Origin of the sequence: uncultured Succinivibrio sp., from assembly GCF_902756765.1 — a bacterium.
In the GTDB taxonomy this organism is placed as follows: Bacteria; Pseudomonadota; Gammaproteobacteria; order Enterobacterales; family Succinivibrionaceae; genus Succinivibrio.
This window is the reverse complement of sequence record NZ_CACVSS010000008.1, coordinates 1-54,997: the sequence shown is the minus strand read 5'-3', so window position 1 is coordinate 54,997 and position 54,997 is coordinate 1. Positions and strand designations below refer to the sequence as shown.

The following is a 54,997-nucleotide window of genomic DNA, read 5'->3' as shown; positions in this document are numbered from 1 at the left end:
TTGCTCCGATTTTCTATAGAAGCGTTCATACTCCCCTTTATTACCTTCGCTATCCACATACAAATCTTTCATGGAGTAATCCATGCCAAGAAAGCTTTTTGGCTCTTTATTTGTTATTTCCTCTTCATATTCAAACAGAATACTGGCGTAGAATTTACCACTTCCTTTCTGACTTACGGTTACAGCTTTAAGAATGTATCCTTCAGGAACCTCTCGATGCTGTTTTACTCTTACTAAGCCTGCTTTTGGAAGTTTAAGCTTTCCGTTCTTAAGCTCAATATTATTATTTACAATATTGGTCGTATAGGAACGTCTTGAATTTTTCTTTGATTTGAAATTTGGAAATCCAAACTTTGGATTCTGAAAAAAATTGCTGAACTCAAGATGGAATTGAGCATTTGCCAAAGCAAGACTGTCAACTTCTTTGAAGTATGGGAATTTCTTCTTATATTGCGCGGGTGTGTTCTTGAGCATTTTCTTGGTTTGCTTGTAATGCTCAATCTTGTCTGCAAGCATTTTATTGTATATGGAGCGTGCACAGCCGAAAGTCTTTACAAAAAGCTCTTTCTGCTTGTCAGTTGGATAGATTCTGAAAAAATAAGCTGTGTACTGCATTCGAATAATAACTTTATTTTTGACCCTGGGACTGAATGTATTCCTTCACTATTTCAAGTGGTGCTCCTCCGGTTGTCAGAAGACAGAAACTCTGACTCCAGAACTGCTCTTTCCATAATTTCTCTCTGATTGAAGGATACTCTTTTTTCAGTAGTCTGCTGCTGGCACTCTTATATGCGTTTATAAATTTACTGATTGCTGTTTTGGGGTGTGCTCTGAACAAAATATGAACATGATCCTCATATTGTGTCGTCAAATACTTTTCTTCTGTATTTTACAACCAGAATCAAATGATAATTCAGCAGAAAGACTGAATGAGCATTACTATCAAATTCCATTGAACAATACCTTATGCACAATATATCGACTGATCATATTTTACTATAATTCAATTTTAGTTACAGCCACTATTGTGAAGCAATTCATCCCGCAGCCTATAGAGGCAGGGGAATTCTTGCTTGATAAAGTTAAAAGAAGGTAAATCCAGGGAAAAAAAACATACCGCATTAAGACGGAATTGACATAAAAAATCCCAAGAGAATTTACTTCTATTGGGATTTTGTGCATTCAGAAATTAAAATGCTTTTATATTTGATTGTAATCCTACTCTTTATGCAGACCTTTTCTAATCAGAGCATCAATTTTCATTGATTCAGTGACCAGAGAGTCATATCTCAAATCAAGCTGAGGCATATATCTTAGATTCAATCTTGCTGCAAGCTGTGAGCGAAGGAATCCCTTGGCACTCTTAAGACCAGTCATTGCAGACTTGATTTCTTCCTCATCATCAGTGAGGAAAGAAATATATACACGAGCATTTCTAAGATCCGGTGAAACATCCACCTCTGTAATAGTGGCATTCTTCACACGCGGATCTTTGAGTTCATTCTGCAGTACATCAGCTAACTCGCGTCTTACTGCAGCAGCAACTCTTTCATTTCTTCCGTAACTTTTCTTTGCTGGCATATTATCCTTTAATCAAGGGTACGTGCAACTTCAACCTTCTCGAATACCTCGATACGATCGCCTACACGAACATCCTGATAGTTCTTAACACAGATACCGCACTCGGTGTTCTGCTTAACCTCTGATACGTCATCCTTAAAGCGACGTAATGAGTCAAGCTCACCTTCGAAGATAACAGTATTATCACGTAATACGCGGATTGGAGCTGAACGCTTAACCATACCTTCAACAACCATACATCCTGCAATTGCACCGTACTTAGGATGACGGAAGACATCACGAACTTCTGCGTAACCGATAAAGTTCTCACGAACTTCTTTCTTAAGCAGACCAGACATTGCCTTCTTAACATCATCAATCAAGTCGTAAATAACACTGTAGTAATGTAAATCAACAGATTCAGTATCAATTACCTGTCTTGCAGGACCGTCGGCACGAACATTGAAACCGATGATAACTGCACTATCTGCAGCTGCAAGAGTTGCATCGTTAGCGGTAATACCACCAACACCTGAACCGATAATCTTAACCTGAACTTCTTCATTGCCAAGTTTCAGCAGAGCATCAGAAATAGCTTCTACAGAACCCTGAGTATCAGCCTTCAGAACAACCTTAAGCTCTGATGCATTGCTCTCCTTGAACATAGAGGCAAGCTGTGCACTCTTCTGCTTAGCAATCTTAAGCTCACGGAACTTACCCTGACGGAACAGAGCAACTTCACGTGCCTTCTTTTCGTCAGAAACAGCGGTAACCTCATCACCAGCTGAAGGAACTCCGGACAGACCGAAAACCTCAACAGGAATTGAAGGACCAGCCTCAGTCAGCTCCTGTCCCTTTTCATTACGCATTGCACGTACTCTACCGTACTGAAGACCACACAGGATGGTATCACCCTTGTGCAGAGTACCGGAACGAACCAGAACGGTGGCAACAGGACCACGGCCCTTATCCAGACGAGACTCAATGGTAACACCTTCAGCCATGCCGTCATGAACAGCCTTAAGCTCTAAAACTTCAGCCTGAAGGGTAATAGCCTCTAACAGCTCATCCACACCCATACCAGTTTTTGCGGATACTTCTACGAACTGGTTTTCACCACCCATAGACTCTGGGATAACTGAATGCTGCATCAGCTCATTGATAACACGCTGAGGATCTGCACCTGGCTTATCCATCTTGTTGATAGCAACAATCATAGGCACCTTAGCGGCCTGAGCGTGCTGGATAGCTTCAAGAGTCTGAGGCATTACACCGTCATCTGCTGCAACAACCAGAACCACAATATCGGTACACTGAGCACCACGGGCACGCATTGCAGTAAATGCAGCGTGACCTGGGGTATCCAGGAAGGTAATACCGTTGTTTCTTGTTTCAACATGATAAGCACCGATACGCTGAGTAATACCGCCGGCCTCACCTACTGCAACCTTAGACTTACGAATGTAGTCAAGCAATGAGGTCTTACCGTGATCAACGTGACCCATAATGGTTACAACAGGAGCTCTCATGGTAGCCTCAGAAATAGAACCGCCTCTCTCTCTTAGGAGCTGCTCTTCAATCTCATTCTCCTTACGAAGAATTACCTTATGGCCCATTTCTTCAGCAACAACCTGAGCGGTTGACTGATCTAAAACCTGGTTGATGGTTACCATTTCGCCTAACTTCATCAGGCACTTGATAACTTCGGTAGCCTTAACTGCCATCTTTGCAGCTAAATCTGCAACAGTGATGGTCTCGCCGATTTCAACATCTCTTGAAACAGGTGCTGCAGGACGGTTAAAGCCGTGCTGCTGCTGGTTAAGCTTTGCAGCGCCCTTAACGCCCTTAGCTGCCTTACCGCCTTTCTGTCTGCGGTTATTCTGCTGTTCAGCTTCTTCAAAACGTTTATTGCTTCCGCGTCTGTCAGTACCGCTTCTGTCTCTGTGACGGCCACGGTTCTCAGCTTCACGTTCCTGTCTTGCCTCAGCCTCACGTACATACTGTGAAGTTAATGAATCATCATCGTCATCATCACTTGCACGTGCTGCTTCCTCTGCAGCCCAGCGAGCTTCATTTTCTTCAGCAAGCTTGCGAGCCTGTTCAGCCAGACGCTTAGCCTCTTCTTCAGACTTACGCTTCTGCTGCTCTTCCTGAGCCTTACGTAGCTCAGCAGTAGCCTTATCCTCTTCCTTCTCTTTGTGAGGAACTGGAGCTAACTTAGGTTTAACAGCAGCTTTAGGAGCTACCTTAACCTCAGTCTTTGGAGTAGCTTTTACTTCAGTCTTTGCTGCCTGCTGTTTCTCAGCAGCGGCCTTTTCTGCTGCAGCCTTGTCAGCAGCAGCCTTTTCAGCGGCCTCTTTAGCCTTACGCTCCTGCTCTTCTTTTGCAGCTTTCTCTTCGGCAGCTTTCTTTTCTAAAGCCTCAGCCTCTAGCTGAGCCTTTCTTGCCTTAGGATCAACAATAATCTTTTTCTTTCTTACTTCGACCTGAACTTTCTTAGTTCCCTGCATAGCAGCATTGGAACTAGAAGACTTCTTTAAAGACATGCGTTTTGGTGCTGCGCCTGTCTGTTCTTTTTCTTCACTCATCTAAAGCCTTCCCTTAAATCTTATTTTGCTGAATCTTTGAACCAGAACTCATTTCTAGCTGCCATAATAATCTCGCCAGCTTTCTTCTCGTCCAGTCCTTCTATGTCAGTTAAATCGTCTGTAGCCTGTTCAGCTAGATCCTCACCGGTCTTGATACCATGAGCTACCAGCTTACCGGCAAGCTCCTCATCAATTCCTTCTAGAGCAGACAACTGCTTGATGCCTTCGGCATTTTCAGCATTCTCTTTTGATTCCAAAGCTTCTCTTGCAACATTCTGTAACTCTGAAGCTGTTTCCTCGTCCATTCCATCAATCTCAAGAAGTTCTGATGGATCAACATAGGCAACTTCTTCCAGGTTAGTGAAGCCTGCGTCTGCAAGAGCTCTTGCAAACTCGTCATCAACATTCAGAGTCTCGGTGAAGTTCTTTACAATCTTGCCGACTTCTTCCTGAAGATTTGACTCAAGCTCGTTCTCGGTCATAACCTTTAAATCCCAGCCTAGAAGCTGAGAAGCCAATCTTACATTCTGACCATTTCTACCGATTGCCAGAGCCAGATTCTGCTCTTCAACAGCAATACAGATACTGTGGTCTTCCTCGTTGATGATGATTCTTGAAACCTCAGCTGGCTCCATGGTATTGGTTACATACTGTGCCAGATTCTCATCATATAAAACAACATCAATCTTTTCGCCAGAAAGCTCGTTTGATACAGCGGTAACACGAGCACCTCTCATGCCGATACATGCGCCTCTTGGATCGATACGCTTATCCTTTGAGCGAACAGAAATCTTTGCACGAGAACCAGGATCACGAGCAACGCCCATAATCTCAATTACATCCTCTCCAATCTCAGGAACTTCAATTCTGAACAGTTCCTTTAAGAACTCAGGAGAGGTTCTTGAACAGATAATCTGTGGACCGCGATTAGCCTCTGACTTGATTTCCTGAAGAAGGACCTTTACACGGTCTCCTCTACCATATGTCTCATGAGGAATAATCTGATCTCTTCTCAAAACAGCTTCAGCATTGTTGCCAAGATCCAGAACCATGATGTCATGAGTCTGTTTCTTAACAGTTGCGTTAACAATCTTGCCAACTCTTTCTCTCTGTTCAGCAACAACCTGCTCTCTTTCAGCATCTTTAACTTTCTGAGATAGAACCTGCTTTGCAGTCTGGATAGTAATACGGTCAAAAGCAACAGACTCAATCTGCTCCTCAACAATGTCACCTGCCTTGATACCAGGATGATCAATGGCAGCAGCCTGAAGAGAAATTTCCTGAGCAGGCTTCTCTAGAGGACCGTCGGTATCAACTACAACCCATCTGCGGAAGGTATCATAAGAACCTTCTTTTCTATCAATAGAAACTCTAACCAGAATTTCCACCTGATACTTTTTCTTTGTTGCAGTAGCTAAAGCAATCTCTAAAGCTTCAAAGATTTTATCTCTTGGAATAGCGCGTTCATTTGACAGCGCCTCTGCAATGGCAATAATCTCTTTACCCATTTTCTATCTAAGACCTCGTTATGATGCGCTTCTAGGAGCTTTCTTGTTGTTCTGTGGGAATTCAGGAACGACTCTGGCTGTAGAGATATTTGAGAATGCAACCTCAATCTCGCCTGAAACCTTATCGTTAATCTTGAGCATGCCATCATCTGAAACATTCTCTAAGATGCCCTGAAGTTTATGTCTACCTTGAGTTGGCATACGCAGCTCGGCTTTAACAGTCTTTCCAACATATGCCCTGGTTTGTTCAAGTGTGAACAGGATTCTGTCAAGACCAGGTGAAGAAACTTCAAGTGTATACTTAGGTGCAATCAAATCTGCAGCATCTAAGGCTGGAGATAAAACATCCATGATTTCTCCACACTTATCTGCGCTTACACCTTCTTCTGAATCAATGAACACCTGTAAAACCGCATGATCGTTTCCGCCTCGGTATCTGATTCCCCAGACTTTAACATCCATGGATTCAACCAGTGGTGTTACAAGTTCAGTAACTTTTTCTTCAATGGTTCCTGCCATTAGTACCTCTTAAATTCCATAAAAAAAGGACCGCTATCTAGGGTCCCTTTCTTTTGAGTTCCTCTATATCAAATATATACACTAAGGTATATATAGGTTCAAGCTCACACTTGAACAGACTTGAAACTGTAAATTTCAAGCACGTATATTTATAGCAGAACAATGTAAAAAAATCAAGTTTTAATCATTCTTGAGTTTTAATTTCAGTTTCCTCTGACTCACCATCTTTTGGCTTGTTGCGGGTAAGTTTTAAAACATTGATACTAGTTAGGTCTGCACTTGAAACCTCAATAGTCCATCCATCAACCTCAAGTTTTTCTCCCTGCTTAGGGACTCTCTGGAAGCGATCAAGAACATACCCTGCAATTGTCTGATAATGCTCATTGGCACTAATGGCAAGTCCGGTTTCTCTTTCAAGGTCAGATAAAATAGTATCACCATCAACTCGATAGGCACTTTCTGACTCATCATAAGGAAGAATTTCAGGAGTCTCAGTTCTGCTTGGCATTTCACCGGTAATCTCCTCAAGAATATCCTGTAGAGTAACCACACCTTCAAAGACACCAAACTCATCAAAAACAAAACCGAAATACTTCTTGTTTTTCTTAAACTGCTCTAATGCCTTGAGAATACTGATTGTTTCTGGCAGATGAATAGGCTGAACAACCTGTCGCTCAATATCTCCAACAGCGGTGTTTCCCTGTAGCATCTGCCCTAAAAGATTGGCTCTGACGATAAAGCCTAAAGGCTGATCTTTAAAGCCATTCTTATAGGCAATAAGGCGACTGCGAGTACACTGCATTGCCTTTTTTATGACCGAGGTGGTAGATCCGTCAATCTTAATCATCTGCAGATCAGGTCTTGCTGTCATAACAGCCTTCACCGGCAGAGTTGATAGCTGAAGCACTCTGGAAACCATCTCCTGTTCCTGAGAGTTGAATATATCTTCCTCTGGAGCAGAAATAATCGCATCCTTTAGGGTTGGCATATCATCAGGACGGGAACCTAACAGTCTTAACACTATTGTTGCTGCTGTCTGTCTTGCTGTATTGTTCTTTTTCAGCTGTAGCAGATTCTTTCTTGAGATCTGATTGAATGATTCAATAAGAATGGAAAAGCCCATCGCTGAATACAGATAGCCTTTGCTTACATAGATATGGAAAGCTTCAAGAATAAGACTGAAGGCAATCAGTAACAGAAAGCCTAAACACAGAATAACCAACGTAGGATGCTTGGTTACAAACTCGGAGATTGCACCAGAAGCCCAGATTAAAAGAACTGAAGCAATGGTTACCGAAATAATCATTATATATCCATGATTAGTCATACCGATAGCTGTAACAATAGCATCAGCAGAAAACAGCACATCCAGAATAATAATCTGAGATACCACCACTGCAAAGGACTGAACCACGGCCTTGTTTACTGTCATTGCCTCTTCAACATCCGTTGCTTCAAGTTTACCGTGCAACTCCTGTGTAGCCTTGTAAATAAGAAATAGTCCACCGGCGAGCATCATAAGATCACGGCTTGTACACTCAAAATCATAGATGGTGAATAACGGTTTTGATATGGCAACAATATATGCCGCCGACAGCATAAGAATAATTCTTATAACAAGGGCTCCGCCTAGACCAAGATATCTTGCCTGCTTAGCCTGTTTGGCAGGAAGTTTTGCAGACAGAATTGCAATAAACAGCAGATTATCAATACCCAGAACAGTCTGAATTACTGTCAGAGTCAGAAGACCAACCCAGGCGGTAGGATCTAAAAGCCAGGCTATATCGAATTGTAAGGTAGGTCCTGCTATAGAACTTGCTAGCTCTTCCATACTACAGGACTCCTTTACCTGAAAGAATTAAAACAAAAAATAATCTTGAATTATTAAAACAGGTCGGGTCAGGGTTCATTTTAAGTAAAATATCACTCCTAAAAAAATGGCTCTCACTTTAGATTTTAGGAAAAAAATTAAAAGCAGAGCCGTACATTAATCATACATTCGTAAAGCAGATTATTTTTTTCTGCCAAAACTACTCTTTACAGTTCCTCTGCTCTTTACTGCAGAGAACTTGCTAATTTTTCTTCCAGAACTGTTCTGTTCATCGCGACGAGCAGAGTAGCTAGAACGGGAAATAATCTTTGATTCATGGCGGCTTCTGCTTTCACCTGAGGAAGATGACTTTCTGCCTTTATCTGCTGAAGTTTTTCCATATGGACTCTTCCCGCTCTTTGAATAAGGTCTGCTGTTATCAGAGACCTTCTTTGAATAAGGAGTCTTGCGGCTTTCAGCGTTCTTCTCATATTTTCTAGAGGATGACTTCTGTTCAGAGGCTCTTCCTGCTCTTGGTGTCGCTGTTCTTGGCTTTCTGCCATCTGAAGACTTGGCTGAACCTGAAGAGGCAGCTTTCTTACCCTTGTTTGACTGAGCTACATTAAGATCCATTGAAGGAGCTAATTCCTCAATAGGCTCAAGATGAACAGTCTTTCTTAACTTGTTAATTTCAGATAAGGTCAGTTCTCTGAACTGTCCTGTCTTGATATTAGGATCAAGGCTTACACCTGCATATTTGATTCTGATTAGGCGGCTAACCTTAAGACCAACAGCTTCCCATAAACGTCTAACCTCACGCTTACGACCTTCCTTTAGAGTAACATGATACCAGGAATTACGGCCTTCACCCCCCTGATACATGATCTTGCTGAATCTTGCGACACCATCTTCTAAGGTAACCCCCTGAAGAAGATCAGATATCTGTTTTTCCGAGACTTCACCGTAAATACGAGCTGCATATACACGCTCCACCTCATACTTAGGATGCATAAGGGCATTTGCAAGCTCACCGTCGGTGGTAAACAGCAGAAGTCCGGAAGTATTGATATCCAGACGTCCGATATAAATCCATCTTCCCGATGGAGGCTGAGGTATATGGTCAAATACGGTAGGTCTATTTTCAGGATCAGATAATGTTGTCAGCTCACCTTCTGGTTTGTGATACATTAGCACACGGCATTCAACCTTATTTGATGAAGGTGACAGTACAACCTTATTATCGATTTTTACTGTAATTTCGTTTGCTTCAAAACGATCACCGATTGAGGCAATCTTACCATCAACGGAAACACGGCCCTCATCAATCATCTGTTCTAGGGCTCTACGTGAAGCGATTCCAGCACGGGATAATATTTTCTGTAACTTCTCAGTCATATAACTCTCAAGCCATATAAATGGCGATAAATAAAATTTACGTAAAGGCGTATTTTAACATTTTGAGAGAGATTCTATCGAAATAAAAAAAAAATTAATCTAAAATTACTCAAAAAAGGAGATATGATGCCAGATAACGATAAAGACAATTGTGTCTCATGTTCCATTCTTGGTGAGAATTTTAATCTACGCTGCTCACCTGATAAAAAGCCTATTCTTGAAGTATCGGTAAAAAAGCTTCAAAATAAAATTTCTAAAATGCTTAGAGATAATCCTGGTATTTCCCCTTTTCAGGCAGCAATTCTTACAGCTCTTGATTCCGAAAGCAATCTTTTGGAATTCTTAGAGTCTGACACTCCTTTTATAAATCAGGCAACCAGAAAAATATTAAAAATGAAAGCAGAATTAAAGAAGACTGAAAATGGCAGAATACAGAGGCAATAAAGAATTCAGAAAAAAAATCCGTCAGGATATTCTTAAGCAGAGACGAGTTATTCCTGTTGAAGATTCATTTCAGGCGGGACTCAATATCGTGAAAGTTCTTAGAGGACATGAGTTCTTCAGCAGCAAAAAGATTGTTGCCTCTTATATCAGCACTGGAGGAGAGATCTCTACCGCCCCACTGAATGACTATCTTCTAGACGCTCATGATCTGATCCTTCCATACATCAATATCAATGTAAAAGGCAGTATGGATTTTTATTCCTTTAAAAAGGGAGATCCTCTAATAGAGAATAGATTTCATATTCTCGAACCAGAAAATAAACAGGAAAATCTTATCCGACCAGATTTAATTGATGCAATCGTTGTACCGCTTGTCGCCTTTGATAAAAGAGGAAACAGAATGGGAATGGGTGGAGGCTTTTACGACAGAATGCTGAAAAAAGTATCAGCCGAGTGTCTTTTAATTGGTGTCGCCTATGACTTTCAGCTTATAGAAAATGTTCCAACAGAAAGCTGGGATATGCCTTTAGATGAAGTAATAACACCTACCACTCACTTTATATTCAACAAAAAGTGGCCATAAAAAATGGCCCGAAGGCCATTTTCTAAAATCAAATCAGATTTAATATTATTTCTTATCTGAAACTACAGGAGCATCTGTCTTAGATGCATTGTCCTCTGTCTTAACTGCAGGTGCATCAGTCTCAACAACAGGAGCATCGGTAGTAACAGCAGGAGCTGACTCAACAACTTCAGCTGCAGGAGCCTCCCCGATGTTTGAGAAGTTTGAAGTCTCTTCATGCTGAGCCTTCTGTAAATATCCTAAAGCTAAGCAAACACCAAAGAACAGAACAATTAAAAACCAGGTAGAACGGGTTAGGAAGTTACCTGAACCAACAGATCCGAAAACTGTATTTGAAGCACCAGCACCGAAAGAAGCACCCATTCCAGCGCCCTTACCCTGCTGAACTAAAATCAATGAAATCATCGCAATTGCGATTAAAAGTAGTAAAACGATTAAAACTTGATACAACATAATAATAACGCACCCTATTTTGCGTACATTTAGACTGCAAAATGATACAAGTTTATTAAAACAAATTCAAGAACTTTTAATTGTCAGACTGACGAATGATTACATCGGCAATTCTCTGGGCCTTTGATCGAACATCATCTCGGTCCTCACCTTCAACCATCACTCTAACCAAAGGTTCTGTTCCTGATTTTCTCAGAAGAACTCGACCGGTGGAACCTAATTCCTGTTCAACAGCCTTAACTTCCTTCATAACCAGTTCATCTGAGGTTACATCAATTCCTGCGGTCAGACGAACATTAATCAGCTCCTGAGGGAACATTACAAGTCCTTCTGATAGCTCCTCAATATCTTTCTGAGCATACATACATGCCTTTAAGACCTGAAGAGCGGATACGATACCGTCACCGGTGGTTGCATGATGAAGCGAAATGATATGCCCGCTGTTTTCTCCGCCAAGATTCCACTTTCTCTCCAAAAGCTGTTCCATCACATAACGGTCACCAACCTTAGCTCTGCAGAACTCAATGTTCTCGCGCTTTAAGGCTAGCTCAAGTCCAAGATTTGTCATCAGAGTACCGACGACACCGCCATTCAGACGATTTCTCTTCTGAGTATCCTTGGCAATGATGTAAAGCAGGTTGTCACCGTCACGTAGAACACCGTGCTTATCGCACATCAGGACACGGTCGCCGTCACCATCAAAAGCAATACCAAGATCAGCCTTGGTAGCTAAAACCTTGGCAACCAGAGCCTGAGGATGAGTTGAACCAACATCATCATTAATGTTGATACCGTTAGGAGCATCACCTATTGTAATTACTTCAGCACCTAATTCTCTGAATACAGATGGAGCGATATGATAGGTTGCGCCGTTGGCACAGTCTAGAACGATCTTTAACCCTTCAAGACTGAACTGACTTGCGAAGGTTGACTTGCAGTACTCAATATAACGGCCCTGTGCATCTTCCTGTCGATAGGCACGACCAAAATCTGAAGCTGCAGCAAGCTCTATTGAATCCTGATCAAGATACTTTTCAATCTCAAGCTCAATTTCATCTGGAAGCTTGGTACCCTGACCTGAGAAGAATTTAATACCGTTATCAAAATAAGGATTATGGGAAGCACTGATCACTACACCAAGATCAGCTCTGAAAGCTCTGGTCAGATGAGCTACAGCAGGAGTTGGCATAGGGCCTAACATAACTGGGGACATACCACCGGCTGAAAAACCAGACTCCAAAGCCGCCTCCAGCATATAGCCAGAAAGACGGGTATCTTTACCGATAATAACCTTTCCGCCTTTCTTTTTTCCTAATACTTTACCAGCAGCAAGACCTAATTTAACAGCAAAATCAGGGGTAATAGGAAACTGACCCACACGACCTCTAACGCCGTCAGTTCCAAAATATTTTCTTTTCATTTTTAATTTTCTCTTTTAGTAATGTGATTATTTTTTACCTAAACCACGAATTGCGTCTCTGAGAGTTCTCAATCTTCTGACAATTGACTTAGATAATCGATAGGGCTTGGTTTTTGCTGACATAACCTGCCAGAAACCAATAGCAATTGCAATTTCACTTACATCAGTAGTTCTTATAATCTGCACAGCCTTGTCTGAAGCACAGAAAACCGCTGCAGTAAGAGAAAGTGTTCGATTCTCCTTTAACAGAACATCTTCTAGAGGAAGCTGACGAGGAATGCCCACACAGATTGGCAGAGCAAAACTTCTGAAAGATTCGAGTCTTCCAATAAGTCTTAGCTTTGAATTAACCGAAGCATTGATAATAGAAGGATCTATAACAATTCTTTTTCTGGCAATACCTGAATTTAACAGCGAATCAATCTTTGAATAGAAGAACTCAGATATCAGAGATACCACATCTGTATCATCATCTACTCTTTCAGAAGGTTCACAGTGAATGCACACAACAGCCTCAGACTCCTTGAAGGCCTTGATTGCCTCTTCAGAATCAAGTCCGCTTGAAGTAATAATCATAGAAACACCAAGCTTAATGGCGTTGATGATCACACTTGGATTGTCAGAGTTTACGGCAATTGGAACAGACAGTTCCTTGATTAAAGCCTCAACAACACAGCAGACTCTGGACTCATCTACATCATCAAGGTTGAAATCGGTTTTCTTTGTTCCAACCTCTAAAAGCTCGGCACCGGACCTAACAAAGGAATGAGCAAGTTCAACAATTTCTTCTATTGATCTGGAGTCCTCCGGATATAGAACAATTGTACCCATTACCTTGGTAAAACTAAGGTCTAAGCTCTTATTCTGCGGTAGTTTAAGTTTCATGCAATTCCTTATGTGGTTTTGTCAAAAAAAATCATTATCTTAGACAAACACCGCAATACATATTTAAAGGTATTACGGTGAGATTTAACAGATTAATACAATCTATACAGTCTAAGTTTAGATTCTAATTATTTACTTATCTTCTTTTTCTGATGAATCCTGTGACTTATCCTCAGAATCAGTTGTTACATCGTCGTTCTCTAAAGTTTTCTGAGCATTCTCAGAGGAATTATCGTTTTCAGATGTTTTATCCTCTGACTTATTCTCATTATCATCAGGGCCTGCTGATGACTTGTCATCATGTTTTGCAGGAGCTCGTACTTCACGACGGTTCATCAGATCATCAATCTGGTCTGCATCGATAGTTTCATATTTTAAAAGAGCATCTTTCATGTTCTCTAAAATATCCTTGTTTGCCTCTAACAGCTCAACTGCCTTCTGATAGCAGCTATTGATAATCTCAGTTACTTCCTCATCAATTATTGCTGCAGTCTTATCTGACATCGCTACCATTGAAGATGAAGAACCGCCCAGATAAGCAGAACCTTCGTTATCCTTTTCATACTGCATAGGTGCAAGTTTCTTTGAGAAGCCCCAGCGAGTAACCATGTTTCGTGCAATCATAGTTGCTCTTTCGATGTCATTTGATGCACCAGTGGTAACCGCATCAGCACCAAACATCATCTCCTCTGCAATTCTGCCTGCAAACAGAGTTGAAATGTTTGAAAGAAGACCGCGTCTGCTCTGCGAAACCCTATCCTGCTCAGGAAGATACATAGTTACACCTAAAGCTCTTCCTCTAGGAATAATAGACACTTTGTAAACAGGATCGTGTTCAGGCACCAGTTTGCCTACTATGGCATGTCCTGCCTCATGGTATGCAGTATTGATCTTTTCATGCTCATTCATAGCCATTGAACGACGCTCTGCGCCCATCAGCAGCTTATCCTTAGCCTCTTCAAATTCCTGCATTGAAACAACACGCTTATTGTGACGGGCTGCGCCTAAAGCTGCCTCATTAACCAGGTTTGCAAGTTCAGCACCAGAGAAACCAGGAGTACCACGAGCAATAGTTGCTGTATCAACATCCTTTGCCAGAGGAACCTTCTTAACATGGACATTCAGGATCTGCTCACGGCCTCTTACATCTGGAAGACCAACAACCACCTGACGGTCAAAACGGCCAGGTCTTAATAAAGCAGGATCAAGAACATCAGGACGGTTAGTTGCTGCAATGATAATCACTGCCTCGAATCCTTCAAAACCATCCATTTCAACCAGCAGCTGATTCAGCGTCTGTTCACGTTCATCGTGACCACCGCCCATGCCTACTCCACGCTTTCTTCCTACAGCATCAATTTCGTCGATGAAGATAATGCAGGGTGCATTTTTCTTAGCCTGAGCAAACATATCTCTAACACGTGAAGCACCAACACCCACGAACATCTCAACGAAGTCGGAACCGGAGATTGAGAAAAATGGAACCTTGGCCTCACCTGCAATTGCTCTTGCCAAAAGAGTCTTACCTGTTCCAGGAGGACCTACCATCAGGACACCGCGAGGGATTCTACCGCCAAGCTTTGAGTATTTTGTAGGATCCTTTAAGAAATCAACAAGCTCAACCACATCTTCCTTTGCCTCATCACAGCCGGCAACATCTGAGAAAGTGGTCTTAATCTGATTTTCAGAAAGAAGCTTAGCCTTTGACTTACCGAATGACAGAGGATTGCCCTTTGATCCTCCCTGCATCTGTCTCATAAAGAAAATCCAGACAGCAATCAGCAGAATCATTGGGAACCAGCTTATAAAGATGGCAAACAGTGTACTCTGCTCTTCTGGCTTGGTACCAGAGGTACGGACATTGTGGCTTAAAAGGGTATCAATAATGGCAGGATCTGAAATTGGCATTACAGTTACAAACTTCTGACCGTTTGTCTTAATACCGTTGATTACCTTGCCATCAAAGGTTGCCTGAGCAATTTGATCGGACTGCACCTCTCTTACGAAGGTAGTGTAATCCTGTAACTGGCCTGAGTTGTCTGGGGTGCTGAAAGACTCAAACAGAGTCATCAGAATCACAGCAATCACCAACCACAATATAAGATTTTTTGTCATATATCTCACTTACTCCAAATCTTCTTCAGGAAGATCTTCAATGTTCTCTTCACCAGGAGCCACTCCGTTCAGAGGATGACCTTTAAACCCGGTTGCAACCATATATACCTCGCGAGAACGGTCTCTTGAAGCATCAGGCTTTCTAACTTTTACAGTTGTAAAATCGTTGTGCAGTTCCTTTAAATATTCCTGAGAACCTACTCCCTGGAATACCTTCACTACAAAAGTGCCGCCTATTTTCAGCACACGTCTTGCCATATCCAAAGCAAGCTCCGACAGATACATTGCACGAGGCTGATCGATTCCCACGGTACCAGACATATTTGGAGCCATATCTGACAGAACAACATCTGCACCGACACCGATCATGGAATACAGAGTCTTGAATACTTCCTCATCACGGAAATCACCCTGCAGGAATTGAACATTACGGATAGGACGGATAGGAAGAATATCCATAGCGATAACTCTTCCGTTTTCACCAATACACTTGACTGCATATTCTGACCAACCGCCAGGTGCTGCGCCTAAATCAACAACAATATTTCCCTGACGAATCAGTCGATCTTTTTTCTGCAGTTCTTCTAATTTGAATGATGCTCTTGAGCGAAGACCAAGCTTATGAGCCTGTTTTACATATGGATCTGAAAAGTGCTCATGTAACCACCTAGATTGACTGGCAGTACGTTTTTTTGCTGGCATTAAATTTAGGATCCTTGATTATATTAATTTAATTGTTTATATCTTTTGAATATTATACAATCTGTACAGCTTTATAATCAATAAAAAGCCAAGAATCGACTGTAGAGATAAAAATATATTACAGTTTAGTAAAATTATCTCGATAATTGTTCTCAGTGAAAACTGAGATCCTACAAACAATAGGTTTACTCCAGAGTTTTCATTTTAGGTGGTCTGAAAACTCTGTACGAATGCTGTTGAATACAATCCAACAGTACATTTTGCAGATTTTTATAGAGGATTAAGATGTCACTAAATTCACATCAGCGCCAGTTCTTAAAGGCTCAGGCTCACCAGTTAAAGCCAGTTGTTATGTTAGGTAACGACGGTCTTTCAGAGAATGTTCTAAAAGAGATCGACTCAAGCATTGAGCATCATGAGCTTATCAAAGTAAAGTTAAATGCAGGGGAAGGCCGTAAAGAACAGGCTGAAACCGCAGCTAAGACTGTAAATGCAGAGCTTGTAAGCCTGGTTGGCAGAATTGCTGTTCTTTTCCGCCAGAGAAAGGATGACAGCAGATTCATTCTTCCTCGCTAACAGTAAGTTACTCTTAAAAAAAAGGATCCTGAGGATCCTTTTTTATTGGTTAAATCTAAAGGTCTCTTAGATATATTCAACCTTAACAACTTCGTAGCAGATGGTTCCTTTAGGAATCTTAATCTCAATCTCATCCTCTTCCTGCTTGCCAAGTAAGCCCTTTGCAATAGGGGTCTTGTAAGAAATAAGATTTGAGTTAATGTCTGCCTCGTCCTCACCTACGATCTTGTAAGTGATTTCCTTATCTGTATCCACGTCAACAAGAGTTACAGTTGAACCGAAAATAACCTTCAGCTTGCCGCCAGTAGGATTCTTAAGCTTGGTAACGTCAATAACATTGGCAGATGCAATCTTACCTTCAATATCCTTGATTCTTGCCTCACACATGCCCTGTTCTTCCTTAGCAGCATCGTACTCGGCGTTCTCACTTAAATCACCATGGCTTCTAGCCTCAGCAATAGCTGCAACAATACGTGGACGCTCAACAGTCTTCAAACGAACCAACTCTTGTCTTAAAAGCTCTTCACCGCGTGGAGTCATTGGAGTCTGATCCATATGCAAATCCTCTATATAAAATTAAAGCGTGTAACTAAGGCAAACGATCAAATCCTTGTATCAGAGAATATGTAAGTCTGAAACTATGCTCTTTAGTAAAAAGCTTAAAGTTAAAGCCTGTCTGAGCGAACGTTTACCTGTTTTTTAACAGTTATTAACAACGGTTTTATATTTAATACCGACGTTTTTTTTGTTTACGATCCCCTTAAATAACAAGGGTATCGACATAGAATTCAGGGTAAAAAAAACAACGCCTAATTTTCAAATTAGGCGCCATTCTGTACGTAAAAATATACACTTTTGTGGACTTTCAATCAACAGTGATTTAAGTCTGCTTTGACAAAAATCACCATTCTTTTAGCTTGAAAGATCATCAAAGAACTTCTTTACGCCTTTTATGAAGCCTTCCGATTTTGGTTTGTGCCTCGCTGCGCTTTCAGATCTTTTCTTTGCACTCTTTTCATCTTTAGATGACTTGTCATCCTTGCTGTCCTTTGAATCCTTATCTTCACCATTTAGGGAAGCTTCAAATTCTTTAAGCAGCTCTTTCTGATGAGCGGTCAGATTAATAGGAGTTTCAACTACAATCTTGCAGTACAGATTACCCTTGAAAGATGAGTTGTAGGACTTAACCCCCTTACCAGGGATTCTCATCATAATTCCAGTCTGAGTCTCAGGTCTGATACTGATATTAACAGCACCTTCAAGTGTAGGAACCTCAACCTTTCCACCAAGAGCAGCTGTAGTAAAGCTGATTGGAACCTCACAGTACAGATCGTTGCCATCACGGGTAAAGATTTCATGATCCTTAACCTCGATAACAACATACAAATCACCTGCAGGGGCACCATTCAGACCGGCCTCGCCTTCGCCGGTAAGACGAATACGGTCACCGGTATCAACACCTGCAGCAATATCCACTTCAAGAGTCTTAGACTTTAATACACGACCTGTGCCAGAACATGACTTACAGCCATCTGTAATAACATATCCAGAACCATTACAGTGAGGACAGGTCTGAGAAACCTGCATGAAGCCCTGACGCATGAAGATCTGGCCCTGACCATGACAGTGAGGACAGGTCTCTTTCTTACCGTTCTTACCTAAGCCTGAGCCTCCACAGGTATCACACTTAACATAGGTTTTAACGTTAAGCTTCTTCTTGCAGCCTTTAACAGCCTCTTCAAGAGTAATAGTGATTCTTGCACGAAGATCTCTTCCGCGGATTTCACGTGGACCTGAGGAACGGGAGCCAAAACCACCTCTTCCAGCACCGAAAATATCACCAAAGATATCACCGAACATGTCAGAAAAGTCAGCACCGCCTGCTCCGAATGGATTACCGCCACCGGCCTGAGAGCCGTCTGCACCAGCAAAACCATACTGATCATAAGCAGCACGCTTCTGAGGATCTGAAAGGACCTGGTAAGCTTCGTTAATTTCACGGAACTTCTCACCAGCATCAGGATCCTTGTTTCTATCAGGGTGATACTTAATAGCTAAACGCTTAAAGGCACGTTTGATAGCAGCATCATCAGCGCCTTTTTCTACACCTAGCACTTCATAGTAATCACGTTTGGAAGCCATATCATCCTCTTAAATTGACAAAAAGGCAGATGATAAAATCACCCACCTTTTTAGGAAAAACTAAGTACTAATTACTTGTTGTCGTCTTTTACTTCTTCAAATTCAGCATCAACGACATCGTCTTCCTTATTAGCACCGCTTGACTGCTGTGAAGACTGCTGTGTCTGCTGCTGAGCCTGAGCCTGTGCCTGACCAGCCTGCATTAGAACTGCTGCAGCCTCTAGCACTGCCTTCTCAGCCTGCTCAATCTTCTCCTTGTCATCACCGCGAGATGCCATCTCAAGATCACCTAAAGCCTTGTTGATCTTTGTCTTATCAGCATCTGATACCTTATCACCTAAATCAGACATCTGTTTCTTGATCTGGTGAGCAGTTGAATCAGCACGGTTACGTGCAGCAGCAAGTTCCTCGAACTTCTTATCTTCAGCAGAATGCTCTTCAGCCTCACGAACCATACGTTTGATATCCTCATCAGACAGACCTGAAGATGACTTAATGGTAATCTTCTGCTCTTTACCGGTCTTCTTATCCTTAGCTGATACGTGGATTAAACCGTCAGCATCGATATCGAAGGTAACTTCAATCTGTGCCATTCCACGTGGCTGAGGCTCAATGCCTTCAAGGTTGAACTGACCAAGTGACTTGTTGTCAGCAGCTCTCTTTCTCTCACCCTGTAGAACGTGAATGGTTACTGCAGGCTGATTATCTTCAGCAGTTGAGAATACCTGTGACTTCTTAGTAGGAATGGTTGTGTTCTTCTCAATCAGAGTAGTCATAACACCGCCAAGAGTCTCAATACCTAATGATAGAGGAGTTACGTCTAACAGAAGAACGTCTTTCTTATCACCAGTCAGAACGCCACCCTGAATAGCTGCACCGATAGCAACAGCCTCATCTGGGTTAACATCCTTACGAGGATCCTTACCGAAGAAATCAGCAACAAGCTTCTGAACCATAGGCATACGTGACTGACCGCCAACAAGGATAACGTCGTTAACCTCTGAAGGTGACAGACCAGCGTCTGACAGAGCAGTCTTAACTGGGTCTAAGGTTCTGTTTACTAAATCTTCTACTAATGACTCAAGCTTTGAACGTGTAATCTTGATGTTCATGTGCTTAGGGCCAGTTGCATCAGCAGTAATGTATGGTAGGTTTACATCGGTCTGCTGTGATGATGAAAGCTCAATCTTAGCCTTTTCTGCTGCTTCCTTTAAACGCTGTAAAGCTAATGGATCAGCACGTAAATCAACTCCCTGCTCAGCCTTGAACTCATCGATCAGGTAATCAACGATGCGGTTATCGAAATCCTCACCACCTAAGTGAGTATCACCGTTGGTTGCTAATACTTCGAAAGTCTTCTCACCGTCTAACTCATCGATATCAATAATTGAAATATCGAATGTACCACCACCTAAGTCGTAAACAGCAATCTTCTGCTCGCCCTTAGCCTTATCCTCACCGTAAGCAATAGCTGCAGCAGTAGGCTCGTTGATAATACGCTTAACATTTAAACCAGCAATACGGCCGGCATCCTTGGTTGCCTGACGCTGAGAATCATTGAAGTATGCAGGACAGGTAATAACTGCTTCAGTAACTTCTTCACCAAGAATATCCTCTGCAGTCTTCTTCATCTTCTTTAAAACTTCAGCTGAAATCTGAGGAGGAGCTAACTTCTTGTCATCAACCTCTACCCAGGCATCACCGTTATCAGCCTTGGTGATCTTGAAAGGCATGATACCAACATCACGCTGAACCTCGGCATCGTCATAACGACGACCGATTAAACGCTTGATAGCAAATAATGTGTTCTTTGGATTGGTTACAGCCTGACGCTTTGCTGCATCACCAACAATAATCTCTCCATCTTTAGCATAAGCTACGATTGATGGAGTTGTACGACGACCTTCTGAATTCTCTAATACTCTAACCTTGTCACCATCTAACACAGCAACGCATGAGTTAGTAGTACCTAAGTCAATACCAATAATTTTACCCATTTTGGATTTCCTCTATTTCAAAATCTTTGTGTCACTAATTGACGTTTATCTATCTGTATTACTAAATGGAGTCTAATATTTTATTTTCAAGACTATGCTTCAATATTTATTGTATTTTTTTCATCCCCGGCAGGAGCCTCCTGAGGAGCGCCTCTGGATACAATAACCATTGCAGGTCTTACAACTCTTCCATTCAGTGTGTAACCTTTCTGCATAACAGACATTACCTTGTTAGCTTCTACCTCGTTTGAAGGAGCCATTGAAATTGCCTGATGAAGATTTGGATCAAAAGGCTGATTTAATGGATCTACAGCGGTAACACCAAACTTTGAAAGCTCCTTTAATAAAAGAGTAACTGTGTTCTGTACACCTTCAATAGTAGGCTTAACAGCTTCATTGTTCGGATCAGTATGCTGCAGTGCTAACTCCAGTGAATCTACAACAGGAATCAGAGCTTTTAGAAGCTTCTCATTACCGAATTTTCTTTCGCGCTCAACATCGGCTTCGATACGTTTTTTCTGATTTTCGGTTTCGGCAACAGCACGAACCAAACGGTCAATCTCGTCCTTGTGCTTAGTTTCCAAAGCAGAAATCTGTAATCTTAACTGCTCATTCTCAGCAAGAATTTCTTTAACATCAAAGGTTGAGCCCTGATTTTCCTCAGATGCATTTTCAGCCTCTGGTTCAACATCATTCTGAGCCTCAACGTTTTCAGTTTCTATTTCTTCAATATTCTGAGAATCATCAAGATTCTGAGCATTCTCAAAAGCCTGTTTCATCTGAGTTTCTTCAGTCTGCATTTTTTTCTCTTAAAATTGTTGTTAATTTAACGTTACAACTAAGATGGGGATCGACTTTTTTGATTTCAAGAGCAATATCTAAAAAAAATAAAAAAATAAATAAAAATAAAATCAGATACATACTCTTTTTTGCTACAATTTCTTTTAAAAAAAGGATTTTTTTATGAAGTTAAATAAATTTTTATGCAAGGCTGCAATCTGTGCCTGTGTACCTTTTGTATCTTCATGTGCATATAGAGCAGATCTTAATCAGGGTAACTATGTTGATCAGGATCTTGTTAATAACCTTTCATATGGAATGTCATCAGAACAGGTAAGATATGTTCTAGGAGCTCCTATGCTGGTTGATCCTTTTGATAAATCACGCTGGTACTACACAGCCTTCAAACGTGAGGGCTGGAGCGATCCTGAAATCAAGAACCTGGTTTTACTCTTCCAGAACAACACTCTTGTGGACATGTCAGGTGACTTCAAGCGTCCATCCGGCTTTGAAGCCGGCTCGCAGACTCTTCCTGCTAACAGCCAGGTTGATAATTTCGAGCTACCACAGGAATAGAACCTGTGAAAAAGTCATTCCTGCTTTTGTCTATGGTATTTTCTGTTGTCCTCAATGGCTGTGCCTTAGAGGATGAAACAGCAGAAAAGATAGTGGTGCCAGTTGAAGAAAAGCAGGAATATTCTTCAAAAGCAGAAGAAACCTTCACCGAATACGCAAAAAAATGTACAACCGGAGATATGAGTGCAGCCCCAAAAGTTGTACGTATGTACGTATCCTCTCTTCAGACAGATGATTTTGACAAAAATACAGCCCTGCCAGAGCTTGAAGATTCATCAGTTCTCGAATACGAGGTCAAGCCTTATGAATATCAGAAGGTTAATACCAACCTTATATATGAAATGTGTATTCAGAAGGCTGTTAGCGAAGGACATCAGGAATATCTCAATTACTTTGTTTCAAGAGGAACGGTATCTGCAAAAATCGCCCGTCAGTTCTATTCTGAAGATCTTATAAATGATGGTGCGTACTGGTCTCGCAGAGTAACTAATCTTCTGGGCCTAAAAACAGGTTATTACATCATGGGCAGACTATTCTGCAACAATGAAAAAACCTTCGCAATCGGCGCAGATCTGCTCAAAGAGTCAGCAAAACTTGGAGATGAAAACGCCAAGCAGTATCTTTTTGACATTGCGTTTAACAACAATGTGTTTGAGAAACTCTCAAAAACCAAAGATTCTCTCAAAGACTAGAAACTTAATTTTGGATTGATTCAACAGATAGTAGTTTTTTGTCTGATTTCTTTGACTTTTTTGTCTTTCATCAAAAAAAACAGATATTAGATGTTATGACTTTCCGAAATTGTCACACAACAAATTCACAAACCTGCACTCCACTAACTATACTTGTCTATTAGGTGATATGAAAATAAGAGGCGGACATGATAGATAAATTTGTTCCAAAGGAACTATCCTGGCTTTCATTTAACGGAAGAGTTCTACAGGAGGCAGCAGATCCTTCTGTTCCATTAATCGAAAGAGTCAGATTTTTAGGTATTTATTCCAGTAACCTTGACGAATTCTTCAAAGTGCGAGTAGCTGAACTTAAAAGACAGGTAATCATCAATAATGCACAGGGAGAAAACGAGGCTGCTGTAAACCTTCTGCGTCAGGTTCAGAATGAAGCAAACAAATATCAGAGAACTCTTAACAGCATCTATTCAGATTTGCTCGAGGAACTCTCCAAGCATAATATTCTGATGAGAGATCAGGATTCTATTACCCAGGACCAGAAAGACTGGGTATCCTCCTATTTCAAGCATCATGTTTTAAAACATATCAATCCTGTAATCATTGATGCAGAAACCGATCTGGTATCGTTCTTAAAGGATGAGTTTACCTATCTTTTGGTAAAGCTTTCAAACAGTACCAGTGAATATCATGCCCTAATTGAAATTCCAACAGACAAGATTCCTCGTTTTATCCGTATGCCATCTGAAGATAACAGCGTCGTCTTCATGTTCCTCGATGACGTCATCCGTGTAGGCATGGAGATGATCTTCCGCGGTCTTTACGAATACGACAATATTGAAGCCTATTCGATTAAAATGAACCGTGATGCTGAATACGATCTCTTGGGTAATATCGATCGCTCGGTTTTAGAGAACATGTCAGAGGCTCTTAAACAGAGACTTAACGCAATGCCGGTTCGTTTTTCATATGATGCCGCAATGCCAGAGGATATGGTCAGATTCATGGCAAGCGAGCTTAAGATGTCTGCCATTGACTCCATGATGCCAGGAAACCGCTACCACAACTTCAAGGATTTCCTATCCTTCCCAAGCATTGGCAGCGATGACATGGAAAACCCAAGCCTCAGTGAGATCAAGTCAATTCAGTTTGAGACCGCAATTACTCCATTTGAGGCCATAGCTAAAAAGGATGTACTACTTTACTATCCATACTATTCATTTGACTATTTCACAGAGTTTCTGCGTTACGCCTCTTATGATCCAAAGGTAAGCTCCATTAAGATCAACATCTATCGAGTAGCCAGCAACAGCCGTGTTATCAACTCGCTGATGCATGCTGCCAACAACGGAAAATCGGTTACCGTAGTGGTTGAACTTAAGGCAAGATTCGATGAGGCAAACAATGTTAAATGGGCCTCCTTCCTGACACAGGCTGGTGTTAAGGTCCTATTCGGACTGCCAACCCTCAAGATCCATTCAAAACTGTGTCTCGTTACCAGACATGAAGGGGATAAGATAATCCACTATGCACATATCGGTACCGGTAACTTCAACGAAAAGACAGCAAAAATCTATACCGACTTTGCACTGTTCACTGCAAACGAGAAGGTAACTTCCGAAGTAAACGATGTATTCAGATTTATTGAATACCCATACACTCGACCAGTATTCAACAACCTTCTGGTTTCACCTCTGAATGCTCGTGAAAAAATCGCGTCCATGATTGACCGAGAGATCAAGTTTGCAAAAGAAGGAAAAGAGGCCGCCATCAACTTTAAAGTCAATGCCCTTGTAGATATTGACCTGATTGAAAAGCTTTACGAGGCAAGTCAGGCCGGAGTTAAAATCAGAGGTATCGTCAGAGGCATGTGCTCAATAAAGGCAGGAGTTCCAGGACTGTCAGAAAACATCTATATCACTTCGATTGTCGATCGCTTCCTTGAGCACCCTCGCGTCATGCTGTTTAATAACGGAGGAAATGATGAGCTTTATATCAGTTCCGCAGACTGGATGAGACGAAATCTTGATCTGAGAATAGAAGTTGGAACCAAAATTCTCGATCCTGATCTAAAGGAGAGGATCAAAGCTATTTTGATACTGCAGCAGAAGGATAATCGAAAAGCCAGAATTGTTGATGCAGATCAGGTTAACAACTACGTTCAGGCTGGTCCGAACGAAAAACAGATCCGCTCGCAGATAGAAATACATGATTATCTGGTCAGAGTGGAAAACGAAATGGCCATAGATATTTAAAGAGAATGCGCGTTTTAAACGCGCATTTTTGTGTTCGTGGTATCATAGATACAGTACTACTACGCATGTGGTAACCCTATACATTAAAAAACAAAACAATATTTAAAGAATGTCACAGGTACTTGATTTTACAATGGATTTTATCTTAAATAACCCGATAATCTTCGTGGCTATCATTGGTCTACTCTTGATTACATCAATTTACTTTTATCTCCGAAACTCCGATCTGAGCAAAAAGGCAACTGAGCTTGATAAGACCAATCAGGAACTGAACAAAGCAGTTATGGATCTTAACAACGGCCTAAATCAGAAAAATTCAGAGTTCGATAATCTCAAACTCAGAAGTGAGGAGAGTGATAGGAACTTTGTTAATCTTAATCTCCAGTATCAGAAGTGTCTGTCCGATAACAGCGCATTAAGTTCACAGATGTCACTTGGCGCCGAGAAAATAAGACTTTTAGAAAAGAATGTTGCCGATCTCCAGAATAACATCAGAAACCTAGAGGATCAGAATAAAGATCTCTCAACACAGAATGAAACTCTGATCAGAAACTACCAGGAAATCTCCGATAAGATCACAGCCACACTTGAAGAAAAGCTAGAACTCAACACACAAAAGGAAGAGCTCATAACAAAAAACAAGGTTCTTGAAGCCAAGATTGATTCAGACAGACTACTCTATCAGAAGATTGAGGAAACCTATAACCTTTCAAAGCAGAAGTTAGAAGAACAGCTAACCGCTCTCTCCGAGAAATTCGTAAAGAATGGAACAGAAGATCTGAGCAGGCACTCTCAGTCTAATCTTGAGAACATTGTAAAGCCATTAAGAGAAGAGCTTGATAAATTCAAGCAGATGGTCAACGATAATCATGCCCAGCAGGAAAAAAGAGTTGGTGCTTTTGAAAATGAGCTTAAGAATCTGCAGGAATCCTCTTTGACTTTGTCAAATCAGGCACAGGAACTGACTAATGCACTTCGCTCTGGCGTAAAGACTCAAGGTATCTGGGGAGAACTTCAACTTGAAAGGGTTTTGGAAAGCTCTGGACTTGAAAAAGGCAGAGATTACGAACGAGAAGTGGCTGTAAAACCAGACAGCAATGACATAAATCATACCGGTCGTCCTGATGCGGTAGTTTATCTGCCAGATAATCACTGTATAGTAATTGATGCAAAATGTTCTCTTACAGCCTATACAAATTTCATCAATGCACAGGACAAAGCTGAAAAGGATAATCACCTCAAAGCACATATTGCCTCAGTTAGAAAACATGTTAATGAACTTAAGGCTAAAAGATACTGTGATGATTACAGGAAGACCTTAAACTGCCCTTCTTTTGTCTTTATGTTTGTACCTTTGGATGGAGCTCTTTACGATGCACTAAAGACAGATTCAGGACTGTACAATGAAGCAGCCAGAAACAGAATCTACCTGGTGTCTCCTTCATCACTGCTACCTGCCCTACGTGTAGTATCCAATCTGTGGATGATGTCTGAGCAGACAGAAAATATCGGAGAGCTCATCAGAACAGCGCAGGACATCTGGAAAAAATTCTCTACCATTGAGGAGAAGATGGCTGCCGTCTTAAGCAGTTCCGACAAACAGCAGAAGAGTCTTCTTGAACTGCAGAATCTTCTGTATGCCGGCAGAGGAAATCTGAAGAACAAACTTGCAAACTTTAATACAGCAGGCTCTCACTATGTAAAGTTACAGGATAGTAATGTACTGACCATAGAGGGAAATACCATGGAAATGATTCCAAATGAGGCTAAAGACAGTCTGGCAGTTAATGACAAGAACTAGGTAAGACAGGTTAAAAAATACCTGAAGAGATGTTTTAAGAGAGGATCAAGATCCTCTCCTTTGTTTTAATTCAAATCAAAAGAATGCTCTAAGGCTTCATGAAATGATTGCCCTTGGCTATTCCCACTACACCGGATCTTACTACCTCAAGAACTTCAACAAGCTTGCCTACTGTGGTAATAAAGTTGTCAATTTCTGATGAATTACCGACAAACTCTAAGGTAAAGATTTCCGCATTAACATCTATAATCTTTGAATTAAAGATATCAGCCAGACCTTTAACCTCATCTCGAGCATTCTTGTTTGGTGTATTAACCTTTATGAGTACCATCTCGCGCTCAATTCCGCCTTCTGCCTCTTCTAATAAAGCTGAAACACGGTAGACACAGACTAGCTTATGCAGCTGTTTGGTAATCTGTTCTGCTTCCCACTTGTCTCCTGTAGTCAGGATAGAACAGCGGGATAAGGTAGGATCATCAGTAGGAGCTACAGTCAGACCGTCGATGTTGTATCCACGCTGAGAGAATAAACCTACAACACGAGATAAGGCACCGGCTTCGTTTTCCAGCAAGATTGATATAACGTGTCTCATTTATTTCTCCTCCTCATTCAACATCATGTCTATCATTGAACCGTTAGCTCTCAGCCATGGCATTACCTTAGTGTTGGTATCTGTAATGATATCAACCAGTATGAATTCATCCTTTGCCATGAGAACATCTCTGATAGTTGACTCAAGCTTGTCATTATCAGTAATTCTAATGCCCCTAAAGCCATACGCCTCAACAAGTTTGACAAAATCAGGATTGCCATCCAGATTGGTGGCACTGTAACGTTCTTTATAGAACACAGTCTGGAACTGACGGACCATACCTAAAACAGAGTTATCCAGGATAAAAATCTTAATAGGAAGCTTATACTTTCTGCAGACAGCAAGCTCCTGCATGTTCATCTGGAAAGATCCGTCTCCGGTAATACAGAATACATTGGCATCAGGAAGTGCAAATTTTGCTCCGATGGCAGCAGGAAGACCTACGCCCATAGTGCCTAAACCGCCAGAGGTTATAAAATGTCTTGGAGTTTCAAAATCAAAGTACTGAGCTGAGAACATCTGATGCTGACCGACATCGGTGGTTATCACCGGATTCAGTTTAAGCTCGTTGGAAATTCTGTTGATAGTCTCAATTACTTCCTGAGGTCTAATCATGCCCTCTTTTCTTGTATACTTAAGGCAATCTTTTTTCTTGAACTCTTCAATCTGTTTCCACCATAAGGACAGATCATTAGGCTCTTTGACTCCCTGCTCATCAAGCTCCTTGTCAATCTGAGTGAGAACAGTTCTGGCATCACCAACAATAGGAATATTGGCGCTGACTGTCTTTGAGATTGATGCAGGATCAACATCTATATGAACCACTGTTGCATTAGGACAATATTTAGCCACCATATTTGTAGCTCTGTCAGCAAATCTGGTTCCAACCGCAAAGATCAGATCGGAATTATGCATGGTTTCATTAGCTTCATAAAGGCCATGCATACCAATCATTCCAAGATACTGACGGTCTGTTGTTGGATAGGAGGAAATTCCCATAAGAGTTGAAACCACAGGGAAATTCAGTCGTCTTGCAATTTTTGCTGCTATCTCTGAAGCATCACCCTGAACTACACCACCACCTAACAGCATAACCGGCTGTTTTGCCTTTGCAAGCTGAGCTGCAGCTCTTTTTACCTGGCCCTTATGTCCAAATACGGTAGGGTTATAAGAGCGTATTGATATATCTGAATTCTTTTCATAGTCAAACAGATAGCTACGATTCTGACAGTTCTTTGGAATATCTACAACCACAGGACCTTTTCTGCCGGTTGAAGCAATATAGAAGGCCTTGCGGATATTCTTGGCAATATCCTCAGGCTTCTTGCATAGGAAGCTGTATTTAACAACCGGACGGGTTACGCCCATAGTATCAACTTCCTGGAAGGCATCTGTACCAATCAGATCAGTACTTACCTGGCCTGTTATCAGTACCAGAGGAATTGAATCTCCATATGCAGTTGCAAGGGCTGTAACTGTATTTGTTGCGCCTGGACCTGATGTTACCAGAGCAACACCGACCTTACCGGTACAACGGGCAAAACCATCCGCCATATGCACAGCGCCCTGTTCATGGCGGGCTAAAACATGAGCAATCTTAGAGTCGAAAAGCTCATCATAAATATCTGTAACGGCTGCGCCAGGGTATCCGAAAATACGGTCAACACCGAGATCTTCCAGTACTCTTACAACCTGCTTTGCACCATTTAATTTTTCCATAGTCTGTTTCTATTTATCTAATGTAAAAAAATTATTCTTTTAAAATCTGTATGTTAAATCTTAGGCACCACGTTGCATACATCATCACGGGTGGAGATAAATGGAGTAATCATAACCAGACGTTCCTTAAAAAGTTCTAGCAGCTCCAGAGCTGAATGAGACTTTCTAAAATTAAGTTCCATTGGTCTTAAAGGCAGAAGCTCTAAAAATGAAAGCTCTGCATTTCCGAGTTCCATTATCTGCTGAGACTTTTCGTAATCACCCAGACCAACCAGCATTGCTCCGTTAAATGCAGTTCTTGAGCTAAAACCTGTATCCTTCTCCAGATAATATCCAAAGCCGATGTTATCCTTAGTAGAAATCAGATGCTTAATGACCTCAATCATCAGGAATACTTCAAAATTGCTTTTGGACTCAGGATTGAATTTGTAATCCTTTGGCAAAGCAAAACATAGCTCTACACATTCGTCCTTAGCACCATCAATGCCTTTGATAACCTTTCCTGACAGTCCAACGCTAACCAGAAGATTGTAGTCATGCTTGTCAGTTGGAGGAACTCTATAGATTTCAACATTATCAAAAGAGCATAAATGCTGATATTCACCAAAATTCTGCTGTATATGCTCTAGGATCTGCTTTCTGTTCGAGTCACTCTGTCCTTTGAAGGCTGCAAGCTCAATCATTGAATTGACATTTGCAAGCATGGTGGTTATCTGTTCAAAAAGTCTGCCGTCACTTACTGAGGCAAAACGAAGCGCTCTTTCAAATCTGATTTTACTGTCCTCAATCAGTCCCTGTTTAAACAGGATATAACCTCTGTAGAACTGATGCTTGGCATTATCCTTTCCCTCAAGAGAGAAGCGATCTAAAAGCAGATTAGCCTTCTCGAATAATGAGTAAGGATCGGAGGTTTTGTTAGCAGCGTTGATATAGGCTCTAACCAGCTCATTACACAAGTCAAAATCCAGATCGGAGTTTTCAAGCAGATTTATTACCTTGAACAGTTCCTGATTCTGATACAGAGCATCAATCTTGCCAAGCAGATCTTTTTTGTATTCAATAAAATCTTTTTTATCCATAACCATTCTTACGTTTGTGAGCTGAACTCCGTTATTTATTTTATTTCAGCTCCACACCTATAAATAAGCCTCGATTTATATCGAGGCTTTTCTGTAAATTCAGCTGTTTTCTATGAATGCAGTGAATGTTCGCCTCTAAATATTCCACACACTCCGGAACGCACGGTTTCGACGACTTCGGCCTGTTCTGACACGGCCTTGAGGAATCTGTCGACCTCAAATGAGGTATCCACGTACTGGAGGATATAGAGTTCAGGTGTGATATCAACAATCTGTGCTTTAAAAATATCACAGAGTGTCTTGATTTCTTCTCTTAAAGTGTGACCTACTGCCTGCACTTTGACAAAAAGAATCTCTCTTTCAACAATATCAACTGAGTTGTCCTGCTGGCTAGATACCTTAATGACATTAACCAGCTTATGCAACTGTTTGGTAATACGTTCTACGATAGAACCGTCACCTTCTGTAAGAATTGTGATTCTGGATAAAGTTTTATCCTCGGTTGGAGCGGCAGTAATATTCTCAATGTTATAACCTCTCTGAGAAAAGAGTCCTACCACTCTGGACAGAGCACCAACTTCGTTTTCAAGCAAAATAGAAATGATCTGACGCATGACTATTCCTCACCTAAGAACATATCTGACATACTTCCGCCCATCTGCTGCATTGGAAGCACCTTGGCATCGGTATCACAAGCAATATCAACAATAACCAGCTTGTCCTTCATTGACAGAGCCTTTTCCACAGCAGCCTCAAGCTCCTTAGGATCAGTTACTCGGATACCTTCATGACCATATGCCTTTGCAAGAGCCACAAAGTCAGGATTTGAATTAAGGTTGGTAGAGCTGATATGTCCTCTGTAGAACATCTTCTGCCACTGACGAACCATACCCAGGGTATGATTATCAAAAATGAAAATCTTGATGGGGATATTAAACTCAAGACAGGTTGAAAGCTCCTGAACGTTCATCTGGAATGAACCGTCACCAGTGAACAGACAGACCTCCTTGTCAGGGCAGCCAACCTTAGCACCAACAGCTGCAGGGAAACCATAGCCCATGGTGCCCAGACCGCCTGAGGTTAAAAGATGACGTGGTTCGTCAAACTTGTAATACAGAGCAGCAAACATCTGATGCTGACCAACATCGGTAGCAATAATTGCATCACCGTGAGTAGCCTTGTAAACTGCCTCGACAATCTGCTGAGGCTCAATAATTTTACCGTCAGCTGTATAGTCCAGACACTTCTCTTCTCTCCACTTGCCAATCTGAGACCACCACTGTTTCATGGCAGAAGCATTTTCTACAAGCTTGAACTCATCAAAGACATCGATAAACTGGCCTAATACAGTCTTTGCATCACCAACAATTGGAATATCGGCAACAACAGTCTTTGAAATTGAAGCAGGATCAATATCAATATGGATAATCTTTGCTGCAGGACAGAACTTGGAGAGGTTGTTGGTTACACGATCATCAAAACGACAGCCGACTGCAAATACAAGATCAGCCTTGTCCATTGCATTGTTTGCCTCAAAGGTTCCGTGCATACCGAGCATACCCAGGAACTGCTTGTCAGTGCTTGGATAAACGCCTAATCCCATCAGAGTAGAAGTTACCGGCAGATTGAATCTGTGAGCAATGGTACGGACTTCATCCTTTGCACCTGACAACTGAGCACCGCCACCGATTAGAAGTACAGGATGGCTTGCCTCGGCCAGCAGCTTGGCTGCTCTCTTTACCTGTCCCTTGTGTCCCTGTTTGGTAGGATTATATGAACGCATCTTTACAGGTGACTTCATCTCAGGATATTCAAATTTCATAGAAGGACGGACACAGTCCTTTGGAATATCAACAACAACAGGACCAGGTCTTCCAGAGGAAGCCAGATAGAAAGCCTGTCTGATATACTTTGGAATATCAAGGGCACTCTGACACAGGTATGAATGCTTTACGATTGGTCTGGTGATACCGACAGTATCAACTTCCTGGAAGGCATCTGAACCGATAAGAGGAGAAACCACCTGACCGGTAATCACTACCATAGGGATAGAATCCATGTATGCAGTTGCAATAGAGGTTACAGTATTGGTAGCACCTGGGCCTGAGGTAACAAGACAGACTCCAACCTTACCTGTAGCTCTGGCATATCCGTCAGCTGCATGAGCAACACCCTGCTCATGTCTACCAAGTACATGCTTGATTTTCTTTGACTCTAAAAGAGCATCATAAATATCTAAAACAGCACCGCCAGGATAACCGAATAGGTTATCTACACCTAAATCCTCAAGAGTGCGCACTAACATCTGTGCGCCTGACATCATGGTCATCAAAATCTCCTTCTTATTGTGTTAGCCTTTTTTAGGTTTAGGCCAAAACCTTTGTGGTACATCCTGAATCCATTTCTCGTAGTCTTCAGGAAAATCTCTTTTTAATCTTGGTTCATCAAGAAAAACTGCAAAGCAATATGCAAACAGCAAAAAGCCAAAAGGTACGACCAGCGAAAGCAGAGAGTTAACAGCACAGCACAATCCAAGATAAAACAGAAATGCCCCCATATGCATTGGATTTCTGCACATTGAATATGGACCTGTAGTTACTAATTTTATAGTTTCCTTTGAAAGTTTTATAGGGCCGACCACTACTGCACCACCATGGCCCTTTTCTATCAGTTCCTTGTTAGACCAGATTATGAACAAAAGTCCGACTGCTGAACTTACGGCTCCGAAAATCACAGCTACCTTGCCTTCAGGCATAAAGGTATAGGAACTTAAGGAAGCCATATAAAGAATAATAGCAGGAATAGCAATAAAAAAAATTGAACCTCCGAAGAGATACGCAAAAATGTTTCTAGCCATTCAAAGCCTTCTTAAGAAGTTCATCAACAACAAACAGGGGATGTATTGCCTTCTTGCCTTCCATTCTATGAACCTGAGAACGACAGCTGAATCCTGTAATCAGACAGTGATTAAAATCTCTCTTGGAGATTTCAGGTTTCCAGTTCTTTTCATATACAGCATAAGTCTGCTTCTGATTGGCGGCCATATGACCAAACAGTCCGGCCATACCGCAGCAGGCAACATTCACTGGGATCAGATTCAGACCAAAGGTTGAAAGTATGGACTGCCATAAAACAGGAGACTGAGTAATCAGAGCGCGCTCAGTACAGTGCGTGAACAGATAATACATTTCCTTGAACTCATCTGTTCTTGAAACAGACAGAACCTTATCCTTAATCTTTTCAAAATGAGCTGAGAATGATGAGGTCTCCATCTGTTCAGAAAGCCACTCTTCAGGAAGCTTAACAATAAAGGATCCACGGGCATCATCCAGGATCTGAGTATACTCATCTCGATAACAGATGGTTAAGGCTGGATCATAACCAACAAGATCAATTCCTGCCTTTGCCAGCATCTCGAGACGGGCAGCCTGTTTTGCCGCGTAATGCATAAAGCCTCGACGGTCACCTCTTATAACCAGAATCTTACCATTAACATATGGCTTCAAAAATGCGACCTTGTAACCAAGATTTCGCATAACCCTGGCCATTGAGAGCAGACCTTCACACTCATAGCATACAGTGAAGGGATCGGTTACTATCAGCACTTCATTACCGGACACTAAAGCCTGCTTTGAAGAGAGAACCTCAAAGCCCTCCTTTTCACACAGTGATCTGAAGGTCTTTCTGCTAAATAAAGGCAGATCAACCATTCCAAAGATTCTCTTTATTGCAAACTTCACCAGTGAATTGGATAAAAATGCATTGGATATTCTTGGGAATCTTGACAGTATCGGCAGAGTCAGCTCTGATTCTAAGATCAGAAGATCCATCAGCGGACGCAAGTAACGGCCGTAGTACAGAGACAGGAATCTGGAATTCAGATCAGCAGCATTTACATGAGCAGGACAGATACTCTTGCAGGACTTGCATGACAGACAGGTCTTAATCTTACTGAGGTATTCTGTAGAATAGTCCTTATGCTTTGTAGAAAAAGTATTGAAACATCTTCTTACAAAGTTTACAGGAGAAGGTGTTGAAGTCAGCTGTGCGAGCTCTTCGGCAGCAATATTATGACCTCTGTCATTTAGCAGCCTTAACCATTCCCTCATCAGCTCGCTGTAGCCCTTTGGAGAACGGATATGATCCTTGGTGTAACGATAACTTGGACACATAAGCGCACTGGTCTGATAACTAAAGCACTGTCCGTTTCCGTTACAGCTTAAAGCTCCTTTAAAGGAATTTCTGATGGTAACAGGGATGGTTCTGTCTAAATCTCCCCTCATCTGACCGGAGATAGAAACGATCTGATCTTTTTCATTGCCAAAAGGAACACAGATTTTGCCTGGATTGAAGATATTGTTTCTATCAAATGCAGCCTTAATCTTTCTAGCTACGGGATATAGATCCTTAAAGAAAATCTCTCCGTAACAGGAACGATAGCCTCGACCATGCTCTCCCCACATCTGCCCCTGATATTTATTTACCAGCTCAACCACCTTGTCAGAGATAGTTACCAGTTTCTTTCTGTCAGCATCGGTTGTCAGATCAAGAGCAGGTCTAACATGCATCAGACCGGTATCCACATGTCCAAACATACCATAGGTAACTTTCAGTGAGTCTAAAAGAGCTCTGAACTCCAGAATATAATCTGCAAGATTTCTTGGGGGAACAACAGTGTCTTCAGTAAAGGCAACCAGTTTTTTATTACCGGAAGCTGCACCTAAAAGGCCTACAGCTTTCTTTCTCATACCGTAGATTGCGGAGATAGCTTCAGGTGTGACAGCAAGCTGTGCCCCAAGAATTCCGTTGGCAGTAGTCTTAGCCTTTTCGGTTACATTAGAATAGATTTCTACAAGTTTCCTGTGTTCAGAATCCTTGTCATAGCCGTTGAATTCAACAATGTTGATGCCCTTGATGGAATGACCTTTTACTTCTTCGATATAATCCTTTACAGAATCCCAGACGGTGTCTTTTTTTGCCAGAGAAAGAACTCTGGAATCAACAGTTTCAACAGAGAACACGCCAGAGTCAATAAGTTCAACAGCATGTCTTAATGCACTGTCGAAATTCTCATATTTGACCACCATCAGCTCTCTGAAATCAGGGATCTTGGTCAGATCAAGAGTTGCCCCACATATGACTGCAAGAGTACCTTCGGCACCACAGATAAGTCTAGCCAGATTTAAGGTATCCGTTTTAGGATCATAGGAATGATCCAAATCATAGCCCGTCATAAAGCGGTTCAGCTTGGGGAAAAGCTTTTCAACCTGCTTGCGGTTATCCTTTAAAAGAGCATAGCATTCACGATAGATATCGCCTTCAAGGCCATCCTTATCCAGACACTCTTTTAACTTATCTCCGCTTACCGGACCGAATGTAGTTAATGTTCCGTCCGCAAGAACAACAGTAACCTCCTTGATATGAGATGATGTTCTGCCGTATTTCAGAGACCCCTGACCTGCGGCATCATTTGAAATCATGCCACCTATACAGGCACGGCTTGAAGTAGATAGTTCAGGTGAGAAAAAAAGGCCATGAGGTTTCAGGTAATCATTTAACTCATCTTTAATTACACCTGCCTGTACATGAACAGATCTATTCTGCTCATCAAGATCAGATATCTCTTTCATGTAGCGGGAACAGTCAATGGTAATACCGTCATTCAGGGATTGGCCGTTAGTACCGGTGCCACCGCCTCTTGGTGTAACGATCAGTCTTTCATATAAAGATTCAGCTCTTAGTTTTAAAGCAGTAACAATATCCTGATTATCCTTAGGGAAGATCACGCCCTGAGGCATTCTCTGATACACAGAGTTATCTGTTGACACAAGCAGTCTTGCAGAATGAGAATACTCAATATCTCCTTTAAAACCTTTTGACTTTAAAACATCAAAATACTTCTTATATAGATGATCAACGGAAGGTAGATTTGATATTTTTGGGATCATTGACTAAACATGCCTCATGTATTCTATTTTTTTGAGTAATAAATAGAATAATGCGACAAGTAGTAATTATTTGCAATGACTTATGCAGAACTACCCAAAATTGTGAGAAAGTTAGGAAAAATGAAGCGATGGTAGCTATGACTGGAATCGAACCAGTGACCTCAGCATTATGAGTGCCGCGCTCTAACCAACTGAGCTACATAGCCACTGAATGGCTGGGGTACTAGGATTCGAACCTAGGTAATGGCGGAATCAGAATCCGCTGCCGTACCACTTGGCGATACCCCAACAGAGACAAGAAATAAGACACCATTTAAGGTGAATGGTAGCTATGACTGGAATCGAACCAGTGACCTCAGCATTATGAGTGCCGCGCTCTAACCAACTGAGCTACATAGCCATTGAGTGGCTGGGGTACTAGGATTCGAACCTAGGTAATGGCGGAATCAGAATCCGCTGCCGTACCACTTGGCGATACCCCAACAGTGTGCTGAACAACCCCATTATGGCAGGGGTACCTGGACTCGAACCAGGGAAATGGCGGGATCAAAACCCGCTGCCTTACCACTTGGCTATACCCCTATCAAGTACAAAGGTGCTTTTGTTCGACAACGTGCATTATTATATGAAAATAAAAATGCTTGTCAACAAAATAAAAAAAATAAATTTACGTCACAAAATTTATTTAGATCAAAAAGCCACGTTGATGATGATTTATATCAGCTTATCTTAAGTTTAATATTTTTTTGTTAATTTAAAAATTTTCTGAGAATAAAATTAACATTTTTTATGTTAGACAAATTCTCAGAAATTTGATGAATTAGTTTTATTCCCCAAAAAATTTATGGCACACTCAATTAAAATATTTTCAAACAGAATATCTATTAGATAGGAGCAGAAAGTTCAATAGAGCTTTCGATGAAAAATAATGAACAAAGAAAACGTACTTGCAATCTGTTATGACTTTGACAGAACCCTTACTCCTTTTGAAATGCAGGCTCAGGGATATATACAGCAGTTAAACGAGAATGTTGACGAATTCTGGGCTCTTTCAACTAAGCTTGCAATCAAAAACCAGATGGATCCTAACCTTTCCTATATGTATCTAATGCTCAACGGTGCTAAGGGTAAATTCCAGGTAAAAAGAGAAAAACTAATGGAGTTCGGGTCTAAGGTTAAACTATACAAGGGAGTAGCAGACTGGTTCTCAAGGATCAATCAGTACGGCAAGAAAAAAGATGTTAAGGTTGAGCACTATATTATTTCCTCGGGTCTTAAAGAAATGATAGAAGGCACAAAGATTGCTGATGAATTCAGAATGATCTATGCAAATTCATTTTTATACGATCACAACGGAGCCGCAGTTTGGCCTGCTCAGAACATCAATTTCACCAACAAGACACAATTTCTTTTCAGAATTTCCAAGGGTACACTTGATGTAAACGACAATGATGTTAACCGCTATTATGAACCAGAGAATATCAGAGTTCCTTTTAGTAATATAGTCTACATCGGAGACAGTCAGACAGATATTCCTTGTATGAAACTGGTTAACTCTTTGGGAGGACATTCCATTGGAGTATATGATCCAGTCAATAACAACAAGGCAAGAGTGCATGAACTTATCAAAGACAAGCGCATCAAACACTTTGCTAAAGCTGACTACTCAAAGGGTAGCAAACTTGATGAACTGATGCACAATATAATTGATTTAACATCCGCATCCTACAAACTCAACCGTGACTACTGGGAGAATTTGGATGAGGCAGAGAATCTTGCTTAATTTTCTTATATTCTTGCACAATTCTGCAATTGTACATTTGTAAATTTGCAAACAAAAGTAGTTATTACAACAAAATACAAATATAATTTATTTACAAAACAATATATTACACAAAAGGTTGATGTGTTTACGAAATTTTTTAACACGGATCAACTTTTTGCTTAATTTTTACAAATATAATTAAACCTGTAGTCGCTGATAAAAGATAAATTAACTCTAAGTATTATCTAAGTTAAAGTATCTAAAATACAGAATAGGAAAGCGGAAGAGACAAAATGATTTCAGACTTTCAAAGTTTTAAATGATTTTGTTTTTTAGCAAAAAAGAATCACATACCTCATCGCCTAGGTCCACACCTTTTGACCTAGGCATTTTTTTATTCAAAATTTCGAAATTATCCTGTAAATTCAGCAGACTAAGTGTCATCTAAGAATTCAACTGTAACATATATCCTGCGTAGACGATATTAGACTTGAAATTTAAGACTAATGATCCAGCAATTTATTGGAAGATTTTCCGAACTCATCGATTAAGTAACACTTGATGTTTTATTAACGTTTCAATTTTTTTCACATACCTAAATCGCCTCTGACAGTTTTTGTCAGAGGTATTTTTTTTGTTTTTTTTATAAAAAAAATTACCTAAAATATTCTCGATAATTATTTTTAATAATTTGGATATTTATCACAAAATAATGTAGTATTATTCAACCTTAAAACACGAAAAAAAAGCACTTTTTCTGTTATAATTAAGAAGGTGTGATTACTACGGAGAGCGTATGTTGCTAGATGAAGTAAAAGCTACTTTAGCAATGGAAAATTTATATCTGACAGAAGAGCAGGAAAAGCTACTACAAAGCTATGCTGACGGAGAAATTTCTTTTAAAGAATTTCAGGAACAGATATCAAAATTAACCGAAGATAGCAAGGTAGCCTGAATCTTGGAAGCCACGACTTTCGATAAAGTCTATTGCTATCCAGGTACTGAAGTTTTAATAAATAACTTCAATGAGCATGATCCTAGGGTACTTTCTCAGTACGAGAGACTGTACACTGGAGCAAGGATTATCGATCTACTCAAAAAGCCTATTCAGGGCAAATTTGATCTACCCCACTTAAAGGCAATCCATAAGTATATCTTCCAGGATATTTATCCCTGGGCAGGAGAACTGCGCCAGGTTAATATATCCAAGGAAATTCTTTTCTGTGATGCTCAGTTTATCGAGAAAACAATTAACAAGGTCTTTGATGAACTTGCACAAGAGAATTTTCTCAGAGACTGTAGCGAAAAGAAAATCGCAGAAAAAGCAGCTTATTATCTAGGAGAGATTAACGCTGTACATCCATTCAGAGAAGGAAACGGAAGGGCTCAGAGAGAGTTTGTCCGTGAGCTTCTGATTCCTCTAGGATTTAAGGTTGATTATTCTCTATGTGATCCTAAAATGATGCTCTATGCATCCATTAATGCATTTGCCGGTGATTATGAACTGATGACCGAGCTTTTTGACAAGTGCATTATTGCAAAACCACAAAATTAATATAAAAAAAACTTACTAATCATGACTACAATTCAAACCACCCTATCTGCACCAAAACTTCAATTAGGCTCCTTCTATGTACATGTCTGGGGATGTCAGATGAATGTATATGATGGAGGAAGAATCAGAGATTTAATGACAGCCGCTGGCTTTGCAGAGTCATCAGCTCCTAGAGGAGCAAATATAATCATTCTGGTTACCTGTGCTGTAAGAGCCAAGGCAGAGGACAAAGTTTTCAATCAGATCGCCTCATGGAGACATACAGGTGAAATCAACGATGACACAATTATTGCACTTGGAGGCTGTGTAGGAGCTGAGCTTGCCGAGAAAATTCTTGACCTCGATAAGAGCATCAATATTATTTTCGGACCAAGAACAATTCACAGACTACCTAAAATGGTAGGAGAGTTTATTGCTTCAGGTAAGCCTGTAGTTGATGTTACAGCTGATGCAATTGATAAGTTTGATTATCTGCCGGAAGCAGGAGCGGTAGGACCTTCTGCCTTTGTTACCATTATGGAAGGCTGCTCCAACAAGTGCACCTACTGTATTGTCCCTTATACACGCGGTGAAGAGCAGTCAAGACCGGTTCAGGACATCATTGATGAATGTATAGGACATATTGCCAACGGGGTTAAGGAAATTCATCTCCTAGGTCAGAATGTAAACTCTTATCACGGATTAAATCCTGACGGTTCAGACTGTAAATTCTCTTCCCTTCTTTATGAAATTGCAGCAATTCCAGGAGTTGAGAGAATCAGATTCACCACCTCAAATCCTATGGATTTTACAGATGACATTATAGAGGCAATTAAAGATCTGCCTGTAATCTCGGACGGGATTCACGTTCCAATTCAGGCGGGTTCAAACCGAATTCTTGAGGCAATGCACAGAAGATATACTGCAGAGGAATATGTTGAGCTGATTAAGAAGATTAGAGCGGCTCGCCCTACAGTTCATATCTCATCAGATTTCATTGTCGGCTTCCCAGGGGAAACCGATGAAGATTTCAATGAAACCATGAAGATTGTCAACGAGGTTAAATTCGATCAGAGCTTCTCCTTTGTATATTCAATAAGACCGGGGACCCCTGCTGCAGAACTTGAGGATCCTATTCCAAAGGAAACAAAGATGCAGCGACTTTATGTTCTGCAGAAGCGACTTGAGGAGCTGGCATCAGAATATACCGAGGCCTTCATCGGAACCACTCAGAGATGTCTTGTAGAGGGAACCTCCAGAAAGGACGAGAATGAGCTCAAGAGCAGAGCATCTTCCGGAAGAATTGTTGTGTTCAAGGGGCCTTTATCTCTTGTAGGACAGATGGTTGATGTAAAGATTACTTCTGTAGCAGCCCATACTCTTAAGGGCGAGCTTGTTAATCAGTAAGGCAATGTAATGAATACAATTACCCAAGATTTTGTTTTAGATCCTGACGACAAAGATAGAATCGCCTACCTTGTAGGACCTGAAGACGAGAATTTAAAACAGATTGAAAAAAGACTAGGCGTAAAAATAAGTTATTCCGGCGCTCATTTTCATTTAGAAGGAAAATCCGGTCATGTAAAAAAAGCCTATAAACTGATTAAGTCTCTGTACGTTGACACCACCCCTATCAAGGGCTCTAAGAAACCATCAGAGGTTACTCCTGACATGGTGCACCTTGCTATAACCGAGACCACAGCTCTAGAGCAGGACAACACAGATTATTCAGGAGAGCATGCCAAGGGCTCAATTGATTCTCTTTATGCCAAAGCTAACAACTTTAAAACCAAACGCGGCTTTATCAAAGCAAGAACCTCAAATCAGTCAGACTATATCAACAAGATTGTCTCTCATGATGTAAGCTTTGGTATCGGGCCTGCAGGAACAGGTAAGACTTTCCTTGCCGTTGCTGCAGCTGTAGATGCCCTGGAGCGAAATGAAATAAGACGAATCATTCTGACCAGACCTGCAGTTGAGGCCGGTGAAAAACTTGGTTTTCTTCCAGGAGATCTCTCACAGAAGGTTGATCCTTACCTAAGGCCACTATACGACGCCCTGTTTGAAATGCTCGGATTTGAGAAGGTGGAAAAGCTCATAGAAAAACAGATTATCGAGATTGCCCCTTTGGCTTATATGAGAGGAAGAACTCTGAACGATTCCTTTATTATTCTGGACGAGGCTCAGAATACTACTGTTGAACAGATGAAAATGTTTTTAACCCGTATCGGATTCAATTCTCATGCTGTTATCACCGGTGATCCTAGCCAGATTGATTTGCCAAGAAATGTAAGATCAGGTCTAAAGCATGCTATGGAGGTTCTAAAGTCAGTTGAGGAAATCGGCTTTACCTTCTTTGAATCTTCCGATGTTGTAAGACATCCAGTTGTGGCAGCCATTGTTAATGCCTACGATGAGTACGAAAAGACTCACGAAAAGGATAATCAGCATTATTACGGAAGAAATAATAAAAACGATTCATCCTCCACTGAAAATTCTGAAAAAGAGGTGTCTAATGCAAGTAATAATTGATCTGCAGATTGCAACAGACGAAGCTCTTGAAAGCTACCCATCACTGGAACTAATGACAAAATGGGCAACTGTTGCACTCAAGACTGGCGGCAGAAACAAGGATAGCGAAATCACCATCCGTATGGTGAATTCAGAGGAGATCCATCAGCTGAACTCTACATACAGACATGTAGACAGACCAACCAACATTCTGTCTTTCCCTTTTGAACTGCCAGAGGGAGTTGAAGATCTGCCTTTATTAGGAGATCTTGTTGTCTGCAAGGAAGTTTTAGAGAGAGAGTGCAAAGAGCAGAACAAGACTCTTGAGGAGCATTTTGCTCATCTTATAGTTCATGGCTGTCTGCATCTTATCGGATACGATCATATTGAAGAGGAAGATGCCAAGGAAATGGAGCCTCTAGAAATTAAGGCCATGGAAGAACTTGGCTATGATAATCCTTACAAGGATGATGAATACTAAAGAAGAACAAACAGAGTAGCAATCAAGAATTTGGAAAAAATTATGACCGATAATCACGACGAGGAACACAGTTCCTTTTTATCAAAGATTTTTTCAAAAAAAACTGAACCTACCAGTCAGGATGAATTAGAACAGGTTATTCGCGAAGCTTCCGAAAATGAGGTTATTGACGAAGATACCGAGGAAATGCTTCAGGGTATTTTTGATATCAACAGACTTCGCGTGTCTGACGTAATGATCCCTGCAAACGAGATTGTTACAATTCATGTCAACAGCACCATAGAGGAAGCTGCCAAAATTGTTCTCCAGACAGCACACTCCCGCTATCCTGTAATCGGTGAGGACAAGGATCATATCGTTGGAGTTCTTCTGGCAAAAGATCTAATCCCTTATGCCTGTGGCTTAAAGGAGCTTGAGGGAGGTTCAATCAAATCAATTCTTCGTTCCCCTATTATCGTTCCGGAAGCCAAACGAGTTAATTCCATGCTCAAGGAGTTCCAGCAGAACCGCTTCCACATTGCAATTGTTGTCGATGAATTCGGCGGAGTTTCTGGACTGGTCACAATTGAGGACGTGCTTGAGGTTATCGTTGGTGATATTGATGACGAATACGATACTGAGGTAAATTCAGAGCATATCGTCAAATCAAAGGAAGGAAAATCCTACATTGTCAGCGGCATAACAGAGCTTGAGGAATTTGACGAGTTCTTTAACTGTAAATTCTCAGAGCTTGCAGAAGTTGACACCATTGCAGGTCTTACCACTCATATGCTGGGTAAATTCCCTAACATTGGAGAGAAGCTGACTATTGAAGGCTTTGAATTCAAGGTGCTAGAAGCCAATGACAGAAGAGTACATCTTCTTGAGGTAACCCCACCGGCTACAGATCAGGACATTAAGCAGTAGTATGCAGTTTTTTATTAAAATATACTTTATTCTATCCAGTCTTCTTGATGGCAAGAGACTGCTGACTCTTATTAACAAGCCATTAGGAATGTGTCTATCCTCAATGGTGCTAGGTGCAATTATGAGTTTATCCATTGCACCTGTTGAAAAATGGCCATTTGCAGTAATTGCACTTGGTTTTTTCATGATGCAGCTGTACACCTGTAAATTTACACCTCAGGTTGGAATTCTGTCCGTGCTATTCTTTGGAACCTACGCTACTCTTTCTCTGACCTGGCTGAATTTTGTAATGGAAGGCTTTGGTCAGGTTCCTCTGGTTTTGTCATATATTATAATTACCGGCTTCTCATTCGGATATATTGGCTTTACATATGCTTTTTTAAATATGCTTGCATTTAGCATCGCCAAAAAGAAAAAAGCAGTTTATATATGCTGCTTTGTTCCTATCGGATTTATCATTGCCGATTATATTGTCTACTATTACCTATCAGGATTTCCTTGGCTTTATATCGGTTATTCCTGTGTAGAAGGACCTCTTAAGAACTATGCTCCGTTCGTTGGTGTAAGAGGCATCAATTTAGCCCTTTATGTTTTAAGTGCTGCCCTTGCCCTTACAGCTTTAAGAAAATTCCTGTTCCTTCCTGTAGCAGCTATGATTCTACTGGTCGGTGTTTTCCTTGAGAACCTTCCTCAGGTTGAAAAAATGCCAACCATCAATGCATCACTGGTTCAGGCAAATATCACTCAGTCTGTACACAACAATGCAGCCAGTGTTAACGAGATCTTTTCAACCTACTGGACACTTACCAAACCAAAGCTGTCTAATTCTAAGATTGTAGTCTGGTCAGAATCAGCACTACCTATTGATTACTATTCATCAGCAGAACTAATAGGAGATCTGGATACTGTACTCAAGACAGACAAGACTGCGCTTGTAACAGGTATATTCACATCTTCACAGAACAAGATCTTCAATTCAATTGTACATATTGGTGATGGAGCTGATCTTGCACATGATCTTCCATATCAGAAGAGAAAACTGGTGCCTTTTGGAGAAACAGTTCCTTTCGAAGATGTATTAAGACCTCTTGGCTCTATATTCGTTATTCCAAATTCTTCTTTCAGCAGTGGTCCTGATGAACAGCTGCCAGTTACAATCAATAACCATAAGTTCATTCCGGCTATCTGCTACGAGGCTATTTTCCCAGAGGTAATCTCCTCCATGGATTCAGAGCAGACCAATGGTATTATTATGGTTTCCAATGATTCCTGGTTTGGACCAACTCAAGCTCCACAGCAGCATCTGAATATTGCCAGAATGAGGGCAATGGAGCTTCAGAAACCAATGCTTCGCTGTACCAATAGCGGAATTACAGCTTACATCGACGAGAATGGTAAGGTTGTAGATCGACTACCACAGGATCAGGAGGGAGTACTGACAGTACAGTTTTCACCTGTTAAAGGTCAGACTTTCTACTCAAAATATGGAACACAGACTCTGTTCCTGATTATGCTGATACTGTTGGTTTTAGGTATTCGTGGACTAAGGCAGAAGGATGATCCTGCAAAAGAAACAATGAGTAAACTGATCAGACCTTAATCACTCAGTCAACTCTCTGATATCATTATGCATATCAGAGAGTCATGTTCAACAGCCTAGCCATAACGGCCAGAACCAGTCTTTCTAACCAGAACCACAGAGAAAGCCAGCATCAGGATACAGCCGGCAATACTTAGAATGTATCTCCACATTGGAAGAGGTTTGGTTGCGTTACTGTAGGTATTGATAAAATCTCCAATATAGCAGCCGCGAGAAGAACAGTTCACAGTTCTGCCCATTCCTCCCTGTGTATACCACAGATGTTTAGGGAACCTGGTATAAGCATTGTATTTATCAAGTTTCTGATTTGCCTGTCTTACGAAATTATTCATGAACTCCAGCAGAGCCTTTGGATCAGAGGAGTATCGCTTCACATCATTATAAGAGATACCTGGCTCAATATTTACAACTCCATCAGGAGCAAATAGACTGCCTTCAAACTTGATATCATCGATGATCGTTCCATCCTTGTCCGCATCAAGGCAGATTACAGCATTACTTGAAATGGATGCCTTTTCCTTAACAATGAAAGTCTGACTGCCGCCATTGGTTAAATCAAGCTGACCGCCTCTGTTGAGATCAAGAATCTCAACAACTGAAGTTGTTTCTGCTTTGGAAGGAGCGATGAAAACTGAAGAATCTTTAATATAAAGACGGTTTATGTTAATTAAACCAATAATATCGCTCATACCACCATAACTGAGAAGATTGATGGTTTTGCCGATAATATTACCTTTGATTTCAACATGTGACTTATTGTCTGAAATCATGTTATCAGACGTAAAATCCCTGCCCTTGTTCTTTTTCTTGATACCAAGATTGATATTGGTAGCCAGTTTCTTAATAAAGAAAGGAATATTCAGGTTCTCACCATATGCGGCATCAAAATGAAGCTTACCTGCAAGCAGCTTAGAGCTATAAGCCTTAGAATACAGGGACTTTCCATCAGGAGCTACAAAGTAATTCCACTTAGAAACAATATCTCCATATATCTTGGCCTTATTAGTGATGTTAATGTCTCCCACATGAGCAGAATCATCAATATAAATAGAGTATCTCTTGCCGGTTATCTTTCCGGAAATATTCAGAGTAGAAACCAGAGGTCCTCTGATATTGTTTGGAACATTATAGCTTTCAGCCTGATCCTTTGAGATTTTTCGCTGAAGATAATCATAGGTTCGAACTCTTCTGTATGAACCACGGAACTCTTTTAAATCAGATAGGACATTTGAGCCAAAATCAAAACGCAGAGCGGTTCCATCTACGCCACTAGCTTCGACATCGCCTCGGATATCAAGGATATTGTTTCTTCCGTAGGTTACGGCGATACCGGTAGCAGATTCACCATTTTCAATAATAGATGTAGACTTAGGAACTACAAGTCTGTTTCTTGAGCCGTCAACACGTATACCAATACCGCCAAAGCCCTGACTAGCAATAATTCCAGTCTGAGTAACGTCATTGTAGCTTCCGTATATATGTGTTCCGATTGAAAGAGGAACAATAGAAGCCTTTTCCTGTTTGAATGGCCTTAGCTCACCTTTTGTAGCCGTAAATGAAGAAGTGATATTGTATACACCTCTGTTTTCAGGAGTACCTGAATTGTAGATAGAGGTTCCAAAGAACTCACTGGTATTGATGTTGTAGCCAATATCGCGGAACATCTCCAGCTCTGCCTGATTATAGAAGCCGTAGTTTATATAGGTAGAACCAGAGAGAAGCGTGTTATTGAGATTAAACTTTGGAACTCCGCTCTTGGTGAAATGTACACTGAATCTCTTCTTCGAGGAAAAATCATTCTGACTCTTGATTTTCTTCCCATCTGCCAGCAGATTTTCAGTATTCTCTCCCACAAACTTGAAATGGCAGGATGAAAAAGAATCGTAATCACATTTCTTCTGCAAATCAGAGAATTTATTATTCTCTGTTATAAAGGCATTGTTACTGGTTAAATGATAATCAAAAGTAGAAAGAGGAGATCTGAAACCTGACTGATTATGATTAGAGTACACTCCTATCAGGGAGGCAAAAGTTAAAAAAAGCTTATGAGATAAGGATTCCTGAATGCCGTTTTCTGGCAGCAGTCTGATTCTGTATGTAGAACTGAACAGTCCAATGTCAGGATTATAGTTAATCTCTACCAGACCAAAGTTGTCACGATTATTTAATACACAGACATTCTTCAGATTTGACTCGACCCCCCCCATACCGGAGCATAAATTTGATGCATTGTAATGCAAATCATATGCTCGTGAAGGTCTGTCTCTGTCCGTACTTGCTACAAAAGGAACATTAAAAGTCTGATTATCATCAACGTACTTTCTGAAAAGGAATGAAAGAATAGAGGATGCATTAACCCAGGTCATTTTGGAGGGACCAAACTCCAGAGATCCCTTCTGGGATGGAGGATTAACTCCTTTGGCTCTGATTGAAAACAGCTCTTTTATTTCATTATCATCGGTCACAACATATGGTTTGAACAGAGAATTTCTGCTTACAAAAATCTTGTCAGATTCTTTGAGATCAGAGAACAGTCTGTGGATATCGTTGTGCTGATAGTGGCCCGAGACCTGGGAAGGATAAGTTGAAGAGTCAGAACTAGCCATGGCCTGATGCTGATACATCAGACCACATAAAACCATTGCAATTACAGTTTTAGCATGAATCACTTAATTCTTTAAAATTCCACTGGATTTAGCAGAACAGGTCTGCCGGTTCTCTCATGAAGAGCACGCTGTAAAATGTCCTGATTAATTCGAGGATCCTTAAAGAATTCTAGTTGAGACTTTGTAAATGAGAAAGGAACATTTGCATCAAAATTGTCAAATTCAGACTGACTTCTCGATAATGGCTGATGAACTTCAATATAAAGATCACCGTTTGGTTCTTCAGCAGTCTTAATTGGTTCGTTGATAAACTGAACTCTGGTACCTACAGGAACCTTGTTGAACAGTTCCTCGTTATCCTCGTTACGAAGACGAACACATCCATGACTTACTCGAAGGCCAATACCAAAATCAGCATTTGTTCCATGAATAGCGTAAAGCTTTCCTACGTACATAGCATACAGTCCCATTGGATTATCAGGACCTGCAGGAACAACTGGAGGAAGATACTCACCCTCGGCAGCATATTCTGCTCTCATGGCTGCAGTTGGAGTCCAGGTAGGTCCAGCCTTCTTACGCTCAACCTTAGTGGTCCAGGCTAAAGGTGTGCCCTTTCCGATCTGACCGATACCGATTGGGTAAACTTCAACTCTGCCCTTGTTGTAATAGTAAAGACGCATTTCAGCGGAATTAACAATAATGCCTTCATGAACAGTATCAGGCAGGATCAGCTTGGTTGGAACAACAAGATTCAGACCTTTCAGAGGAACAATTGGATCAACCTCAGGATTAGCCTCTATCATGTTGGAAAGACCTAAATGATACTCAGCTGCAACATATTCAAGAGTGGTAATACCATTAGGATCGATCTGATAGATCTGCTCCTCACCTACAACTCGGTTGCCGTTTAGATTGTAAACATTGGTTGCGCTTGCAGCTGTAACAGAAGAAAGAAAAGCAAAAGCTAGAGCTAATTTCTTATACATGATTGTCTCATTAATATCTTGTTTAATATCCCCGGACCTATGTCCCGGGACTAAAGCTTCACTAAGTTTATGCACGTATAATGGATGCAGAAAAAACTGAAGCATTCAGGTACTTAATTATACTCCGTACTGGGTTGCAATTTTAACACAGATCATATTTTTGGACTATTGTTAGAAGAGTATAAAGAATATGTTTCTTTAAAAAAAATTCGTTCGATATAATCTATCCATAAGAACCTAATAATAGCGAACAGCAACTTTTAACGTAGTGAGAACATCCTGTTTAATAAATGATTAACAAAGGCACCATTGCAGAATTCATCGTTCTGGCACTGTGGTTCTGGGCCTTCTTATGGGCTTACAGTCACTATAACTATAAGGTTAATCCTAAGACCAGATTCAAAAGGGTGTTCTACAGAGATCTGCTTTTGGCAATCACCCTTCTCCTGCCTGTTATTCTCATCATCTTCTAACATTAGACTCTGCATAGTTTAAGTATTTTTTCTTATACCCAAAGTAGCAAACAACCTGATTTAGGTTCACATGCACATAAACTTTGTAAGAATTTTTTTCTAGTGCATACGTCAAAATATGGCATAAATGTGGCAAAATATATGATTATTTTTAATTTGAACAGATTTAAACAGATTTTTAAATTTTAACTTGGAGCACTTAGTCCATGGCTGACAATAAAGTTGCCTACAATCCTCAGGAAATTGAGCCTGAAGTACAGAAATACTGGGAAGACCATCAGACTTTCCACGCAACAGAAGATAAAAACAAAGAGAAATACTACTGCCTTGTTATGTTCCCATATCCATCAGGCAGATTACATTTAGGTCATGTTAGAAACTATGCTCTGGGTGATGTTATTGCCAGATTCAATCGTTTATTAGGCAAAAACGTTCTGGCCCCTATCGGCTGGGATGCTTTCGGTCTGCCAGCAGAAAACGCTGCAATCAAGAACAACAAGCAGCCTGGCGACTGGACCTATGAAAATATCTCCTACATGAAGGGACAGTTAAAGTCACTGGGTCTTTCCTACGACTGGGCTCGTGAGGTTGCAACCTGCCGTCCAGAGTACTACAAGTGGGAGCAGAAGTTCTTCGGTGAGCTTTACAAGAAAGGTCTTGTATATAAGAAGGTTTCTTCAGTTAACTGGTGTCCTGTTGATAATACTGTGCTTGCTAACGAGCAGGTTGAAGACGGCTGCTGCTGGAGATGCGGTTCCAAGGTTGAGCTTAAGGAAATTCCTCAGTGGTATCTGAAGATCACTGCATACGCAGAAGAACTGTTGAACGATCTGGATAAGCTTGATGGCTGGCCAGAGCGCGTTCGTACCATGCAGAAAAACTGGATCGGCCGTTCTGAAGGTCTGAACATAACCTTCAAGGTTGACGGAAGCGATGATACCTTTACTGTATACACCACTCGTCCAGATACCTTCATGGGTATTACCTATATTTCAATTTCTGCAAACCACCCACTGGTTAAGAAGTGCTGTGAAACCAATCCAGAGCTTGAAGCTTTCTGTCAGGAATGCCGCACTCAGAAATTTGCAGAAGCAGATCTTGCCACCATGGAAAAGAAGGGTATGGCTACAGGTCTGTATGCAATTCATCCTATTACCGGCAGAAAGGTACCTATCTATGTTGCTAACTTCGTTATCATGGATTACGGTACTGGTGCTGTTATGTCTGTACCTGGTCACGACCAGCGTGACTATGAGTTCGCTAAGAAGTACGGCATTGATATCATTCCAGTAATCAAAGAGTCAAAGGAAGCAGGTGATCCTGATCTTTCAGAGCACGCTTTCGTTGAACACGGTATCGCCTGCCACTCCGGTGAATTTGACGGCATGAACTTTGAAGAAGCATTCAAGGCTATTGCAGATAAGCTTGAGAGCATGGGCTGTGCAGAACGTAAGGTTAACTACAGATTACGTGACTGGGGTATTTCCCGTCAGCGTTACTGGGGTGCTCCAATCCCAATGCTTACCATTGATGAGACTGGTGAAGTTGTTCCTGAGAAGGATGAGAATCTGCCAGTTGAACTTCCATATGACGTTAAGATCAACGGTGTAATTTCACCGCTGAAGACTGACGAGAAGTGGTACAAGACCACTTACGAAGGCAAGAGTGCAACCCGTGAGACTGACACTTTCGATACCTTCATGGAGTCATCATGGTACTTTGCTAGATACTGCTCTCCTCGTGATGAGAAGGAAATGTTCGACAAGGATGCTGCAAACTACTGGCTTCCAGTTGATCAGTACATCGGCGGTATTGAGCACGCAGTATTACACCTGCTGTACTCACGCTTCTTCTTCAAACTGTTAAGAGATGCAGGAATGGTCAAGTATGACGAGCCATTCAAGCGTCTGCTATGTCAGGGCATGGTACTAGCTGATGCTTACTACTATCTTGACGAGAAGGGAACTAAGAACTGGGTAAATCCACTAGATGCATTCCCTACCCGTGACGAGAAGGGTAACATCATTTCAGCTGTAGATAAGGAAGGCCATCAGCTGCATCATGAAGGCATGATCAAGATGTCCAAGTCAAAGGCTAACGGTATCGATCCTGAGTACATGGTTAAGATGTACGGTGCAGATACAGTACGTCTGTTCATGTTATTCGCCTCCCCTGCTGAACTGACTCTTGAATGGAGACAGTCAGGTGTTGAGGGTTCACAGAGATTCCTGCGTAAGCTGTGGTCTCAGGTTCAGGATCTTGTTAATGCAGGTCCTAAGGTTGAGCTGGACAAGAGCAAGCTTACCCCTGAACTGAAGAAGTTAAGACATGAGCTTCATGTAACCATTGAGAAGGTTACCGATGATATCGGCCGCAGACAGACTTTCAACACAGCGATTGCTGCAATCATGGAGCTTTTAAACCTTGCAACCAAGTGCACAGGAACAGATGAAGCTTCTATGGCAGTACGTTATGAAGTATATAATAACGTTATTATCATGCTGTACCCAATTGTTCCTCATATCTGCTTCAAGTTATGGTCAATGCTTGGTAATACTACCGAGATCGACACTGAAACCTGGCCTGTAGCAGACAAGGACGCTCTGAAGGAAGACGAGATCACTATCGTTGTTCAGATCAACGGCAAGGTTCGTGCAAAGATCAGCGTTGCTCCTAACGAGGATGAGGAAACTGTTATTGCCAAGGCAAAAGAAACTCCTGAAGCACAGAAGTTTACCGAGGGTAAGCAGATCAAGAAATCAATCTACGTAAAGGGTAGACTGGTTAACATTGTTGCTGTCTAACAACTAAGGATGTAGTGGATGAGATTTAAGCTTTTTGCAGTTGGGGTAATGCTATTAGGACTTAGTGCCTGTGGTTTTCATATTCCTAATCAGAACAGACTTGGATCGACTCTTGCTGAAATAGATGTTACAGGAGCTTACCACGACAAGTTCTACAAAATGGTTGTGCAGAAGCTTCAGGTTAGAGGTGTTAAGGTTAATTACCAGGGAACAGCCAATCGTAAATTCAAAAGCCGAAAGGATGTTCCCTCTCTGGAAATTGCGGGACCTTCTGTAAGTATGCCTATTGTTTCTGTAGATGTTTTTGGTTCAGCTAAAGAATACAACATGGTGATAACCACCTCTGCTATCTTAAAGATACCAAATCACAGCAAGCCAATCATTATCAGAAACGGCATCAGCAGACTTACCATCAACAAAGGAGACAACTCTCTTGCCAGTGACAATGAGAGACAGATCCTTATTGATGAAAGTTTAGACGAGCTGTCAGATCAGATGATTCGCCGCATCAACTATCTTGGAAAACAGTCTGATCCGGATGCCTCAAAGGCAACTCCAGCACAGCTGGTATTAGCAAAGGATGAGGACAACAACGAGGTCTACATTGATAATTCACCATCAATGACTCTTATTGATGCCCTGAAGGCTCAACAGGTTCAGGAAAAGTATGAGGCAGATTCTGTTGCCCTTTCAGAACTGAACAACGGAATTAGAGTCTTAAATCCTGAAAAGCAGTATAAGCTGCCTAAGACCAAGATAAAAATGGTAAATGAAGCTCCTGATGATCTAACCGAAGAAGGCTTCATTAAGAAAGGCAAATAGACTCCAGAAGACTAGAGCTTTTTAGTAGGAAATTTCTCGAAAGTCAGCTTAATGCTGACTTTTGTTTTCGAGGTTTCTGCTAAAATCAGTTTTACCTTAACAGACTTAAAACTACCAGAGTATATTTCAGCGGATATAGTATGGCATTAGCACCAGTTTACGTTATTTCAAGTGATGAGCCTTTTCTTAAGAACGAGAAAAGTTCCATGTTGATTCAGATGGCCCGAAAGGAACTTCCTGAAGCTGAATTCATGCTCTTTACCAATAACGATTTCTCCTCAGGTGCTACCGCTAATCTGGCAAGACTTGAGAATGAACTTATTGATCCCGGTCTCTTTGGAGGAGATCGCATCATTAAGATTTATCTTGATTCGATAAACTCAACCACTGTTCAGGTTCTTCAGCTTTTAGCCAAGAGATCAAGACCAGGTGTAGTCTGTGTGGTTGAGATTCCAAGAATTAAAAAGACCACACTACCAACAGCCCCAGAGAAATATACCGATAAATTCCGCGGACAGAGCTCGGTTGAAACAAAACTCAAGCATGTTCTGGCTTTTCTGATGGATATCGGAGGAGTTAACGAAATCCTCTATGCACCATCCGGAGTTCAGTTCAGTCAGTGGATTAACAAACAGGCACAGAAACACGGGCTTACTATTGAACCAGAGGTTATTTCTTTTCTCTCTCTTTGCTGTGAAGGAAATCTGGTTGCAGTAGATCAGTTTTTCTCGATTGCGAAAATCTCTGGTAAGACCAGAATTGATCTTGAGACAGCAAAAGCTTATCTGGAATCAAGCAGCCGTTATACCGGCTTTGAATTCTCAGAGGCCGTTCTAGCTCCAAACACCATGAGAGCCCTGAATATTCTTGCCTCACTCTGTCAGACCAACACCAACAGATCTCAGATCCTGTCCATGGTGGTGTCAAATTTCGACAGAATGCTCTGGGTTATGAGAAAATTAAAAGAACCTGAGAATGCTCAGATTTTAAGATCCAGAAACTTTAAGGAGCGATCAGCCTTCTTTAAGTCACACGGAATTGTACTGCCATTACTGCCATCCACTTCTGATGTAATTCTCCGCGCAGCCCAAACCATGCCAGAGGATTTCTATGATTATCTTGTAACGGAACTTGCCCAGGCAGCAAAATTTCTGCAGGAGTTTGACGATAAAAAAGCATATCAGGCCTTACAGAACATGGCTGTCTCCGTTTATACATCTGCAGTACGAGACTTGAAAAAACTCTAATGACAAAGACAATAAAGAAAATCGGTGTTCTAGGGGGAAGCTTCAATCCTCCACATAACGATCACATTAGAATAGCTGAATATATCAAGCACAGACTTGCGCTTGATAAATTCCTCATTGTGCCAAACGGACTGCCTCCTCATAAGGATACCTGTCATGTGGATTTTTCACACCGACGCATGATGCTTCAGATACTGACTGAAAAATACAGCGATCTTCAGATCAGTGATATTGAAAAAGATCCTAATGTTCCACATTACACCATTGATTTAATTGATAAAATCAATGCGCTATATCCTGAAGCCACAGTATTTTTCTGCATGGGAATGGATTCACTGATTTATCTTGATAAATGGCGTAACGGACTTCAGATAACAGACAAATGCAATATCGTAGTTATCGGACGAAAGGGCTATAGTATTGACGATTCCAATCCTGCGGTAAAGGAATATCTGAAAACACATGCCGTATATGAAAATGATGCAGATTTTCCTCAGAAGCTTAATGAAGAAAAAGGTAACTGCTTTTTACTAAAAGAATGCTTTAATGATGTAAGTTCTAGTAAAATAAGGCAGGAATTTGAAGATTATTATAAAACCGCTGAACAGCATATGGATTTAGCAGAATATGCCGATAAATTTCCCTACTCCCTGACTTATCTTGATAGAGGGATTATTGAGTATATTGTAAAGAATTCACTATACAGAAAGAGAGAATTTTAATTTGGAAAACGAAATATTAATTCAGAAATGCATCAAGACTCTTGAGGATTCAAAAGCAAGAGATTTAGTAAGCATTGATGTTAAGGAACACTCATCTATTGCAGATAATATGGTGATCTGCACCGGCACCTCAAACCGTCATGTAAGTGCAATTGCTCAGAGACTTGTAGACAATCTTTACAAGGAAGGCTTAAAGCACATCAAGATTTCCGGCGAACAGCTAGGTGAATGGGTTATTGTTGATACCGGTTCGGTTATGGTTCATATTCTCCAGAATGACGCCAGAGAAAGATACGAGCTAGATGATCTGTACCGCTGCATGGCCTCAGGATTCTAGACATGAAACTGATTATCATTGCTGTCGGCAACAAAATGCCTTCATGGGTAACTGAAGCTTTTACAGA

46 protein-coding genes, 5 tRNA genes and 1 pseudogene are annotated in these 54,997 nt (G+C 41.1%); 21 read left to right on the top strand and 31 right to left on the bottom strand.

What is annotated here, in order from left to right; all coding sequences use genetic code 11:
• The 8 genes and pseudogenes from QZU45_RS02405 to rluB all read right to left on the bottom strand — a co-directional run.
• A partial coding sequence (locus QZU45_RS02405; RefSeq protein ID WP_295351130.1) for an RNA-guided endonuclease TnpB family protein occupies positions 1 to 615 on the bottom strand: 615 nt, incomplete at its 3' end.
• Positions 616 to 628: 13 nt separating this feature from the next.
• A pseudogene (gene tnpA, locus QZU45_RS02400) lies at positions 629 to 953 on the bottom strand (IS200/IS605 family transposase).
• Between the two features lie 265 nt (positions 954 to 1,218).
• Positions 1,219 to 1,581 (bottom strand): 30S ribosome-binding factor RbfA, encoded by a 363-nt coding sequence (rbfA, locus tag QZU45_RS02395; protein ID WP_074839517.1) that lies wholly within the window; start codon positions 1,579 to 1,581, stop codon positions 1,219 to 1,221.
• Between the two features lie 8 nt (positions 1,582 to 1,589).
• A complete protein-coding gene (infB, locus tag QZU45_RS02390) occupies positions 1,590 to 4,148 on the bottom strand; it encodes a translation initiation factor IF-2 (protein ID WP_295351127.1) in 2,559 nt (852 codons plus the stop codon).
• Positions 4,149 to 4,168: 20 nt separating this feature from the next.
• Positions 4,169 to 5,656 carry a transcription termination factor NusA gene (gene nusA / locus QZU45_RS02385; protein WP_074839511.1) on the bottom strand — a complete coding sequence of 496 codons (1,488 nt, stop codon included), beginning with the start codon at positions 5,654 to 5,656 and terminating at the stop codon, positions 4,169 to 4,171.
• 18 nt (positions 5,657 to 5,674) lie between these two features.
• Positions 5,675 to 6,175: a ribosome maturation factor RimP gene (rimP, locus tag QZU45_RS02380; protein ID WP_074839508.1), complete on the bottom strand. Its 501-nt coding sequence runs from the start codon at positions 6,173 to 6,175 to the stop codon at positions 5,675 to 5,677.
• Positions 6,176 to 6,359: 184 nt separating this feature from the next.
• Positions 6,360 to 8,006, bottom strand: coding sequence for a transporter associated domain-containing protein (locus tag QZU45_RS02375; protein ID WP_295351122.1), 1,647 nt, complete (start codon positions 8,004 to 8,006; stop codon positions 6,360 to 6,362).
• Positions 8,007 to 8,186: 180 nt separating this feature from the next.
• Positions 8,187 to 9,380 (bottom strand): 23S rRNA pseudouridine(2605) synthase RluB, encoded by a 1,194-nt coding sequence (rluB, locus tag QZU45_RS02370; protein WP_295351119.1) that lies wholly within the window; start codon positions 9,378 to 9,380, stop codon positions 8,187 to 8,189.
• Positions 9,381 to 9,506: 126 nt separating this feature from the next.
• Here rluB and QZU45_RS02365 point away from each other — a divergent pair, with 126 nt between their 5' ends.
• Both QZU45_RS02365 and QZU45_RS02360 read left to right on the top strand, forming a co-directional pair.
• On the top strand, positions 9,507 to 9,824 hold the full coding sequence (locus QZU45_RS02365) for a cell division protein ZapA (protein WP_295351116.1): 318 nt from the start codon (positions 9,507 to 9,509) through the stop codon (positions 9,822 to 9,824).
• Positions 9,802 to 10,407, top strand: coding sequence for a 5-formyltetrahydrofolate cyclo-ligase (locus QZU45_RS02360; RefSeq protein ID WP_295351113.1), 606 nt, complete (start codon positions 9,802 to 9,804; stop codon positions 10,405 to 10,407). Before QZU45_RS02365 ends, QZU45_RS02360 begins: the two co-directional genes overlap by 23 nt.
• Before the next feature lie 45 nt (positions 10,408 to 10,452).
• Here the strand turns inward: QZU45_RS02360 and secG are convergent, their stop codons facing one another.
• The 5 genes from secG to rlmE form a co-directional block, all read right to left on the bottom strand.
• Positions 10,453 to 10,857 carry a preprotein translocase subunit SecG gene (gene secG / locus QZU45_RS02355; protein WP_295351133.1) on the bottom strand — a complete coding sequence of 135 codons (405 nt, stop codon included), beginning with the start codon at positions 10,855 to 10,857 and terminating at the stop codon, positions 10,453 to 10,455.
• 79 nt (positions 10,858 to 10,936) lie between these two features.
• Complete coding sequence (gene glmM / locus QZU45_RS02350; protein WP_074839496.1) at positions 10,937 to 12,280, bottom strand: phosphoglucosamine mutase; 1,344 nt, start codon at positions 12,278 to 12,280, stop codon at positions 10,937 to 10,939.
• Between the two features lie 27 nt (positions 12,281 to 12,307).
• On the bottom strand, positions 12,308 to 13,165 hold the full coding sequence (locus QZU45_RS02345) for a dihydropteroate synthase (RefSeq protein ID WP_294997866.1): 858 nt from the start codon (positions 13,163 to 13,165) through the stop codon (positions 12,308 to 12,310).
• 132 nt (positions 13,166 to 13,297) lie between these two features.
• A complete protein-coding gene (gene ftsH / locus QZU45_RS02340; protein ID WP_295351106.1) occupies positions 13,298 to 15,289 on the bottom strand; it encodes an ATP-dependent zinc metalloprotease FtsH in 1,992 nt (663 codons plus the stop codon).
• Complete coding sequence (gene rlmE / locus QZU45_RS02335) at positions 15,290 to 15,982, bottom strand: 23S rRNA (uridine(2552)-2'-O)-methyltransferase RlmE (RefSeq protein WP_074839489.1); 693 nt, start codon at positions 15,980 to 15,982, stop codon at positions 15,290 to 15,292. It abuts the gene before it with no gap.
• Positions 15,983 to 16,267: 285 nt separating this feature from the next.
• Between rlmE and yhbY the strand changes: the two genes are divergently transcribed.
• Positions 16,268 to 16,558 (top strand): ribosome assembly RNA-binding protein YhbY, encoded by a 291-nt coding sequence (gene yhbY / locus QZU45_RS02330; RefSeq protein WP_074839486.1) that lies wholly within the window; start codon positions 16,268 to 16,270, stop codon positions 16,556 to 16,558.
• A gap of 66 nt (positions 16,559 to 16,624) precedes the next feature.
• On the opposite strand, the gene greA is transcribed toward yhbY, so the two are convergent.
• The 4 genes from greA to grpE all read right to left on the bottom strand — a co-directional run bounded on the left by greA (position 16,625) and on the right by grpE (position 21,497).
• Positions 16,625 to 17,113 carry a transcription elongation factor GreA gene (gene greA / locus QZU45_RS02325; protein WP_074839483.1) on the bottom strand — a complete coding sequence of 163 codons (489 nt, stop codon included), beginning with the start codon at positions 17,111 to 17,113 and terminating at the stop codon, positions 16,625 to 16,627.
• A 357-nt stretch (positions 17,114 to 17,470) separates the two neighbouring features.
• Entirely contained in the window at positions 17,471 to 18,700 is a 1,230-nt protein-coding gene (dnaJ, locus tag QZU45_RS02320; RefSeq protein WP_295351102.1) for a molecular chaperone DnaJ, read from the bottom strand.
• A 71-nt stretch (positions 18,701 to 18,771) separates the two neighbouring features.
• Positions 18,772 to 20,697 (bottom strand): molecular chaperone DnaK, encoded by a 1,926-nt coding sequence (gene dnaK / locus QZU45_RS02315; RefSeq protein ID WP_294997869.1) that lies wholly within the window; start codon positions 20,695 to 20,697, stop codon positions 18,772 to 18,774.
• 92 nt (positions 20,698 to 20,789) lie between these two features.
• The gene (grpE, locus tag QZU45_RS02310) at positions 20,790 to 21,497 is read right to left on the bottom strand and encodes a nucleotide exchange factor GrpE (protein WP_295351099.1); all 708 of its coding nucleotides are present in this window, start codon (positions 21,495 to 21,497) and stop codon (positions 20,790 to 20,792) included.
• 163 nt (positions 21,498 to 21,660) lie between these two features.
• Between grpE and QZU45_RS02305 the strand changes: the two genes are divergently transcribed.
• The 4 genes from QZU45_RS02305 (at position 21,661) to rmuC (ending at position 26,798) form a co-directional block, all read left to right on the top strand.
• Complete coding sequence (locus QZU45_RS02305) at positions 21,661 to 22,053, top strand: outer membrane protein assembly factor BamE (RefSeq protein ID WP_295351096.1); 393 nt, start codon at positions 21,661 to 21,663, stop codon at positions 22,051 to 22,053.
• 5 nt (positions 22,054 to 22,058) lie between these two features.
• A complete protein-coding gene (locus QZU45_RS02300) occupies positions 22,059 to 22,745 on the top strand; it encodes a hypothetical protein (RefSeq protein WP_295351094.1) in 687 nt (228 codons plus the stop codon).
• A gap of 188 nt (positions 22,746 to 22,933) precedes the next feature.
• Positions 22,934 to 24,997: a polyphosphate kinase 1 gene (ppk1, locus tag QZU45_RS02295; RefSeq protein WP_295351091.1), complete on the top strand. Its 2,064-nt coding sequence runs from the start codon at positions 22,934 to 22,936 to the stop codon at positions 24,995 to 24,997.
• A gap of 187 nt (positions 24,998 to 25,184) precedes the next feature.
• Positions 25,185 to 26,798 carry a DNA recombination protein RmuC gene (gene rmuC / locus QZU45_RS02290; protein WP_295351088.1) on the top strand — a complete coding sequence of 538 codons (1,614 nt, stop codon included), beginning with the start codon at positions 25,185 to 25,187 and terminating at the stop codon, positions 26,796 to 26,798.
• A gap of 88 nt (positions 26,799 to 26,886) precedes the next feature.
• Here rmuC and ilvN (QZU45_RS02285) read toward each other — a convergent pair whose 3' ends face one another.
• The 12 genes from ilvN (QZU45_RS02285) to QZU45_RS02230 all read right to left on the bottom strand — a co-directional run bounded on the left by ilvN (QZU45_RS02285) (position 26,887) and on the right by QZU45_RS02230 (position 36,718).
• Positions 26,887 to 27,390, bottom strand: coding sequence for an acetolactate synthase small subunit (gene ilvN / locus QZU45_RS02285; protein WP_295351085.1), 504 nt, complete (start codon positions 27,388 to 27,390; stop codon positions 26,887 to 26,889).
• Complete coding sequence (ilvB, locus tag QZU45_RS02280; RefSeq protein ID WP_295351082.1) at positions 27,391 to 29,109, bottom strand: biosynthetic-type acetolactate synthase large subunit; 1,719 nt, start codon at positions 29,107 to 29,109, stop codon at positions 27,391 to 27,393.
• Positions 29,110 to 29,162: 53 nt separating this feature from the next.
• Positions 29,163 to 30,188 carry a suppressor of fused domain protein gene (locus QZU45_RS02275; RefSeq protein WP_295351079.1) on the bottom strand — a complete coding sequence of 342 codons (1,026 nt, stop codon included), beginning with the start codon at positions 30,186 to 30,188 and terminating at the stop codon, positions 29,163 to 29,165.
• A gap of 110 nt (positions 30,189 to 30,298) precedes the next feature.
• Complete coding sequence (ilvN, locus tag QZU45_RS02270; RefSeq protein WP_074839461.1) at positions 30,299 to 30,802, bottom strand: acetolactate synthase small subunit; 504 nt, start codon at positions 30,800 to 30,802, stop codon at positions 30,299 to 30,301.
• 2 nt (positions 30,803 to 30,804) lie between these two features.
• Positions 30,805 to 32,517 carry a biosynthetic-type acetolactate synthase large subunit gene (gene ilvB / locus QZU45_RS02265; protein ID WP_295351076.1) on the bottom strand — a complete coding sequence of 571 codons (1,713 nt, stop codon included), beginning with the start codon at positions 32,515 to 32,517 and terminating at the stop codon, positions 30,805 to 30,807.
• Between the two features lie 21 nt (positions 32,518 to 32,538).
• Positions 32,539 to 33,045, bottom strand: coding sequence for an isoprenylcysteine carboxylmethyltransferase family protein (locus QZU45_RS02260; protein ID WP_295351074.1), 507 nt, complete (start codon positions 33,043 to 33,045; stop codon positions 32,539 to 32,541).
• Entirely contained in the window at positions 33,038 to 36,136 is a 3,099-nt protein-coding gene (locus tag QZU45_RS02255) for an FAD-binding and (Fe-S)-binding domain-containing protein (RefSeq protein ID WP_295351071.1), read from the bottom strand. The genes QZU45_RS02260 and QZU45_RS02255 overlap by 8 nt, the downstream gene beginning before the upstream one ends.
• A 129-nt stretch (positions 36,137 to 36,265) precedes the next feature.
• Positions 36,266 to 36,342 (bottom strand) — tRNA-Met (locus QZU45_RS02250).
• A gap of 6 nt (positions 36,343 to 36,348) precedes the next feature.
• Positions 36,349 to 36,424: transfer RNA gene (locus QZU45_RS02245), tRNA-Gln, on the bottom strand.
• A gap of 35 nt (positions 36,425 to 36,459) precedes the next feature.
• Positions 36,460 to 36,536 (bottom strand) — tRNA-Met (locus QZU45_RS02240).
• 6 nt (positions 36,537 to 36,542) lie between these two features.
• Positions 36,543 to 36,618 (bottom strand) — tRNA-Gln (locus tag QZU45_RS02235).
• Positions 36,619 to 36,642: 24 nt separating this feature from the next.
• Positions 36,643 to 36,718 (bottom strand) — tRNA-Gln (locus tag QZU45_RS02230).
• A gap of 346 nt (positions 36,719 to 37,064) precedes the next feature.
• On the opposite strand from QZU45_RS02230, the gene QZU45_RS02225 reads away from it, so the two are divergent.
• The 8 genes from QZU45_RS02225 to lnt all read left to right on the top strand — a co-directional run bounded on the left by QZU45_RS02225 (position 37,065) and on the right by lnt (position 44,933).
• Positions 37,065 to 37,919: an HAD family hydrolase gene (locus QZU45_RS02225; protein WP_295351068.1), complete on the top strand. Its 855-nt coding sequence runs from the start codon at positions 37,065 to 37,067 to the stop codon at positions 37,917 to 37,919.
• 778 nt (positions 37,920 to 38,697) lie between these two features.
• A complete protein-coding gene (locus QZU45_RS02220) occupies positions 38,698 to 38,856 on the top strand; it encodes an antitoxin VbhA family protein (protein WP_164954274.1) in 159 nt (52 codons plus the stop codon).
• A gap of 3 nt (positions 38,857 to 38,859) precedes the next feature.
• Positions 38,860 to 39,456, top strand: a complete 597-nt coding sequence (locus QZU45_RS02215) for a Fic family protein (RefSeq protein WP_294997823.1) — start codon at positions 38,860 to 38,862, stop codon at positions 39,454 to 39,456.
• A gap of 21 nt (positions 39,457 to 39,477) precedes the next feature.
• Positions 39,478 to 40,842: a tRNA (N6-isopentenyl adenosine(37)-C2)-methylthiotransferase MiaB gene (miaB, locus tag QZU45_RS02210; RefSeq protein ID WP_295351063.1), complete on the top strand. Its 1,365-nt coding sequence runs from the start codon at positions 39,478 to 39,480 to the stop codon at positions 40,840 to 40,842.
• Between the two features lie 9 nt (positions 40,843 to 40,851).
• Positions 40,852 to 41,967, top strand: a complete 1,116-nt coding sequence (locus QZU45_RS02205) for a PhoH family protein (protein ID WP_295351060.1) — start codon at positions 40,852 to 40,854, stop codon at positions 41,965 to 41,967.
• Positions 41,951 to 42,427 (top strand): rRNA maturation RNase YbeY, encoded by a 477-nt coding sequence (ybeY, locus tag QZU45_RS02200; protein WP_074838962.1) that lies wholly within the window; start codon positions 41,951 to 41,953, stop codon positions 42,425 to 42,427. Before QZU45_RS02205 ends, ybeY begins: the two co-directional genes overlap by 17 nt.
• A gap of 42 nt (positions 42,428 to 42,469) precedes the next feature.
• Positions 42,470 to 43,333 (top strand): transporter associated domain-containing protein, encoded by an 864-nt coding sequence (locus tag QZU45_RS02195; RefSeq protein WP_295351055.1) that lies wholly within the window; start codon positions 42,470 to 42,472, stop codon positions 43,331 to 43,333.
• Position 43,334: 1 nt separating this feature from the next.
• Complete coding sequence (gene lnt / locus QZU45_RS02190) at positions 43,335 to 44,933, top strand: apolipoprotein N-acyltransferase (RefSeq protein ID WP_295351052.1); 1,599 nt, start codon at positions 43,335 to 43,337, stop codon at positions 44,931 to 44,933.
• 56 nt (positions 44,934 to 44,989) lie between these two features.
• On the opposite strand, the gene QZU45_RS02185 is transcribed toward lnt, so the two are convergent.
• The gene (locus QZU45_RS02185; protein ID WP_295351049.1) at positions 44,990 to 47,602 is read right to left on the bottom strand and encodes a hypothetical protein; all 2,613 of its coding nucleotides are present in this window, start codon (positions 47,600 to 47,602) and stop codon (positions 44,990 to 44,992) included.
• A gap of 8 nt (positions 47,603 to 47,610) precedes the next feature.
• Positions 47,611 to 48,525: a L,D-transpeptidase family protein gene (locus QZU45_RS02180; protein ID WP_295351046.1), complete on the bottom strand. Its 915-nt coding sequence runs from the start codon at positions 48,523 to 48,525 to the stop codon at positions 47,611 to 47,613.
• A gap of 290 nt (positions 48,526 to 48,815) precedes the next feature.
• On the opposite strand from QZU45_RS02180, the gene QZU45_RS02175 reads away from it, so the two are divergent.
• From QZU45_RS02175 to rsfS, 6 genes are all read left to right on the top strand, one after another.
• Positions 48,816 to 48,998: a hypothetical protein gene (locus tag QZU45_RS02175; protein ID WP_295351043.1), complete on the top strand. Its 183-nt coding sequence runs from the start codon at positions 48,816 to 48,818 to the stop codon at positions 48,996 to 48,998.
• 206 nt (positions 48,999 to 49,204) lie between these two features.
• A complete protein-coding gene (gene leuS / locus QZU45_RS02170) occupies positions 49,205 to 51,802 on the top strand; it encodes a leucine--tRNA ligase (protein ID WP_295351040.1) in 2,598 nt (865 codons plus the stop codon).
• Positions 51,803 to 51,820: 18 nt separating this feature from the next.
• Complete coding sequence (lptE, locus tag QZU45_RS02165; protein WP_295351037.1) at positions 51,821 to 52,624, top strand: LPS assembly lipoprotein LptE; 804 nt, start codon at positions 51,821 to 51,823, stop codon at positions 52,622 to 52,624.
• A gap of 140 nt (positions 52,625 to 52,764) precedes the next feature.
• Positions 52,765 to 53,871 carry a DNA polymerase III subunit delta gene (gene holA, locus QZU45_RS02160; RefSeq protein WP_295351034.1) on the top strand — a complete coding sequence of 369 codons (1,107 nt, stop codon included), beginning with the start codon at positions 52,765 to 52,767 and terminating at the stop codon, positions 53,869 to 53,871.
• On the top strand, positions 53,871 to 54,593 hold the full coding sequence (gene nadD, locus QZU45_RS02155; protein WP_295351031.1) for a nicotinate (nicotinamide) nucleotide adenylyltransferase: 723 nt from the start codon (positions 53,871 to 53,873) through the stop codon (positions 54,591 to 54,593). Before holA ends, nadD begins: the two co-directional genes overlap by 1 nt.
• Position 54,594: 1 nt before the next feature.
• Entirely contained in the window at positions 54,595 to 54,930 is a 336-nt protein-coding gene (rsfS, locus tag QZU45_RS02150) for a ribosome silencing factor (protein WP_295351028.1), read from the top strand.
• Positions 54,931 to 54,997 lie beyond the last annotated feature (67 nt).

Bases quoted from the DNA above. Each gene is read 5' to 3' on its own strand.
- rbfA (WP_074839517.1), bottom strand. From the start codon at position 1,581: ATGCCAGCAAAGAAAAGTTACGGAAGAAATGAAAGAGTTGCTGCTGCA.
- infB (WP_295351127.1), bottom strand. From the start codon at position 4,148: ATGAGTGAAGAAAAAGAACAGACAGGCGCAGCACCAAAACGCATGTCT.
- nusA (WP_074839511.1), bottom strand. From the start codon at position 5,656: ATGGGTAAAGAGATTATTGCCATTGCAGAGGCGCTGTCAAATGAACGC.
- rimP (WP_074839508.1), bottom strand. From the start codon at position 6,175: ATGGCAGGAACCATTGAAGAAAAAGTTACTGAACTTGTAACACCACTG.
- QZU45_RS02375 (WP_295351122.1), bottom strand. From the start codon at position 8,006: ATGGAAGAGCTAGCAAGTTCTATAGCAGGACCTACCTTACAATTCGAT.
- rluB (WP_295351119.1), bottom strand. From the start codon at position 9,380: ATGACTGAGAAGTTACAGAAAATATTATCCCGTGCTGGAATCGCTTCA.
- QZU45_RS02365 (WP_295351116.1), top strand. From the start codon at position 9,507: ATGCCAGATAACGATAAAGACAATTGTGTCTCATGTTCCATTCTTGGT.
- QZU45_RS02360 (WP_295351113.1), top strand. From the start codon at position 9,802: ATGGCAGAATACAGAGGCAATAAAGAATTCAGAAAAAAAATCCGTCAG.
- glmM (WP_074839496.1), bottom strand. From the start codon at position 12,280: ATGAAAAGAAAATATTTTGGAACTGACGGCGTTAGAGGTCGTGTGGGT.
- QZU45_RS02345 (WP_294997866.1), bottom strand. From the start codon at position 13,165: ATGAAACTTAAACTACCGCAGAATAAGAGCTTAGACCTTAGTTTTACC.
- rlmE (WP_074839489.1), bottom strand. From the start codon at position 15,982: ATGCCAGCAAAAAAACGTACTGCCAGTCAATCTAGGTGGTTACATGAG.
- yhbY (WP_074839486.1), top strand. From the start codon at position 16,268: ATGTCACTAAATTCACATCAGCGCCAGTTCTTAAAGGCTCAGGCTCAC.
- greA (WP_074839483.1), bottom strand. From the start codon at position 17,113: ATGGATCAGACTCCAATGACTCCACGCGGTGAAGAGCTTTTAAGACAA.
- dnaJ (WP_295351102.1), bottom strand. From the start codon at position 18,700: ATGGCTTCCAAACGTGATTACTATGAAGTGCTAGGTGTAGAAAAAGGC.
- dnaK (WP_294997869.1), bottom strand. From the start codon at position 20,697: ATGGGTAAAATTATTGGTATTGACTTAGGTACTACTAACTCATGCGTT.
- grpE (WP_295351099.1), bottom strand. From the start codon at position 21,497: ATGCAGACTGAAGAAACTCAGATGAAACAGGCTTTTGAGAATGCTCAG.
- QZU45_RS02305 (WP_295351096.1), top strand. From the start codon at position 21,661: ATGAAGTTAAATAAATTTTTATGCAAGGCTGCAATCTGTGCCTGTGTA.
- ppk1 (WP_295351091.1), top strand. From the start codon at position 22,934: ATGATAGATAAATTTGTTCCAAAGGAACTATCCTGGCTTTCATTTAAC.
- ilvN (WP_295351085.1), bottom strand. From the start codon at position 27,390: ATGAGACACGTTATATCAATCTTGCTGGAAAACGAAGCCGGTGCCTTA.
- ilvB (WP_295351082.1), bottom strand. From the start codon at position 29,109: ATGGAAAAATTAAATGGTGCAAAGCAGGTTGTAAGAGTACTGGAAGAT.
- QZU45_RS02275 (WP_295351079.1), bottom strand. From the start codon at position 30,188: ATGGATAAAAAAGATTTTATTGAATACAAAAAAGATCTGCTTGGCAAG.
- ilvN (WP_074839461.1), bottom strand. From the start codon at position 30,802: ATGCGTCAGATCATTTCTATTTTGCTTGAAAACGAAGTTGGTGCTCTG.
- ilvB (WP_295351076.1), bottom strand. From the start codon at position 32,517: ATGACCATGATGTCAGGCGCACAGATGTTAGTGCGCACTCTTGAGGAT.
- QZU45_RS02260 (WP_295351074.1), bottom strand. From the start codon at position 33,045: ATGGCTAGAAACATTTTTGCGTATCTCTTCGGAGGTTCAATTTTTTTT.
- QZU45_RS02255 (WP_295351071.1), bottom strand. From the start codon at position 36,136: ATGATCCCAAAAATATCAAATCTACCTTCCGTTGATCATCTATATAAG.
- QZU45_RS02225 (WP_295351068.1), top strand. From the start codon at position 37,065: ATGAACAAAGAAAACGTACTTGCAATCTGTTATGACTTTGACAGAACC.
- QZU45_RS02220 (WP_164954274.1), top strand. From the start codon at position 38,698: ATGTTGCTAGATGAAGTAAAAGCTACTTTAGCAATGGAAAATTTATAT.
- miaB (WP_295351063.1), top strand. From the start codon at position 39,478: ATGACTACAATTCAAACCACCCTATCTGCACCAAAACTTCAATTAGGC.
- QZU45_RS02205 (WP_295351060.1), top strand. From the start codon at position 40,852: ATGAATACAATTACCCAAGATTTTGTTTTAGATCCTGACGACAAAGAT.
- ybeY (WP_074838962.1), top strand. From the start codon at position 41,951: ATGCAAGTAATAATTGATCTGCAGATTGCAACAGACGAAGCTCTTGAA.
- QZU45_RS02195 (WP_295351055.1), top strand. From the start codon at position 42,470: ATGACCGATAATCACGACGAGGAACACAGTTCCTTTTTATCAAAGATT.
- lnt (WP_295351052.1), top strand. From the start codon at position 43,335: ATGCAGTTTTTTATTAAAATATACTTTATTCTATCCAGTCTTCTTGAT.
- QZU45_RS02180 (WP_295351046.1), bottom strand. From the start codon at position 48,525: ATGTATAAGAAATTAGCTCTAGCTTTTGCTTTTCTTTCTTCTGTTACA.
- QZU45_RS02175 (WP_295351043.1), top strand. From the start codon at position 48,816: ATGATTAACAAAGGCACCATTGCAGAATTCATCGTTCTGGCACTGTGG.
- leuS (WP_295351040.1), top strand. From the start codon at position 49,205: ATGGCTGACAATAAAGTTGCCTACAATCCTCAGGAAATTGAGCCTGAA.
- lptE (WP_295351037.1), top strand. From the start codon at position 51,821: ATGAGATTTAAGCTTTTTGCAGTTGGGGTAATGCTATTAGGACTTAGT.
- holA (WP_295351034.1), top strand. From the start codon at position 52,765: ATGGCATTAGCACCAGTTTACGTTATTTCAAGTGATGAGCCTTTTCTT.
- nadD (WP_295351031.1), top strand. From the start codon at position 53,871: ATGACAAAGACAATAAAGAAAATCGGTGTTCTAGGGGGAAGCTTCAAT.